General features: G+C 72.1%; 52 protein-coding genes, 1 tRNA gene, 1 pseudogene and 1 riboswitch (1 of these 55 cut by a window edge). Of the genes and pseudogenes, 26 read left to right on the top strand and 28 right to left on the bottom strand.

Features of this window, described 5'->3' with window-relative positions; genetic code table 11:
• The 3 genes from AB0K35_RS19360 to AB0K35_RS19350 all read right to left on the bottom strand — a co-directional run.
• On the bottom strand, nt 1-494 hold the 5' portion of the coding sequence (locus tag AB0K35_RS19360; protein WP_363886619.1) for a Nif3-like dinuclear metal center hexameric protein. Its footprint begins 388 nt before the window's first position; 494 of the gene's 882 nt are visible here — the first part of the coding sequence; it begins with the start codon at nt 492-494; its stop codon lies off the left edge, out of view.
• 82 nt (nt 495-576) lie between these two features.
• Entirely contained in the window at nt 577-1,149 is a 573-nt protein-coding gene (locus AB0K35_RS19355) for a flavoprotein (RefSeq protein WP_238671466.1), read from the bottom strand.
• Between the two features lie 16 nt (nt 1,150-1,165).
• Nucleotides 1,166-2,395, bottom strand: coding sequence for a helix-turn-helix domain-containing protein (locus AB0K35_RS19350; protein ID WP_238671467.1), 1,230 nt, complete (start codon nt 2,393-2,395; stop codon nt 1,166-1,168).
• A gap of 248 nt (nt 2,396-2,643) precedes the next feature.
• On the opposite strand from AB0K35_RS19350, the gene AB0K35_RS19345 reads away from it, so the two are divergent.
• On the top strand, nt 2,644-3,315 hold the full coding sequence (locus tag AB0K35_RS19345) for a bifunctional DNA primase/polymerase (protein WP_091409390.1): 672 nt from the start codon (nt 2,644-2,646) through the stop codon (nt 3,313-3,315).
• Between the two features lie 430 nt (nt 3,316-3,745).
• On the opposite strand, the gene AB0K35_RS19340 is transcribed toward AB0K35_RS19345, so the two are convergent.
• The 5 genes from AB0K35_RS19340 to AB0K35_RS19320 are packed head-to-tail and all read right to left on the bottom strand — an operon-like array spanning nt 3,746 to nt 10,024.
• Nucleotides 3,746-4,468 carry an FAD:protein FMN transferase gene (locus tag AB0K35_RS19340; RefSeq protein WP_363886930.1) on the bottom strand — a complete coding sequence of 241 codons (723 nt, stop codon included), beginning with the start codon at nt 4,466-4,468 and terminating at the stop codon, nt 3,746-3,748.
• Nucleotides 4,469-4,517: 49 nt separating this feature from the next.
• Complete coding sequence (locus AB0K35_RS19335) at nt 4,518-5,123, bottom strand: FMN-binding protein (protein ID WP_363886617.1); 606 nt, start codon at nt 5,121-5,123, stop codon at nt 4,518-4,520.
• 13 nt (nt 5,124-5,136) lie between these two features.
• Nucleotides 5,137-6,555, bottom strand: a complete 1,419-nt coding sequence (locus tag AB0K35_RS19330) for a ferredoxin reductase family protein (RefSeq protein WP_238671469.1) — start codon at nt 6,553-6,555, stop codon at nt 5,137-5,139.
• Nucleotides 6,552-7,934 (bottom strand): DUF1501 domain-containing protein, encoded by a 1,383-nt coding sequence (locus AB0K35_RS19325; RefSeq protein ID WP_238671470.1) that lies wholly within the window; start codon nt 7,932-7,934, stop codon nt 6,552-6,554. The genes AB0K35_RS19330 and AB0K35_RS19325 overlap by 4 nt, the downstream gene beginning before the upstream one ends.
• 8 nt (nt 7,935-7,942) lie before the next feature.
• On the bottom strand, nt 7,943-10,024 hold the full coding sequence (locus AB0K35_RS19320) for a DUF1800 family protein (protein WP_363886614.1): 2,082 nt from the start codon (nt 10,022-10,024) through the stop codon (nt 7,943-7,945).
• 432 nt (nt 10,025-10,456) lie between these two features.
• On the opposite strand from AB0K35_RS19320, the gene AB0K35_RS19315 reads away from it, so the two are divergent.
• Nucleotides 10,457-10,714 (top strand): DUF3040 domain-containing protein, encoded by a 258-nt coding sequence (locus tag AB0K35_RS19315; protein ID WP_091409372.1) that lies wholly within the window; start codon nt 10,457-10,459, stop codon nt 10,712-10,714.
• A gap of 46 nt (nt 10,715-10,760) precedes the next feature.
• Here AB0K35_RS19315 and AB0K35_RS19310 read toward each other — a convergent pair whose 3' ends face one another.
• The gene (locus AB0K35_RS19310; protein WP_238671472.1) at nt 10,761-11,690 is read right to left on the bottom strand and encodes an SWIM zinc finger family protein; all 930 of its coding nucleotides are present in this window, start codon (nt 11,688-11,690) and stop codon (nt 10,761-10,763) included.
• Nucleotides 11,687-15,088 (bottom strand): DEAD/DEAH box helicase, encoded by a 3,402-nt coding sequence (locus tag AB0K35_RS19305; RefSeq protein ID WP_363886612.1) that lies wholly within the window; start codon nt 15,086-15,088, stop codon nt 11,687-11,689. The genes AB0K35_RS19310 and AB0K35_RS19305 overlap by 4 nt, the downstream gene beginning before the upstream one ends.
• 191 nt (nt 15,089-15,279) lie before the next feature.
• On the opposite strand from AB0K35_RS19305, the gene AB0K35_RS19300 reads away from it, so the two are divergent.
• Nucleotides 15,280-16,152: a PfkB family carbohydrate kinase gene (locus tag AB0K35_RS19300; RefSeq protein ID WP_363886610.1), complete on the top strand. Its 873-nt coding sequence runs from the start codon at nt 15,280-15,282 to the stop codon at nt 16,150-16,152.
• Between the two features lie 28 nt (nt 16,153-16,180).
• Here the strand turns inward: AB0K35_RS19300 and AB0K35_RS19295 are convergent, their stop codons facing one another.
• A complete protein-coding gene (locus tag AB0K35_RS19295; protein ID WP_238671474.1) occupies nt 16,181-16,699 on the bottom strand; it encodes a DinB family protein in 519 nt (172 codons plus the stop codon).
• An 82-nt stretch (nt 16,700-16,781) separates the two neighbouring features.
• Here AB0K35_RS19295 and AB0K35_RS19290 point away from each other — a divergent pair, with 82 nt between their 5' ends.
• The gene (locus AB0K35_RS19290) at nt 16,782-16,988 is read left to right on the top strand and encodes a hypothetical protein (protein WP_030488784.1); all 207 of its coding nucleotides are present in this window, start codon (nt 16,782-16,784) and stop codon (nt 16,986-16,988) included.
• An 8-nt stretch (nt 16,989-16,996) separates the two neighbouring features.
• On the opposite strand, the gene AB0K35_RS19285 is transcribed toward AB0K35_RS19290, so the two are convergent.
• Nucleotides 16,997-18,139 carry a polysaccharide pyruvyl transferase family protein gene (locus AB0K35_RS19285; RefSeq protein ID WP_238671475.1) on the bottom strand — a complete coding sequence of 381 codons (1,143 nt, stop codon included), beginning with the start codon at nt 18,137-18,139 and terminating at the stop codon, nt 16,997-16,999.
• Between the two features lie 92 nt (nt 18,140-18,231).
• Entirely contained in the window at nt 18,232-18,711 is a 480-nt protein-coding gene (locus tag AB0K35_RS19280) for a GNAT family N-acetyltransferase (protein WP_363886608.1), read from the bottom strand.
• A gap of 124 nt (nt 18,712-18,835) precedes the next feature.
• Here AB0K35_RS19280 and AB0K35_RS19275 point away from each other — a divergent pair, with 124 nt between their 5' ends.
• Both AB0K35_RS19275 and AB0K35_RS19270 read left to right on the top strand, forming a co-directional pair.
• Nucleotides 18,836-20,083, top strand: coding sequence for a glycosyltransferase (locus AB0K35_RS19275; protein WP_363886606.1), 1,248 nt, complete (start codon nt 18,836-18,838; stop codon nt 20,081-20,083).
• Between the two features lie 78 nt (nt 20,084-20,161).
• The gene (locus AB0K35_RS19270) at nt 20,162-20,755 is read left to right on the top strand and encodes a Pr6Pr family membrane protein (RefSeq protein ID WP_363886604.1); all 594 of its coding nucleotides are present in this window, start codon (nt 20,162-20,164) and stop codon (nt 20,753-20,755) included.
• Nucleotides 20,756-20,761: 6 nt separating this feature from the next.
• Here the strand turns inward: AB0K35_RS19270 and AB0K35_RS19265 are convergent, their stop codons facing one another.
• From AB0K35_RS19265 to AB0K35_RS19240, 6 genes are all read right to left on the bottom strand, one after another.
• A complete protein-coding gene (locus tag AB0K35_RS19265; RefSeq protein WP_363886602.1) occupies nt 20,762-21,391 on the bottom strand; it encodes an HAD-IA family hydrolase in 630 nt (209 codons plus the stop codon).
• A gap of 205 nt (nt 21,392-21,596) precedes the next feature.
• Nucleotides 21,597-21,668 (bottom strand) — tRNA-Val (locus tag AB0K35_RS19260).
• Nucleotides 21,669-21,744: 76 nt separating this feature from the next.
• The gene (locus AB0K35_RS19255) at nt 21,745-22,209 is read right to left on the bottom strand and encodes a peroxiredoxin (protein ID WP_238671480.1); all 465 of its coding nucleotides are present in this window, start codon (nt 22,207-22,209) and stop codon (nt 21,745-21,747) included.
• 87 nt (nt 22,210-22,296) lie between these two features.
• Nucleotides 22,297-22,734, bottom strand: a complete 438-nt coding sequence (locus AB0K35_RS19250; protein WP_030330240.1) for a DUF3052 domain-containing protein — start codon at nt 22,732-22,734, stop codon at nt 22,297-22,299.
• 112 nt (nt 22,735-22,846) lie between these two features.
• Nucleotides 22,847-25,471, bottom strand: coding sequence for a thiamine pyrophosphate-dependent enzyme (locus AB0K35_RS19245; protein WP_363886600.1), 2,625 nt, complete (start codon nt 25,469-25,471; stop codon nt 22,847-22,849).
• A 51-nt stretch (nt 25,472-25,522) separates the two neighbouring features.
• The gene (locus tag AB0K35_RS19240; RefSeq protein WP_363886929.1) at nt 25,523-25,927 is read right to left on the bottom strand and encodes a MarR family transcriptional regulator; all 405 of its coding nucleotides are present in this window, start codon (nt 25,925-25,927) and stop codon (nt 25,523-25,525) included.
• A 376-nt stretch (nt 25,928-26,303) separates the two neighbouring features.
• Between AB0K35_RS19240 and AB0K35_RS19235 the strand changes: the two genes are divergently transcribed.
• Entirely contained in the window at nt 26,304-26,828 is a 525-nt protein-coding gene (locus AB0K35_RS19235) for a hypothetical protein (protein ID WP_357361893.1), read from the top strand.
• 301 nt (nt 26,829-27,129) lie between these two features.
• Here the strand turns inward: AB0K35_RS19235 and AB0K35_RS19230 are convergent, their stop codons facing one another.
• Complete coding sequence (locus AB0K35_RS19230) at nt 27,130-27,534, bottom strand: YjbQ family protein (RefSeq protein WP_238670059.1); 405 nt, start codon at nt 27,532-27,534, stop codon at nt 27,130-27,132.
• 26 nt (nt 27,535-27,560) lie between these two features.
• The gene (locus tag AB0K35_RS19225; protein ID WP_363886598.1) at nt 27,561-28,037 is read right to left on the bottom strand and encodes a hypothetical protein; all 477 of its coding nucleotides are present in this window, start codon (nt 28,035-28,037) and stop codon (nt 27,561-27,563) included.
• A gap of 178 nt (nt 28,038-28,215) precedes the next feature.
• Here AB0K35_RS19225 and aceE point away from each other — a divergent pair, with 178 nt between their 5' ends.
• Nucleotides 28,216-30,954: a pyruvate dehydrogenase (acetyl-transferring), homodimeric type gene (aceE, locus tag AB0K35_RS19220; RefSeq protein ID WP_308193520.1), complete on the top strand. Its 2,739-nt coding sequence runs from the start codon at nt 28,216-28,218 to the stop codon at nt 30,952-30,954.
• Between the two features lie 242 nt (nt 30,955-31,196).
• On the opposite strand, the gene AB0K35_RS19215 is transcribed toward aceE, so the two are convergent.
• The gene (locus AB0K35_RS19215; protein ID WP_238670061.1) at nt 31,197-31,643 is read right to left on the bottom strand and encodes an SRPBCC domain-containing protein; all 447 of its coding nucleotides are present in this window, start codon (nt 31,641-31,643) and stop codon (nt 31,197-31,199) included.
• 188 nt (nt 31,644-31,831) lie between these two features.
• Here AB0K35_RS19215 and AB0K35_RS19210 point away from each other — a divergent pair, with 188 nt between their 5' ends.
• The 3 genes from AB0K35_RS19210 to gltX all read left to right on the top strand — a co-directional run bounded on the left by AB0K35_RS19210 (nt 31,832) and on the right by gltX (nt 35,937).
• A complete protein-coding gene (locus AB0K35_RS19210) occupies nt 31,832-33,181 on the top strand; it encodes a GH1 family beta-glucosidase (protein WP_363886596.1) in 1,350 nt (449 codons plus the stop codon).
• Nucleotides 33,178-34,455: an MFS transporter gene (locus tag AB0K35_RS19205; protein WP_238670063.1), complete on the top strand. Its 1,278-nt coding sequence runs from the start codon at nt 33,178-33,180 to the stop codon at nt 34,453-34,455. The genes AB0K35_RS19210 and AB0K35_RS19205 overlap by 4 nt, the downstream gene beginning before the upstream one ends.
• Nucleotides 34,456-34,527: 72 nt before the next feature.
• On the top strand, nt 34,528-35,937 hold the full coding sequence (gene gltX / locus AB0K35_RS19200; protein ID WP_308193523.1) for a glutamate--tRNA ligase: 1,410 nt from the start codon (nt 34,528-34,530) through the stop codon (nt 35,935-35,937).
• 107 nt (nt 35,938-36,044) lie between these two features.
• Here gltX and AB0K35_RS19195 read toward each other — a convergent pair whose 3' ends face one another.
• Nucleotides 36,045-36,662, bottom strand: coding sequence for a copper resistance CopC family protein (locus AB0K35_RS19195; RefSeq protein WP_363886594.1), 618 nt, complete (start codon nt 36,660-36,662; stop codon nt 36,045-36,047).
• A 252-nt stretch (nt 36,663-36,914) separates the two neighbouring features.
• Between AB0K35_RS19195 and AB0K35_RS19190 the strand changes: the two genes are divergently transcribed.
• Nucleotides 36,915-37,565, top strand: coding sequence for a hypothetical protein (locus AB0K35_RS19190; RefSeq protein ID WP_238670065.1), 651 nt, complete (start codon nt 36,915-36,917; stop codon nt 37,563-37,565).
• A gap of 62 nt (nt 37,566-37,627) precedes the next feature.
• On the opposite strand, the gene AB0K35_RS19185 is transcribed toward AB0K35_RS19190, so the two are convergent.
• Nucleotides 37,628-37,957, bottom strand: a complete 330-nt coding sequence (locus AB0K35_RS19185; RefSeq protein ID WP_238670066.1) for a hypothetical protein — start codon at nt 37,955-37,957, stop codon at nt 37,628-37,630.
• 314 nt (nt 37,958-38,271) lie between these two features.
• On the opposite strand from AB0K35_RS19185, the gene AB0K35_RS19180 reads away from it, so the two are divergent.
• The 7 genes and pseudogenes from AB0K35_RS19180 to fabF all read left to right on the top strand — a co-directional run bounded on the left by AB0K35_RS19180 (nt 38,272) and on the right by fabF (nt 45,004).
• Nucleotides 38,272-39,456, top strand: coding sequence for a histidine kinase (locus AB0K35_RS19180; RefSeq protein WP_238670067.1), 1,185 nt, complete (start codon nt 38,272-38,274; stop codon nt 39,454-39,456).
• Nucleotides 39,453-40,154 carry a response regulator transcription factor gene (locus tag AB0K35_RS19175; RefSeq protein WP_308193524.1) on the top strand — a complete coding sequence of 234 codons (702 nt, stop codon included), beginning with the start codon at nt 39,453-39,455 and terminating at the stop codon, nt 40,152-40,154. The genes AB0K35_RS19180 and AB0K35_RS19175 overlap by 4 nt, the downstream gene beginning before the upstream one ends.
• Before the next feature lie 48 nt (nt 40,155-40,202).
• Nucleotides 40,203-41,504 (top strand): helix-turn-helix domain-containing protein, encoded by a 1,302-nt coding sequence (locus AB0K35_RS19170; protein WP_308193525.1) that lies wholly within the window; start codon nt 40,203-40,205, stop codon nt 41,502-41,504.
• 78 nt (nt 41,505-41,582) lie between these two features.
• A pseudogene (locus AB0K35_RS19165) lies at nt 41,583-42,491 on the top strand (ACP S-malonyltransferase); the annotation flags it as partial.
• 14 nt (nt 42,492-42,505) lie between these two features.
• Entirely contained in the window at nt 42,506-43,450 is a 945-nt protein-coding gene (locus tag AB0K35_RS19160) for a beta-ketoacyl-ACP synthase III (RefSeq protein ID WP_238670069.1), read from the top strand.
• Nucleotides 43,451-43,535: 85 nt separating this feature from the next.
• Complete coding sequence (locus tag AB0K35_RS19155; RefSeq protein WP_030330276.1) at nt 43,536-43,775, top strand: acyl carrier protein; 240 nt, start codon at nt 43,536-43,538, stop codon at nt 43,773-43,775.
• A gap of 2 nt (nt 43,776-43,777) precedes the next feature.
• Nucleotides 43,778-45,004 (top strand): beta-ketoacyl-ACP synthase II, encoded by a 1,227-nt coding sequence (gene fabF / locus AB0K35_RS19150; protein WP_124855678.1) that lies wholly within the window; start codon nt 43,778-43,780, stop codon nt 45,002-45,004.
• A 51-nt stretch (nt 45,005-45,055) separates the two neighbouring features.
• Here the strand turns inward: fabF and AB0K35_RS19145 are convergent, their stop codons facing one another.
• Nucleotides 45,056-45,274: a hypothetical protein gene (locus AB0K35_RS19145; protein ID WP_112582579.1), complete on the bottom strand. Its 219-nt coding sequence runs from the start codon at nt 45,272-45,274 to the stop codon at nt 45,056-45,058.
• 134 nt (nt 45,275-45,408) lie between these two features.
• On the opposite strand from AB0K35_RS19145, the gene AB0K35_RS19140 reads away from it, so the two are divergent.
• Nucleotides 45,409-46,080, top strand: coding sequence for a lipoprotein (locus tag AB0K35_RS19140; RefSeq protein ID WP_238670071.1), 672 nt, complete (start codon nt 45,409-45,411; stop codon nt 46,078-46,080).
• Nucleotides 46,081-46,110: 30 nt separating this feature from the next.
• Here the strand turns inward: AB0K35_RS19140 and AB0K35_RS19135 are convergent, their stop codons facing one another.
• Both AB0K35_RS19135 and AB0K35_RS19130 read right to left on the bottom strand, forming a co-directional pair.
• Nucleotides 46,111-47,844 carry a glycoside hydrolase family 3 protein gene (locus tag AB0K35_RS19135; protein ID WP_363886590.1) on the bottom strand — a complete coding sequence of 578 codons (1,734 nt, stop codon included), beginning with the start codon at nt 47,842-47,844 and terminating at the stop codon, nt 46,111-46,113.
• Nucleotides 47,845-47,931: 87 nt separating this feature from the next.
• The gene (locus AB0K35_RS19130; protein ID WP_091409261.1) at nt 47,932-48,423 is read right to left on the bottom strand and encodes a DUF3145 domain-containing protein; all 492 of its coding nucleotides are present in this window, start codon (nt 48,421-48,423) and stop codon (nt 47,932-47,934) included.
• Nucleotides 48,424-48,731: 308 nt separating this feature from the next.
• Between AB0K35_RS19130 and AB0K35_RS19125 the strand changes: the two genes are divergently transcribed.
• On the top strand, nt 48,732-49,061 hold the full coding sequence (locus AB0K35_RS19125) for a hypothetical protein (protein WP_030330285.1): 330 nt from the start codon (nt 48,732-48,734) through the stop codon (nt 49,059-49,061).
• 74 nt (nt 49,062-49,135) lie between these two features.
• Here the strand turns inward: AB0K35_RS19125 and AB0K35_RS19120 are convergent, their stop codons facing one another.
• Complete coding sequence (locus AB0K35_RS19120; protein WP_238670073.1) at nt 49,136-49,759, bottom strand: carbonic anhydrase; 624 nt, start codon at nt 49,757-49,759, stop codon at nt 49,136-49,138.
• A gap of 170 nt (nt 49,760-49,929) precedes the next feature.
• Here AB0K35_RS19120 and AB0K35_RS19115 point away from each other — a divergent pair, with 170 nt between their 5' ends.
• The 5 genes from AB0K35_RS19115 (at nt 49,930) to AB0K35_RS19095 (ending at nt 56,123) form a co-directional block, all read left to right on the top strand.
• The gene (locus AB0K35_RS19115) at nt 49,930-50,901 is read left to right on the top strand and encodes an alpha/beta hydrolase (RefSeq protein WP_363886588.1); all 972 of its coding nucleotides are present in this window, start codon (nt 49,930-49,932) and stop codon (nt 50,899-50,901) included.
• Nucleotides 50,902-51,008: 107 nt separating this feature from the next.
• Entirely contained in the window at nt 51,009-53,126 is a 2,118-nt protein-coding gene (locus AB0K35_RS19110; protein ID WP_238670075.1) for an AAA family ATPase, read from the top strand.
• A 106-nt stretch (nt 53,127-53,232) separates the two neighbouring features.
• Nucleotides 53,233-54,150 (top strand): cation diffusion facilitator family transporter, encoded by a 918-nt coding sequence (locus AB0K35_RS19105; RefSeq protein WP_238670076.1) that lies wholly within the window; start codon nt 53,233-53,235, stop codon nt 54,148-54,150.
• 118 nt (nt 54,151-54,268) lie between these two features.
• Nucleotides 54,269-54,400, top strand: a riboswitch (cyclic di-AMP (ydaO/yuaA leader).
• 56 nt (nt 54,401-54,456) lie between these two features.
• On the top strand, nt 54,457-55,470 hold the full coding sequence (locus AB0K35_RS19100; protein WP_238670405.1) for a hypothetical protein: 1,014 nt from the start codon (nt 54,457-54,459) through the stop codon (nt 55,468-55,470).
• 143 nt (nt 55,471-55,613) lie between these two features.
• Complete coding sequence (locus tag AB0K35_RS19095) at nt 55,614-56,123, top strand: hypothetical protein (RefSeq protein ID WP_357280975.1); 510 nt, start codon at nt 55,614-55,616, stop codon at nt 56,121-56,123.
• Nucleotides 56,124-56,299: the final 176 nt, after the last annotated feature.

The raw sequence follows: 56,299 nt of genomic DNA, 5'->3' as shown, positions 1-56,299 counted from the left end.
CGGGTCAGCTCGGCGAGGGTCATCGGCTGGGGCAGTTCGCCGATCCGGCCGAAACCCCTGTCGTCGCCGTGAGCGGGCGAGCCGGGCGCGGGTCGTTGCAGTGGGCGCAGACCGGTGAGCCCGAAGCGGGCGGCGAGGGCGTCGGAGACGCCCGGGGAGGCCACGTCGGCGTTGGTGTGCGCCGCGTAGAGCGCCACCCCGGCCCGGATCAACTGGTGGATGATCCGCCCCTTGAAGGTCGTCGCGGCGACCGAGGACACCCCGCGCAGCAGCAGCGGGTGATGCGCGACGATCATGTCCGCGTCGGCGGCGAGGGCTTCCTCGACAGTCTCGGGCACCACGTCGACCACGCAGAGCACCCGGCGGACCGGGGCGGCCGGCTCACCGAGCACCAGGCCCACCCGGTCCCACTCCTCCGCCCAGACCGGCGGAAAGCGCCGTTCCAGCGCGGCCACCACGTCGCTGACTGTGGGGGCGGATCCGCTTGTGCTCACGGCGGGCCAGCTTACCGGCGTCGGGGCCGCCGGGCGGTGACACCCGGCCCGGCCGCGTCGGGTGGAAGATCTTCCGGACGCGCTAGACGGCGCTCCAGGAGACGGTCTGCAGTGCGGCCAGCGGCATCGCCCAGGGGAAGGCGTGCAGGTGCTGTTCCCCCGTTCCGGGCGGATGCAGAGCGATGACATCGTCGCCGAAGAGCACAGTGACGCCCCACTCGGCCAACCGGGCCACCCCGGCACGAAACGCCGGGTGGCAGGCCATCGCCGCGTTTGTGTACGGCACCGCCACGATGGGGACGCCCTTGCCCTGGGCCTCGACCAACAGCCCGAGCGCCAGCGTGTCGGTGATCCCGGCGGCCCACTTGTTGACGGTGTTGACGGTGGCCGGGCAGACGATCATGGCGTCGGCGGGTGGCAGCACGTCCGGGTCACCGGGGTTCTTGTAGTGCGTCCGCACCGGGTGGCCGGTCTGCCGGATCAGGGCCGACTGGTCGACGAACTTCGCGCCGTCCGGCGTGGTGACCACGCAGACGTCCCAACCGTCGCGTTGGGCGAGGTCGACCAGACGACCGACGTGCCGAGCCAGCGGCGAACCGCAGGCGATGACGTAGAGCACCTCGCGGTGCCCGCTGTTGCGCGCTGCACCGGCCATCAGACCGGCTCCGCGCTCATACCCCTACTCCCATGTGCTCAGCCAACTCCGCTACCGGAGAAGGCGGCGCACCACGTGTGCGACGGAGGATGTCGGACATCACCTCGTGCGCGATCGGCCGGCAGCGGATCTCCGACGGGGCGAGCCGATCACCGAGCAGCAGCATCTCGCCGGCGTTCGCCACGTCGCCTATCTGGGCGTACCCGCGGGCGATGTCGAGCAGGTGGTGCGCGCGGCGCTCGGGCAGCAGCGCGTTGAAGGAGGGCTCCGCGATGCGCAGCTGGTGCACCTCCACGGCCCGCCCCCCGTCGCCCAGCTCCACGGCGGCGGCGGCCCGGTGCAGCTCGACATTTGTCGGGCCGAACGACGTCCAGTAGTGGTTGTAGTCGCCGCCGAGCAGAGTGGCGGCCTCCTGCGCGCAGTTGATCAGGTCGTCGACGCTGGCCGAGTCACCGATGCGGGACGCGGCCATCGCCCCCTGGAGCAGCAGCATCCCGTAGACGGAGAGCCGGGCCGGCGAGACCTCGTTGCTGCCACCCGGCGCCAGCCGGTTGGCGATCTGGACGTTCAGCTCCAGCGCGGGGCGGGCCCGGCCCATCGCGACCAGGGCGTTGCACACCCGGGTGGTGGCGATCCCGGCGAGCAGCGGGTCGTCGGCCCGCTGGGCCACCGCCATCGACCGGTCGGCGGCCAACCAGGCGAGCTCGCACTCGCCGAGCTTGCGCAGCACCGAGGAGGCGATCTGGTAGACCTGACCGAGCAGGTGGGCCGCCTCGGCGGCCTGCTCACCGCCGTAGGCGGCGTCGGCCGCCTGGGCGTCGCGCAGCAGCTTCGGCAGCGCCCGGGTGAGCATCCCGTAGCGGCCGTACTGGTAGGTGAGCCAGGCGTGGTTGACGGCCTTGCGCATGTCGTCCATCGGTGGCGGGTACGGCGCCGCGTCGAAGTACGCGCTCATCGAGTCGTAGCGTTCCAGCGCCGCCCGGATCTCCTGCACCTCGACCTGGTCGATGCAGTTGAGGGCGTCGGCGCGCCGCTCCGGATCCTTACCCATCAGCAGTTGGACGTCCATCTGGAGGATGTCGGCGATCTCGTAGAGGACGGAGAACTTGTCCAACCGTCGGACGCCGCGTTCGACCTTGTCCACCCAGCTCTTGGACTTGCCCAGCCGGTCCGCGAAGACCTGCTGCGACATCTTGCGTCGCCCCCGCCAGTAGGCAACTCGCCGTCCTATGGGTAGCTCGTCCATCTCCCCATCCTCCCCTGCCACCGACAACCAATCGAGTCGGGGCGATGTCCGCGGGTGCGGCGACTGCCATTCATTTTCAGGTTTTCGCTGGTCGCACAGGATGTACGTCAGCCGTACAGGTAGTCCTCGTAGTTTTCGTGCAAGTTGCACGGGCCGTTCGTCAACCTCAACGATCGTGGGTTACGGCAGTGACGGTGCTCGACATGCGACCTGGCGAACGCCGGGCCCGACGAGAGGAGTTGGCACACATGTGGGGGAATGTCGTACCGCGCGTTGCCGAACTGTCGCCGCTGGAACGGGTCCGGCTGCGCCGGGTCGCCATCCGGTACGCGGTACACGGCTGGGAGGTCACCCCGGGTGCCTGTCTGGCCCGCAGCCGCTTCGTCTGCGGGCGGGCCGGCTGCCCCACAGTGGGCTGCCACCCCGCCCTGGAGAACTGGGAACTGGCCGCCAGCGCCGACCCGGCCCGGGTGGCCACCTGGTGGCGGAGCCGACCGCACGGGGTGCTGCTGCCCACCGGCCGGGCCTTCGACGTGCTGGAGGTGCCCGCCCACCTCGGCCGGCACGTGCTCGACGCGGTCCAGATCCACCCGGCCGGCACCGGCGTACGCGGACCGGTGCTGGTCACGCCCACCGGACGGTGGATGTTCCTGGTCCGCCCCGGCGACCCGCTCCGACCGGAGTTGGAGCACTGCTTCCACGTGGTCCGGCACGGGCCGGGCTCGTGGATCCCCGCGCCGCCCACCCGGTTGCCGGAGGGCACGGTCCGCTGGGCGGTCGCCCCGGAACAGGCACGTTGGCAGCTTCCGGATTCGTACCTCGTGCAGAACACGTTGATCGGGGCGCTGCGCGCCGCCGGGGTGACGCTCGCCCCCGACCTGCTCCCCGGTCACCTGCCGCTGCCCCGTCGAGGCATGTGAAACCGGCCCGGTCGACGATTCGATCCGGTGCCAGACAGCGTCGCCGAGGCGTCGGTCCTCGTTGACAGGGGGACGGTGCGAACGCGCGCCACGAACGGGGGAACGATGTCCACCAACGACAGAGCGCCTCACCCCGGCGGCACCGAGCCGCCCCGGCGCAGCCACCCGGGGCGCCGCTGGGCCGGCACCCGACCGTCCGGGTCCCGCCCCGGCCGCCCACGCCCCACCGGCTCCCGCCCAGCCGGCACCCACCGCCCCATCCGCTAGTAGCTCCCCGCTCTCGGCTCCCCCTCCCCGCACCCCCACCCCGCTCTCGGCGATCTTGCACTTGCTGTCCCGACAAAATGCACGTAACGGGACGAACCAGCAACCGAAACTGCAAGATCGCGGGGAGCGAAGGGGAGCGCGGGGCGCGGGGGCGCGTAAGGGGCTAGTCGGTTAGGGGGAGGTCGACGGAGTGGTGCTGGCGGGCGTTGTCGGTTATCGCCGCGTGGGTGTGGTCGTTCAGGCGGGCCAGCCAGTTGAGGCCGGGAGTGCCCATGGCGAGGGCGGCGGTGGCGTACGCGTCGGCCAACCCGAGGTCGGTGCCGACAACGGTCACCGAGCGCAGCCCACTGGCCGGTGCCCCGCGGCGCGGGTCCAGCACGTGCCGGCCCCGCTCGTACACGCCTGACGTCGCCACGGCCAGGTCGGTCCCGCTGAGGACCAGGCAGGCCGCCATCGCGTCCCACGGGTGCCGGATGCCGATGCGCCACGGCTCCCCCGACGGCGACAGACCCCGCACCCGTACGTCGCCGCCAGCGTTCACGCAGTGGTTGACGGCACCGGCGGCGACGAGGCGGTCCGAGGCGACCTGGGCCGCCCAGCCCTTGACGTAGCCGGACGGGTCGAGCCGACCGGTGGCGTACGCGTCGAAGAACCCATCGGTGGCGCCCCACAGGTCGGCGCAGGTCTCCAGCACGTACCGCAGGTCCGCGGACGCCTCGGAGAGCAGCACCTCACCCCTGTCGAAGCGGCACACCTCGCTGTCCGGCTTGTAGGTGCTGAACCGTCCGTCCACCTCGTGCATCCAGGCGAAGACCTCGTCCGCCAACTCGCGCAGTGTCGCCGGTGGCAGGTCGTCGGCGAGGTCCAGTTTGATCGTCGTACCCATGATCTGTTCGACCCGGCACAGCCCGGGTCGGGTCAGCGTGGCCCGCACGTCAGAATGCCTGCTCGATGGCGGACCGCAGCGACTGCTTGTAGGAGTTGCTGGTCTCGGTGGCCCCGGAGACGGTGTTCAGGTTCGCGTTCTGCTTTCGCACCACCTCACTGGGGGTGCCAGGAGCGCCGGTGCCGTCGTAGGCGAGGCGGACGTCGCCGCTGTGGATGTCGGATTCACCCCCGCTGGGCAGCGACAGCGCCACTGCCTCGACGATCCGGCTACCCGAGACGACGATCTGCACCTGCACGTACCCGTACTCGTTCTCGAAGCCGTCGCCGGTGACCCTGCGGTTGGTCGACTGGGGCGCCTTGGTGGTGGTCCGCGGAGCACTGGGGGCCTTCGTCGTCCTGGTGCCCGACGGGCGCGCGGTGGTCTTGCCGGGCTTGGGCGACGTCGACGGCTTGGCGCTTCCCGATGGTGTCGGCGTGCCGGCGGCCGGGTCGGTGCCCGGCGCACCCGGTTCGGCGCCCGGCCCGGAGGGGTTGACCGGCTGCGCGGTCGGCAGGTTCTGGGCGACCTGGCTGGTGCCTGGCGAGCCCTTGAACACCACAAGCGCTGTGGTGCTGGCGGCCAGGCCGGTGATCGCGAGGAGCGCGCGACGCATGGGGATGCCTTTCCTACAGCTCGAACGTGGCCAGATGGATCTGCCGTCGGGGCACGCCGGCCCGCCGCAGCGCCCGCACCGACTGTTCCACCAAGCCGGGCGGGCCACACAGGTAGACGTCGCGTCGGGCCACGTCGGGCACCAGTTGCCGCAGCCCGTCCGGGCTCATCAGCTGGCGTGGGCCGGGGTCGTCGCGGGAGCCGATGACGTACCAGACGGAGGTGTCGCGTTCCTGGGCCAGCCAGTCCAACTCGCGGCTGAGCAGCACGTCGGCCGGTGTGCGGGCGCGGTAGATCAGCGCGGCGCCCGGCGGCAACTCCTCAAGCATGGCCCGGATCGGCGTGATGCCGCTGCCACCGGCGATCAGCAGCGCCCGCTCGCGGAGCCGGTGCGCGGCGGTGAAGGTTCCCGACGGGCCTTCGGCCCAGACCCGGGTGCCCGGTTCCAGGTCGCGCAGGTCGGCGGTGTGGGTGCCGACCACCTTGACGGTGACCCGCAGCCAGCGGCCGTTCGCGGCGGCGGAGACGGAGAACGGGTGTGACTGCCACCAGCAGCCCCGGGTGAGGAACCGCCAGCGGAAGTGTTGGCCGCCGAGCATCGCCAGCCGGCCGAGCCGCTCCCCGGTGAGGTAGATGGAGATGGTGTCGGTGCTCTCGGCGACCACGTCGGCGACCCGCAGCTTGTAGCGCAGGTTGAACGCCAGCGGTGCGATCACGCGGCCCCAGAGCAGGGCGGCGACCACCAGCACGTACAGCGCGATCCAGCCGGTGCGCACCGGGCCGGGCCGGTACAGCTGCGCGCCGTGGGTGAACTGGTGGCCGAAGCCGAGCAGCAGGATGAGGTAGCTGGACAGGTGCAGCAGGTGCCACATCTCGTAGGGCAACGCCCGCCGGATCGCCCGGATGCTGCTGAAGCCGACCAGCATCATGATGCCGGCCGCGACGAACGCCGAGACCATGTCCTCGTAGTCGCCGAGCAACGTGCCGACCTCGGCGAGGATCGACTGGTTACGCAGGTCGGCGTAGCCGACCAGGATCAGCGACATGTGCGCCAGCACGGTGACCAGCAGTGTGGCGCCGATGTCCCGGTGCCAGCGGGCCATGTGCTCGCCGCCGATCCACCGTTCCAGCACCGGCAGTCGGCTCATCATCAGCACCTGCACCAGCAGCAGGTAGCCGGCGACCAGGCCGGTGATCCGGCCGGCCGCGGTGACGGTGGTCGCTGTGCTCCGCAACGATCCGGCCGGGGTGCCCAGCCACCAGGGCAGCACGCTGGCGAGCAGGCCGACCAGGAGCAGCACGCCCAGCAGCCGTCGGCCGCCGGGCCCGCGCCGGTCCGGGATCTGCGGGGGTACGGGCGCAGCCGACCGGCCGCCGTGCCGGGACGAGGTCCCGGTACGACGGCCGGCGGCGTGGGTGTGCGAATACGTCACGCGTACAGCTTCATCGGGGCGTACTTCTGGCGGGGGAAGACCTTGTCGACCTCCGCGTTGGTGAGCCCGAACCGGCCCTGCGCCACAGCGCCGTAGACGTTGAACATGTTGTTGTACTCCGGCACGTCACCGGAGTCCAGCTTGTCCAGACCGTTCCAGGTGCCCAGCAGCGAACCGGCCAGCTTCTTGCCGGACAGCAGGGTGACCACGCCGCCGTGCCCGTGGTCGGTGCCGTTGTTGTTGGAGCCGACCCGACGGCCGAACTCGCTGGACACCATGATCGTCACGTCGGCGGCCTTCGGGCCGAGGTCGGTGAAGAAGGCGGCCATCGCGTTTGCCAGCTCGTTGAGGCGGCGGTGCAGCTGGCCGCCCTCGCGGGTGCCCTGGTTCTCGTGGGTGTCGTAGCCACCCATGCCGACGGTGGCGACCCGGACGTTGGCGCCGCCCTTGATCAACTGGGCGAGTTGCTGGAACGCGTTACCGACACCCTCGTACTTGACGCCCTCGGCGGGCTGGTACGGCTTGGCGGCGAGCTTCTGGGCGGTGGCCAGCGCGCCCATGCCCTCCTGCACGGCTTCCTCGACCGGGTGGTTGATCCCGGTGAAGAGGCCCTTGATGGCCTTCTCGGTGGCGGCCCGGAACCGCTCGTCACCGTTGAGCCGCAGGGAGCCGACGTTGTTCAGCGAGAGCGCGCCGTTGTTGCCGACCAGCGAACGGGGCAACGTGCTGCCGATGCCGACGCTGCGGAACGCGGTGCCCTTGCCCAGGTTGTCGACCAGACCGTCGAGCCAACCCCGGCCGCCGGTCTCGTTGGGCAGCCCGCCCAGGTTGCAGGCGTCGGCGGCCTGGAAGTGGCTGCGGGACAGCCGCTCGTCGGAGACCGCCGGGATGAAGCCCAGCTGACCGGCAGTGAGCCACTTCTCCAGCGGCTTGAACGCGCTGGTCAGCTTGAAGCCGCGGCCCAGGGCCAGCGAGTCGTTGCCGAGCAGCAGGTCGGGCCGGGCCTTGTTGAGCACCGCGTCGTTGTCCGGCGCGATCAGGCTCAGGCCGTCCAGCCCGCCGTAGAGGAAGACGTGGATCAGGGTGCCGGTCTTGGTCGCCGCGAACGACGCCGAGGTGGTGACGAACTGGGCGGTGGCCAGCGCGGTGGCGGTGGCCGCGGCACCGGCGACGAAGGTCCGCCGGGTGACGCCGCGACCGTCCTGCTGGGCCTCCTCCAGGTCCTCCAGGGTGCGGTACCTGTCGAACTCGGCGGCGTTCTCGGCGGCGACGATGTCCGCCTCGGCGCGCAGCAACGCCTCGGCCGGGTTGTCGGCCAGCCGTCGCACGTCGGGGCATTCGGGGTGCAGGGGGAAAGAGTTGTACACAGTCTTCTCCATCGGGTGCCTCACCGGAGGTGGTGCTGGGGGGAAGCGAGGATCGCCCGCGCGACGGCGGTGATGGCCCCGTTGAACGTGGCGTCGACCTTGGTGGTCGCCGCCACACCGGCCACGCCGAGGATGAGGTTCTTCTCCCGCGTGCTCAACTTCTGGCCCACCAGCCGCAGGGAGAGCGCGTCCACGTACGCACCGGCCGTCGCCGGCGGCTTGGCGACCAGCTTCTCCGGCGCCGTGTACGTGAAGGTGGTGCGGTAGCCGGCGAGGATCTCGCCCGCCTCGTTCCAGCCGTTGACCATGGTGCCGGCCGAGGTCCACGCGACGTAGACGTCCGGGTAGCCGTCCGGGGTCGGATGACCCATCGGGGACTGGCCCAGCTCGCGCATCTTGTCGTGGATCTGGCGCAGCCCCCGGGCGTACGCGGTGCGCTTGCTGTCGCCGTTGTTGTGCTTCGGCGACGCCTCCGGCGAGACGCCCAGGGTGCGGTACGTGGCGACCAGGTACTCCATCGGCCGGCGCACCTTCTGACCCACGCCGGCCCAGAACTCCGAGGAGCAGAACAGCGTCATCAGGACCGGCTTGATCATGCCCTTGTTGGTGGTGTACGTCTTGGCCAGCCGGTCCACCAGGGACTTCGGCGGGGTGTCCGAGACGAACCGGGTGGCCAGGCTCTGCGCCACGTACTTCGCCGTCGACGGGTGCGTCGCGATGTAGGTGATGTACGCGTCGATCGCCGCTTCGGCCTTCTTCGGGTCGGCCGAGTTGTTCGCGTGGGTGAAGCCGAGGATCTTCACCTTGCCGACGTAGTGCTGCTCGGGGCGGAAGACGTACTTGCCCTTGTCGTCGACACCGCGGCCGGTCTGCAACATGGCGGCCTGCCGGACGTCGGGCTCCTTGTAGCCGCCGTCGACGCCGACCGAGTAGAGCTCGAGGTTCTCCCGGGCGAGGTTCTCGTTGATCGCGTCCTTGCGGGAGTCCTTCTGGTTCAGGTAGATCAGCAGCGCCGGGTGCTTGTTCGCGGCGACCAGCATCTCGGGGTAGCTGCCCAGCGCGTGCTTGCGCACGACGTCCTGGTCGAACGAGTTGCGGTACACCTCGCCGCCGTCGAAGTCCGCTGCGACGTGCAGGAAGTCGTTCCAGAAGTCGACCATCACCTCGAACAGCTGGCGCTTGGACCAGATCTGCCGGGCGATGGTGGCGTCGACCATCTCCCGCTCCGGGTGGGCGTCCTGCTCGTTGAGCTTGTCCCGCTGGTCGCGTAGCTGCTGCACGGAGAGCTTCTGGGTCGGCAGCTCGGCGAGCTTCAGCTCGCCCTTGCTCGGCTCCAACTTCTCCGGGTCGAGCTGGGCGCGGATCCAGGCGTCCATGCCCTCGCGCTTGATGTCGGCGACCACCGCGGGCGTCGCACCGAAGGTGGCGCGCCGGGCCAGGTGCAGGATCGGGTCCTTGGCCAGCACCGTCTTGACTGTCACCTTGGTCGCCGCCGCAGCCGCTGCCGGGCCGGAGAAGGTCCGCCCGCCGGCCGGCGCGTTCTTCTTCAGCGCCTCACCGGCCCGCGAGCCCATGTAGCTTTCGTTCTGCTCGGTGTAGGTACGCACGGTGCTGGGCTGCTGGCCGCTGGGGCGCGCCGCGGTGCCGTCGGTAACCGTGCTGCCGGTCGCGTCGCCGGCCGCCGCCTCGTCGCCGAAGAGGCCACGGATCTGCGGGGTCATGGCGAGCGCGGCGCCACCGGCGACGACGGCGGCGGTGCCGCCGAGGGCCACCATCGCCTTACGTCGGCCGACCTTGCGACCCGGCTCGTTGTCATCGTCGAGGGTGGGCAGTCCGGTACCGGCAGGTCGTGCCGGGGCCGGACGGCCGAGGCCCTCCGGGCCGACCCACTGCGGACCGCGCGGGGCGGGCGCGGGCTGCCCGGCGTACTGCTCACGCGGGTCGGCCTGCGCGGCGTAGCCGCCCTGGTAGGGGTGGGGCGAGTCGTAGCCGTAGGGCGCGGGCGTGTGGGGGTCGCCGTAGCCGTCAGCGCTGGGGTGCTGATGTCCGTCCCAACCGCGGTCGTCCCGCGGTCGACGTGGTGGCACATTCTGGTCGGCCATGTACCAATCCCGATTTCTGATGAGCGCCGGAAGCTGCTACCGGGCAGGTGCGGCAGGTGCGGCGACTGTTGCCTGAGGGGGTTGCTACGGCAAGGTAACCAAGGCCCCAGGGCCCTTCAAGGTGGCCGGAACCCACTCGTGAGGGCACTTAAGACAGCGCTCAGCGCGACAGCGGCGGCGGGCTGTGGGATGGACCTGCCCGCAGACCTTCCCAGCAGGGCGTACGCGTGGCGTGCCGAGCACGGATCGGACCACGCCGCCGTACGCGACAGTTACGGCCTCGTTCACCACCAAAGGCAAACTTAAGGCTCAGGTAAGTCGGACATGAGGCGCGCTCGCGTGCAGGAAAAGTAGCAGCAGCGGGCGAGCGTGAGCCGCCACCGCAGCGGGTATGCCGCCGAACCGCTGAACGCGTGAGGGGAAGGCAGCGCCATGCTCAGCAAAGAGGATCAGCGCAGATTCGACCAGATCACCCGTCAGCTCCGGGAAAGTGACCCGGCCTTCTTCAACCGGCTGGACCACCGGGCCCGAGCCCGCAGGGGCCGCTACCTGATGTTGTTGACCATCGTGCTGTGGGCGTCGCTGCCGGCGATAGCCGTGTTCGCCGGTCGACTCACCGGCGCGATCTGCGCGGTGGTGCTGGTGGCCAATGCCGCGATCATGTGGCGGTTCCGCCGCCGCTGGACGTGACTGCTCAACCGCTCAACGGGACGGCTCAACAGGTGGACGTGACAGCTCACCTGTCGGCCGGACCGAACGCCCGGTACGCGCGGCGCAACCGTTCGAGCAGTCCCGGCCCACCGATGGCCGGGGCCGGCGCTCCGAGCTGGCGCAGCAGCAGGTCGGTGCCGGTCACCAGTCGGGGCGGCCGATCCGGCAGCGGCACCGGCGCTGACCAGAACCGGTCCGCTGTGTCCGCCAGCGGCGTCGCCGACAGCCCGGCCAGCGCCCGAGCGGCGCCGACCGGCGCCACGACGTCCACTGTCGACGCCGCACCGTCCGGTCCGGACGGTGGGTCGAGCGGTGGGGGCGCCGAGGTCGCACCGGTGGTCGCGGCTCGCCGGGCGCGGAGTTCGTCGAGCAACTCCGCCCGGGACCGACCGCGCCAGTGCAGCAGCTCGAACGGGTCCGCGTCGAACGCCTCGGCCAGCAGGTAGAACGTCGCCGCGAGGTGCTTGCACGGCACCGCGAAGTCGGGGCAGTTGCAGCGCTGGGTCAACTCGTCCACGGCGGCCGGGAAGAGCGGCGCGCCGGCCGCGGCGAACAGCTCCTCCAACTCGTCGGGGAGATCTCCGGCGAGCAGCCGGGCGCTGAAGAACGCCTGCCCGGCCAGCTCGTCCTCGATTCGGGACCAGAGCGCCGCCGGGAACGGCTTCAGCGCGATCGACACCTGGTACGGCTGCGGCCGGGAGCCCTGCACCACCGCGTCGACCCGGCCGGGGGTGATGTCGAGCGTGAGCACCTGACCGGCTCGCGCGTACGACCGGCCCCGGGTCAGCCGGGTACCGAGCGCGAACGACTCCAGCACCTCCAGGAAACGCCGCGACCACCAGGACCTGCCGATCGCGCCCCGGGCACTGCGTGCCCGCAGACCCCCGTCGACCCGACGCGGACGCCCGTAGTCGGCGAACCGGTCGGTGCTCACGTCGGCGCTCCGCTCGCTCACTCCACCACCGCGCCGGCTTCCAGGGCGAACAGGTCCCGCAACTGGCCGGTGGACAGCTCGGTGATCCACTGCTCACCGGTGCCGACCACCCGTTCGGCGAGGCTGCGCTTGTCGGCGATCATCGCGGCCACCTTCTCCTCGACAGTGCCGGCGCACACGAACTTGCGCACCTGCACCCGTCGACGCTGCCCGATCCGGAACGCCCGGTCGGTGGCCTGGTCCTCGACCGCCGGGTTCCACCACCGGTCCACATGCACCACGTGGTTCGCGGCGGTCAGGGTCAGCCCGGTGCCGCCGGCCTTGAGGGAGAGGACGAACAGCGGCGGACCCTCCGCAGACTGGAAACGCTGCACCAGGGCGTCCCGCTCGGCCTTGCCGAGGCCACCGTGCAGGAACAGCACCTCCCTGCCGAACCGCGCCGACAGGTGACCCCGCAACATCGCACCGAACTCGGCGTACTGGGTGAAGAGCAGTGCCCGCTCCCCCGCCGCCAGCACCTCCTCAAGGATCTCGGTGAGCCGAGCCAGCTTGCCGGAGCGGCCCTCCAGCGGTGAGCCGTCGCGCAGCAACTGGGCGGGGTGGTTGCAGACCTGCTTGAGGCGGGTCATGGTGGCCAGCACCAGGCCGCGTCGTTCGATGCCGTCGCTGGTCTCGATCCGGGCGAGCATGTCGTCGACCACCACCCGGTACAGCGCGGCCTGCTCCGCAGTGAGGTTGCAGAGCACCTCCATCTCCAGCTTCTCCGGCAGGTCGGAGATGATCGACGAGTCGGTCTTGAGCCGGCGCAACACGAACGGGCCGGTGATCCGGCGCAGCCGCTCGGCGGCCTCGACGTCGCCGTGCCGCTCGATCGGCTCGGCGAACCGTTTGCGGAACGTCGCGGCCGGCCCGAGCAGACCCGGGTTGGCGAACTGCATGATCGACCAGAGGTCGGCGAGGCGGTTCTCCACCGGCGTGCCGGTCACCGCCACCCGTTGCCGGGCGGGCAGCGCACGAACCGCCTCGGCCTGCCGGGTCGACGCGTTCTTGATCGCCTGCGCCTCGTCCACCACCACCCGGTGCCAGTCGATGCCAGCCAGGTCGGCGGCGTCGCGGGCGGCCACCGAGTAGGTGGTGAGGACCAGGTCCGCGCCGTGCGCGGCCGCCGTGAACTCCGCCCCCCGCGCCCGCTCGGCACCATGGTGTACGTGCACCCGCAGCTCCGGGGTGAACCGGGCCGCCTCCCGCTGCCAGTTGCCGACCAGCGACATCGGACAGACCAGCAGGGTCGGCCCGGCCTCCGGTGGGTCCCCGGCGAGCAGCGCGAGCAGTTGCACCGTCTTGCCCAGCCCCATGTCGTCGGCGAGGACACCGCCCAGACCGAGTGAGCGCAGGAAGGCGAGCCAGGCCAGCCCTCGCTGCTGGTACGGCCGCAGCGTCCCCCGGAAGCCCGGTGGCGGGTCCAGCGGGGTGAGCCGCCGCTCGACCGCGCCGGCGAGCAGGTCGCCCAGCGCCCCGTCGGCGGTCACCTCCAGCACCGGCAGCTCGCCGGTGGCCTCGCCGTCGGCCAGCCCGAGGCGGAGCAGGTCGGCGACGGTCAGCTCGCCCGCGGAGCGGAGCAGGCGCAGCCCGGCCGCGAGCCGCCCCGGGTCCAGTTCCACCCACCGCCCGCGGAGCCGTACCAGCGGGGTCTTCGTCTCGGCCAACGCCGCCAACTCCTCGGCGGAGAGCGGCTGGTCACCGAGTGCGATCTCCCAGCGGTAGTCGACAAGGGCGTCCAGGCCGACTCCGGCATCGGTGCCACCCACGGTGCCCGGCGCGGTGCGGCTGCGCGCCCGCAACCGGGCGCCCAGTCGCGCCGACGGACGCTGCCACCAGGACGGCAGCAGCACCCCGAAACCGGCCGCGTGCAGCACCGGTGCGCCCGCACTGAGGAACCGGTGCGCCCCCTCGACGTCGAGTTCCATCGCCTCCGGGGCGGCGGTACGCAGCGCGGCGTCCAGGTCCGGCCAGAGCCTGCTGGCCCGGCCCAGCTCGGCGAGGAGCGTCTCCTGCGGGTTGGCCGTCCGGCCAACCAGGCCGCCGAGGGTCTGCGGCGCTCGCCAGATGTCCCCGGCATCCACGTGCAGGCCGGGTTCGTCCGCGGCCTGCAACCCGAACTCCAACCGCCAGCGCCCGGCACCGATCGACCCGACCGACACCGGCGCGCTGTCGGCGGACACCGGCGCGGTCGCGTCGTCGGCGGACCTCACACGGGTGGCCAGGATCGGTTCGGTGACCTCGTCGGGGGCTGGTTCGACCAGGCGGAAACTGGCCCGCACCGGGCCACCGGCGGCGTCGCGCTGCCAGGCGTCCAGTTCGGTGGAGAGGCTGTCCAGCCCGGCCGGGTCGATGGTGAAGTCCCGCTGCGGGCCGGCGAGCGCGGCCAGCCAGGCCGGTGCCGGACCACCAGGGCGCAGCCCTCGTGCCAGCGTGGTGGTCGCCAGCGCGGCCCGCGCGGCGGCGTCGGTGAACGCATCGAGCGCATCCGCGACCAGGGCGGCAGCGGTCAGCTCAGACCCGCCCGAACCAACAATCGCCGCAGCGGAGGTGGCGGCGCTCCCAGTGGGCCCCTGAGCAGCGCCGGCGGACGACGGCAACGCGGCGGACGGCAACGCGGCGGCGGACGGCAGGACGGCAGCGCGGGCGGCGGGTGGCAGGGCCAGCGCCAGCGCGCGCGCCCAGGCGGCGTCGGTGCCGGTCAGCAGCGGACGCCAGACCGCCTGCGCGAGCACCTGCCCGCCCGACGCCGTCGTCGCGCCCGCGCCGGGCGCCCAGTCAACCGTCGTCGTGCCCGCGCCGCCCGTCGCCGCGCCTGCGCCGGGCGTCTGGTCGACCGCTGTCGCGCCAGCGTCGGGCGTCTGGTCGGCCGTCGCGCCAGCGCCGGGCATCCGATCGGCCGTCGTCGCGTGCACGCCGGGGAGGACGCGGCCACGGGTCACCAGGTCGGCGGCGAAGTCGACCAGTTCGGCGAGGTGTCGCAGGGTGGCCCCGGGCACCGCCGGGATGTCGTCCAGGGCTCGCAGCAGCGAAAGGGCGTCGTCCGGGGCGTACACCAGGGTGGGAACCCGCCACCCGGCCAGGGTGAGCCGGCCGCGGGCCGCGGGTGCGACTGTGGTCCGGATCAGTTCGGGTGAGTCGGTCGGCGCGCCGGCCAGGGTGGGCAGGGTGAGTAGCGCGGTGTCCGACCGGCTCGGCTCGGCGGCATCGGCGAGGACGGCGGCCAGGTCGGTGTGCCCGGCCGCGAAGGGGTGCGGGCGTTCCCGGGCCGGCCGGCCCGTACGTGCAGCGGGAATCGGTGCGGTGCTGTCCTCGGCCCAGATGGCGAGGCCGCCGGTCGAGCTGCCGCTGGGCAACCACAGCCCGTGGATGACCAGCACCTGCTCCCCCTAGTCGCCGCCCGCCCCCAGCTTAGGCGGCCCACCCGGCCCGGCGTCCGCGCCCACCGGCCCACCTGCGCGATCTTGCACTTTGTGTCGACGTTCGGTGAAGAGTGCACGTTTTGTCGCAGCAGAAAGCGCAAGATCGCGGGGACTGGAGGTGGGTGCGGCAACGGGCTAGCGTCGGCGCTGTGGTCGATCTGCTGGTTCTTGGCGGGCTTGGGGTGGACGTACGGGTTCGGGTGCCCGCGCTGCCCCTCCCAGCTGCCGACTCCCACACCGTCGAGCCGATCGAGTTGCGGATCGGCAACACCGGCGCCGGTGTGGCGTTGGCCGCCCGGGCGCTCGGCCTGCACGTACTGGTGGTCGACACCCTCGGTGCGGATCCGGCCGGTGAGCTGGTCCGGGCGGCGTTGACCCGGGCCGAGGTGCCGGCGCTGCTGGCCGAACACCGGGGCGGCACCCGCCGGTCGGTGAACCTGGTGGACCCGGGCGGGCGGCGCACGTCGCTGTACGACCCGCGCCCATGGCAGGGTGATCCACCGTTTCCCGCCACCGAGTTGACCGCACTGGTCCGCGACGCCCGGCACGTCCACCTGTCGATCATGGATTGGACGGTGCCGTTGCTGCCCGCCGTGCGGGCTGCCGTTCCGACGGGCGTGGCGCTCTCCACCGACCTGCACGACTGGGACGGCGAGAACACCTACCATCAGCCGTTCGCGGAGGTCGCCGACCTGGTTCTGCTGAGCGGGGTGCGGTTGGGCGACCGCGCCGCGTCGCTCGCCGGCACGTTGGCGCCCCGGACGGTGGTGGTGACCCGTGGCGCGGACGGCGCCGACCTGTACCCGGGCGACGGCACTGCGGTATCCGTGCCGCCCGCCGTCGCGGGAAAGCCGGTGGAGGACAGCAACGGGGCGGGCGACGCCTTCGCGGCCGGCCTGATCGCCGCCCGGCTGCGCGGTGAGCCACTGGCACGTGCCGCCCGGTACGCGGCGCGGGTTGCCGCTGCGGCCTGTACGCATGACGGGATGGAGTACCCACCGGGCCTGTTGCCCACCGGTTGACGGCCGACGGAGTGCGGCGACCCCTGGCTCAGAGCGCGCCGGCCTCGCCGTCGGTCAGCTCGCGCAGAATGTCGGCGTGGCCCGCGTGCCGGGCCGTCTCTTCGATCATGTGCGCCAGAATCCAGCGCAGCGACACCTCACCGAGCTGCGGATGCGGCACCACGTGGTCGAGGTCGATGCTCGCGGCGACCGCCCGGGAGCGGGCGCAGGCTCGCTCGTACGCCTCGGTGAGACCGGCGATGGTTTCCTGGTCGCTCAGCGTGAAGCTGGCGACCGCGTCCTCCTCGGAGGTCAGGTAGACGTCGCCGGGCTCGGGTGCCAACAGGGTCGGGAACCAGTTCCGCTCGACAAGGGTCAGGTGCTTGACCAGCCCAGCGAGTGTGGTCGCCGACGGCACCAGCCGGCGTCGGGCGTCGGCGTCGGAGAGACCGCGCAGTTTGCGCAGCAGCACGGCCCGGTGGAAGTCGAGGAACGACGTCAAGACGGCACGTTCGTCGCCGGTGCGGGCGAGCACCGGACCGAGCGTGGGATCGATCGTCTGCTCCATCCGCCGACAGTAGCCACGGGCCGGGTGCCCCGCTGCCCCGCTATCCGCTGCGGGCGGGCGCTGGGCCGGGCAGGATGGGCGCATGGCTTCATCCGTGCAGATCCTTCTCGTCGGCGGCACGGCGGACGGGCAGACCATCACCGTCGAACTGGACAGCAACGGCCGTCCGCCACTGACCCACCATCACCTTGGCTCCGGTGGGCTGGCCGACGCGCAGATCTACGAGTTGGAGACCGCCCGCGAGGAGGCCCGCGAGTGGCGCTACCGGTGGACCGGCCCGGCGGTGTGACCGCCCGCTCAGACCCGCGTGAGGGTCTGGCTGCGCAGGCTCTCCAACACGCCTCGGGTGACCTCCGAGGTGCCCCGCGCCTGATCGCACACCTCCGCCACCCGTCGTGCGGTGGCCTCGGCGCGTTGCTCCCGCTCGTCCCAGAGTCGGTCGACCTCGGCCAGCAGCGGCCCCTCGACCTCCCGCTCCACCCCGCGTAGCGCCGGCACGCCGAGTCGTTGGGCCAGGTCGAAGACCTTGCCGGCGTACGGCAGGGGCAGGAACGGCGTACCGACCATCGCCGCGAAGATCAGGAAGTGCAGGCGCATGCCGACGGCCAGGTCGAAGTGGCGCATCAGCCCCAGCACCTGCTGCGGAGAGTAGGTGCCGTGCAGGATCCGACCTCGCTCGGCGGCGACCATGTGCGACAGCACCCCGTGGGAGTGCCTGATGTCGTCGCGCTCCATCGGCACGAACAGCACGTACGCGTCGATCCGGTGCACCAGGAAGTCACCGATCTGGGCCAGCAGCCGGTGGTAGCCGTCCACGTCGAGGCGTTCGGCGGCCCGGCCCGGCTCCCGCACGCTGATCCCGACGAGGCGCTTGCCGACCGGCACACCCTCCTCCGCCAACAGGTGGGCCGGGAACTCCTCCGGTTGCAGGAGGAACGCCGGGTCCGCGGTGACCGTGATCGGGTTGAGCAGGCCGGCCTCCTCCAGCACCATCCGGGACTCCTGGTCCCGGACTGTCACCTGGGTCGCGCTGGAGAGCGTCTCCCGGACCATGCCGGTGTCCACCGCGTCGCTGAGCGGCCCGACCCCCACCGCGTACGTGATCAGCGGCAGGCCGCGTTCCTGGGCCACCCGGACCACCCGCAGGTAACGGCGGGCCTCCCGGTCGTACAGGATGCCGCCGCCGCCCAGGATGAGCAGGTCCAGCTGGGCCAGGACCAGTGCCGAGTCGGTACGGCTCACGCCCTCCCAGGGCACCGCTTCGACATCCGGGTGGGCGGCCCGGGTGTGTTCCGGGTTCCGGGAGAAGACGATGATCCGGGCGTTCGGTTCCTGCGTACGCAGATCGGTGAGCAGGCCGGTGAGGATCGCCTCGTCGCCGAGGTTTCGCCCACCGTACGAGCCCAGCACACCGATGGTCAGTCCGGCGCCGTGCGTCATCCGTCGCTCCTCCCCAGGTGCGGTCCGCGCCGGTTTCCCGCTGGGCCTGTGAACAGTCCTGCCGAGGGGACCCGTCCCGGGCCGCCGCCGGCTCAGCTCCCCGGGGTGAGGCGCTTCGCCATCTGCTGCGAGGTGACCTCGAAGCCCAGACTGCGGTAGAGGCCGATCGCCACGGTGTTCGTACCGAAGACGTTCAGTCCCAGCTCGGGCACACCGCGTTGGGCGAGTTCGGCCTCGATGAGCTGGATCATCCGCCGCGCGTACCCGCGTCCCCGGTGCTCCTCGTGCACGTCGATGTTGTGGATCCAGGCCTGGTTGGGGGCGGCGGCCGTCGGCAGGGTCACCCAGATCCAGCCGACCTCGGCGTCGTCGACCCGGCCCACCCGCAGCAGCGCACCCTCGGTGGCCACGCCGGCCGGCAGCGACTCCCGGATCTGGTCGACCGACCGTTCCACGGCCGCCTGCGGGGTCATCCCCCGGTGCGCCACCAGGTCGTCGGCGTACCCCTGCACCAGTGGCCCCCGCAGGCGGTCCAGTTCCGGTGCCGTCATCGGCGTCAGCGTCAGCTCCACAGCGTCTCCCCGTTCGTCGTCGCCCGCGGGTAGTGCAGCAGAGCCGGTCCGGAGACGCCAACTGTTTCCCCGCCCGGGGCGGACGGGACGGCCGGGGGGTGCGCGGGCGGGCGACGATGGCAACGTGCGGATCGCCCACGTCAGCGACAGTCACCTCACCAACCCGGAGGGGGTGGCCACCTCGGTCGGCACCACGGTGACGCTCCTGCGCGCCGCCGGGCACCGGGTGGTGCTGCACTGCCCCGGCCCACTGTCCCGGTGTCGCCGCCGGCCGGGCGAGGTGCCCTCACTGTCGGTGCCGACCCGGCCGTACCGGTTGGCGCTGCCCCGGCCGCCCAGCGCGCCCGCCGACGTGGTGCACGTGCACACCACCGGCCCGCTCGGCGTCGCCGGCCTGCGGTGGGCCGCCACCCGGGGCGTACCGACAGTGCTCACCTGGCACACCGACCTCGTCGCGTACGCCGCGCACTACCCGGAGATCCCGATCGGGGCCGCATACGCCGGCCTGCGGCTGGGCCTGCGCTGGCGGGCGGGCGACCTGTGGGCGCTCGCCCACCCCGGACCGGGTCGACAGGCCCGACTGTTGGCGCTCGGGCGAACCCTCCTGGCCCACACCACTGTCCTGATCGCCCCTTCGACGAAAACCGCGGCGATGATGGCGACGATGGCAGGGCGTACCCCGATCGTGGTCCTGCCGACCCCGGCCGCCGCACCGCACGCCGACGCCGACGACCGGCGGCGGCTGCGGGCTCGGCTCGGCATCCCAGCGGACGCGCCGGTGCTGCTCGCTGTGGGACGGGCCACCCCGGAGAAGAGCCCCGAGCTGCTGCTGGCCGCGTTCGCCCAGGTCCGCCGCGAGTTGCCGGCCGCCCGGCTGGTGCTGCTCGGGGCCCGGCGGCACCGGCTCGCGGTCCGCCGGATGGCCCGCCGGTACGGCGTCACCGGCGCGCTGCACCTGCTCCGTCCGGTGCCACGCCACCGGGTCGGCGCCCACTACCGGGCAGCGGACGTGCTCGCGTTCACCTCCACCACCGACACGCAGGGCCTGGTGCTCGCCGAGGCCGAGGCGTACGGACTGCCGGTGGCCATGGTGGACACTCTGCTCGCCGAACGGCCCGGCACCGGCACCACCCGACCGGTCGCCGAGCCCAGCCCGGCGGCGTTCGGGGCGTTGCTCACCCGGCTGCTGACCGAACGGGAGTTGCGCACGGCCGTGATCCGGGACGGCCGGGCGGCGGCGACTGACTGGTCCGCGGAGCGCTACCTGACCGAGCTGGTCACGCTGTACGCGTCGCTGCCACCGGTCGGCCCGGCGGGAGGCGCTGCCATCCCCGGGGCGCGCCGGGGTGACGCCGGCGCCAGGTCGGAGTGACAAGTCGACCCGGTGCCGGGAACCGGACGCGGCTGCTCGTCGTGGCGTTCATCGATGCGACGGTGGTAGCGTCCGCCGGTGGCCGACCGGGTCCTGCGGGTGAGCACCGCGCTGGTGCTCGCCGTCGGGCTGGCACTCGCCGGAGTCGCCGCCCGCGAGGAGCCCGTCGAGCTGCTGTTCTATTTCACAGTTCAGGTCGACCTTGCCTATCTTGTGGTGTTGCTGGCCGGGTGCGGTGACCGGCTGCGCACCGCGCTCACCGTCTACCTCGTCGGCACGGCGGTGGTCTTCGTCCTCGTCCTGGCCAACCCGTGGAGCGGCTACGCCATGGTGGCGACCCCCGAGGCCCGAGGGCTGGTCTCCGACGCCGGCAACCTGTTGCTGCACGCAGTGGTGCCGCCGCTGGCCGCCGCGCAGTGGTACAACCGCCGGCCTCGGGTCGCGCTGCGTCCGGCGTGCGCGGTCAGCCTGCTCGGCTACCCGCTGCTGTGGCTGACGGTGATCCTGGTCCGGGGCGCCGTCGGCCGGGCCGAGGGCCGCTACCTCTACCCGTTCCTCGACGTACCCCGCTTCGGGTACCCCACCGTCGCCCTCAACGCGGTGCTCTTCGGCGTCACGTTGCTGCTGCTCGCTCTGACCGCCGTCCACCTGACCCAGCGGCGCACTGGTTGACAGCGGTCAGGGTGCCGACGGCGTCGACTCCAGTTGGTGCGCCAGTTGGGCCAGGTCATGCAGACGAAGGTCGCCGTCGAGCCCCTTCAGCGCGGCGGTCATCGCCCCCGCCGCGCGACCGGCCCGCAGGCCGACCTCGGCGTCCTCGACGACCAGGCACCGCGTCACGGGTACGCCCAGCAGCGCCGCGCCCCGCAGATAGCCCTCCGGGTCCGGCTTGCCGACGCTGACGTCCTCCACTGTGACGAGCACCGGCGCCTTGATGCCGGCGGCACCGAGCCGGGCCTCGGCGAGCCGCGCGTCGGCGCTGGTCACCACCGCCCAGGGCAGCCCCAGCTCGGCCAGCGTGTTCAGCAGGTCGTGTGCCCCTGGGGTGGCTGTCACGTCGGACAGGTCGTCGTACTGCAACGCCAACTGCCGGGCCGCGGCGGTGCCGACCGCTCTGTCGTCGAGCGCGGGCAGCAGCCGGCGGATGGTCCGGTCGGCGGGGCTGCCGTGCGCGATCGCCAGCGCCGCAGCAGGGTCGACGCCGTACTCGGCGGCCCACCGCTCCCAGGCCCGCTCCACCGCGGCGTCGGAGTCGACCAGGGTGCCGTCCATGTCGAACAGCACCGCGCCAATGCCCGCCAGGTCCACGACCACACTCCCCGAATCGAGGGTAAGGCGGCCATGGCAAGATCCGCGCAACTTCGGTGATCCCGCTGTCTGCCGGGCCGATGAGCGCTGCCTGCCGGGCCGATGAGGCAGCAGGAGCCGTGCGGTTGCGCGGATCATGGGTGACCGCCGGGACGGTGGTCCACGTGGACGGCGGCTTCGCAGGCGGCTACGCGGTATTGAAGGGTGGGCGCGGCAGGTTTCGAACCTGCGACCCCTCGCTTGTAAGGCGAGTGCTCTCCCACTGAGCTACGCGCCCGGATCGCCCGTGTGGCGGGCCGGTGGCTGGCAAGCTTACCTGCCCGCCACCGACCCGGGCGCACGGCGTACCCCGGTCAGTTTGTCGCTTCGGCGATGGCCTTGCGCCAGCCCTGCTGGTCGCGGGCCTCGCCCGGGCCGTTCATCTCGGCGAAGCGGACCACTCCGGTTTTGTCGATGACGAAGGTGCCCCGGTTGGCGAAGCCGGCCACCTCGTTGAAGACCCCGTACGCCTGGGCGACTGCGCCGTGCGGCCAGAAGTCGGCGAGCATCGGGAACTGGTAGCCCTCACGGTCGGCCCAGATCTTGTGGCTGTAGGCCGAGTCGACGCTGACGGTCAGCACCTGGACGTCGTCGTTCACGTACTCGCCGAGGTTGTCGCGCACCTCGCCCAACTCGCCCTGGCAGGTGCCGGTGAAGGCGAGCGGGTAGAAGACCAGCAGCACGGTGCGTCTGCCCCGGAAGTCCGAGAGACGGACCTCCTGGTTGTTCTGGTCCTTGAGCACGAAGTCGGGTGCTTCGGCACCAACCTCGATGAGCATACGAACTCTCCTCGCGTCGAGTCGGGTGACGGCGTCAGCCTGCTACCCGGCGGTGGGCGGACCGTCGGGCGAGCGGAGCGGCGCTGGCTACTTCTTGGCCTTGGCCCCTCGGCGCAGCACCAGACGTGCGCCGCTCCAGTCCCGGCCGGCGTTGACCGTCGAGGTCTGCTGAAGGCCGGCGGTGGGCGCGGACTCCGCGACCTCGCTCGGCTCGACGTGCCCCTCGCGCCCCGCCTTCGGGGTGAGCAGCCACACGACGCCGTTGTCGGCCAGCGGGCCGAGGGCATCGACGAGCAGCTCGAAAAGGTCACCGTCGCCGTCCCGGTACCAGACCAGCACCGCGTCGACCACCTCGTCGGTGTCCTCGTCGACCAGATCTCCACAGCGGTCGGTCAGGGCGTCTCGGAGATCCTGGTCGACGTCGTCGTCGTACCCCATCTCCATGACGACCATCCCCGGTTCGATCCCGAACCGGTCCGCCAGGCTGCGTACCCCGTCGGCGGCCTGACCAGCGGTCGCGCTCACTGTCGCGTGCCTCCTCATCTCGTCCCTGCTCGCGGCGTCGGTGCGACGCCGTCAGGCAAAGTCCACACAGTTGTTGGTCTGCGCGCAAGTGGCGCACCGGGTGGAACGGAATTTACCGTGCCAGCAGCGTACGGGCACCGTCGGTAATGGCTTCCGCGGAGACCAGTACGTGACGTGCTGCCGGACCTAATGGTACAAACGAGTCAACTGCCGCCACTCGACGCGCGGCACCGACATATCCGGCGTCGACAAGCGCGGCGATCACGCCCTCGCCGACCCCGCCCGAGCGGCGCGTCTCGTCCACCACCAACACCCGGCCGGTCGCCGAGGACTCCCTGATGATGTCCGCCACCGGCAGCGGAGCCAGCCAACGCAGATCCACCACGCGGGTGCCCACCCCCTCCTCGGCGAGGACGGCAGCGGCCCGCAGCGACATCCGCACCCCGTTACCGAAGGTGATGATGGTGAGGTCGTCCGCCGAGCCGACCCGGTAGACCCGGGCCCGCCCGATCGGCACGTGCCCGGCCACCCACCCACCCGGCTCCGGATAGCCGGCCAGCCACTCCCCGTCACCATCCGTGTACAGGTCGCGGGTGTGGTAGAGCGCTATCGGTTCCAGGAACACGCAGACGCTGCCGTCCACCGCCGCGCTCGCCAGACAGGTCCGCAGCATGGGCGCGGCATCGTCCGGCCGCGCCGGCACCGCGACCACCAGACCGGGCACATCACGGAGTACGGCCACCGAGTTGTCGTTGTGGAAGTGCCCGCCAAACCCCTCCTGGTACGCCAGGCCCGCCACCCGCACCACCATCGGGTTGCGGAACGCCCCCTGCGAGAAGAACCGCATGGTGGCCGCCTCACCGCGCAACTGGTCCTCGGCGTTGTGCAGGTACGCCAGGTACTGGATCTCCGGCACCGGCAGCATCCCGGCCAGCCCGGCACCGAGACCCAGGCCGAGCACCGACGTCTCGTCGAGCAGGGTGTCGAAGACCCGGGCCGCCCCGAACCGGTCGCGCAGCCCCTTCGTCACCCCGTACACGCCGCCCTTGGCGGCCACGTCCTCACCGAAGAGCGCCATCTGCGGGTGGTCGAGCATCCCGTCGGCGAGTGCCGCGTTGATGCTCTGCGCCAGGGTCATCGGCCCGGCCAGCTCCGGCGGCTTGCCGCCGAACGCCTCCGCTCGGGCGCCCGCGCCCGGCCCGCTGGCCCGCGCCGCGGCGTCGGCCACCGCCCGCGCCACCCGCACCGGACGACGTGGGGCCAGCGCCGACACCACGTCGGCCGCGGACGCCAGCTTCGGCTCGCCCAGCACCTCCTCGGCCAGCCGGCGTACCTGCCAGCCGGTCTCGTCGTACCGGGCCAGCAGCTCCTCGCCGGTCGCCACACCCGCGTCGACCAGCAGCCGCGCGGTGGCGGCCACCGGGTCCCGGTCCAGGTCCTCCACCAGCTCGGCCGGGCTCCGGTACGCCGACTCCGCGTCCGCCCCGGCGTGCCCCATCAGCCGCACGGTGCGCAGGTGCAGCACAGCCGGCCGCCGGGTACGGCGTACCCAGGCCGCGGCCTCCGCCGCCACCTCGTACGTCCGCACCGGGTCGGCCCCGTCCACGCTGAAGTAGCGGATGCCCGGCTTGGCCCGCAGGGTCGCCTCGACCCAGCCCTCCGGTGAGCGGACGCTGATGCCCAGCCCGTTGTCCTCACAGACGAAGAGCACCGGGATCCGCAGCCCGGCGTGGTCGTACCACCCGGCGGTGTTGAAGGCGGCGGTGGCGCTGGCGTGGTTGACGGAGGCGTCGCCGAAGGAGCAGACCACTATGGCGTCCGGTGGCCAGGGGGCGTGCGTGGCGCCCGCGCCGCTGCCCACCCGCACGCCGGCCCCGGTACGCCGACCGGCGCTGTCCAGCCGGCGCAGCCGCTCCACAGCCAGTCCCATTCCGACCGCGCGGGGCAGGTGCGAGGCGATGGTCGAGGTGGTCGGCACGATGGCCAGGTCAGCCCGGCCGAACACCTTGTGCCGGCCCCCGGCGATCGGCTCAAGGCTTGACGCGACCATCCCGCGCAGCACGTCCCGGGCCGCGTCGACGTACGCCCCGAACCCGTTGCCGACCCCGACCGCCGGTGTCGATGCGCCGTCGACGGCAGGCTCCGATTCGGACAGATCGGCGTTCGGCTCGGGGCCACGTGTCGATGCGCCGTCGACTGTCGACCCACGTTCGGACCGCTCGGCGGCAACGGTCCGCGCTCGGTCGGCGTCCTGGTCAGGGTCGGCGGACCGGGGCGGGTCAACGGACGACTCGGAGTCGGCGGACCGGGGCGGGTCAACGGACGACTCGGAGTCGGCGGTCCGGGGCGGGTCAACGGACGACTCGGAGTCGGTGGCCAGCGTCGGGTCGGCGGCGACCTGGGCGGCGCGGAGGCAGTAGAAGGCGCCCGAGCGGTAGTGCAGCAGCGCCGGATCGGTGGGACGCAGCGCGGCGGCGACCGCGGCGTTGCCCTCGTGCCCGGCCGAACCGATGGTGTAGAAACCCTCCCCGAAGCTGCGCAACCAGCGGCCGGCCAGGTCGAGCTGCCGGCTGGTCACCTGCGCGTCGAACAGGTCCAGCACCTGTGCGCCGGTCAGCGGGGCGTCATCGGTGACCGGGTCGGCGGGGTCACGCCGCCGCTCGGCGGCAGGCAGCGCCGCCAGCGTCTCCCGGAACCGGTCGTCGAGATCTTGCGGGGTGGTCACGTCGGACAGCATTACCGACGGAAGCCCTGCTCGCCCAGTGGGACACGGCCGGCAGGGGTGCGCTCACTCCGGCCCGAAGGATTCCGGGCAGCCGCCGTCGGACACCTTCCAGACCAGGTCACGAAGGGTGCTCAGCTCCTCGTCGCTCAGCCCGGACAGGAGTCGGGAGTCGGACATCACCCCGATCACCCGGGCTCGCACGACGCGACCCTCCTCGGTCACCAGCAGCGTCTTCTGCCGCCGATCCCTCGGGTCGGTGCGGCGCTCGACCAACCCGGCCTGCTCCAGCTTGTCGACCAACACCGTCACGTTCGACCGGTCACAACCCAACTGACCGGCGAGATCCCGGGCCGGCAACGGGTGGTCCGGGTCCAACTCCCGCAGCGCCCGGGCCGCCGCCGGGGTGAGCCCCAAGTCGGCGAACGCGGAGCCCTGCCGGTGTCGCAGCGCGGCGGTGACGTGTGCCATCCGTCGCACCACATCGGCAGCGAGACCGGCCCGATCCGCCGGCCCGCCCACAGCGGAACCCACCTGCCGCGTCACGACCACATCGTACGCCGCACACCCGTCGCGGCAGCTCAGCGATCAGGTCCGGGGCGGGCCTGGCCGCCGGAGCTGCGCAGTTCCAACACACGACCGGACTGGCAACACCGGCCCGTCCCGACCTACGGGCGCCAAGCCCAGGTCCACGCCCCGCCGCCGGCCGCCACGGCTCTGCCATTGCCGTGTCCGGGAGGCGTCAGGCAGGCTGTCGGTGCCCACGTCGCCCTGCGCCGCCGGGCGATCGTCGTGACCCCGATGCCTCGCGACCGGCGAGAGTCGGCGGCGAGCACGAGGAGGTGCTGTGGCAGACAAAGCCTCTTTCGTCTCGGCGATCGCGGCGGCGCTCGCCGCGGTGCTGGCCGCGCTGAACATCTACTACTCAGGGCAGCGCGAGCGGGAACGCTGGGCGAGAGACGTGCTGGTCGACGTGCTCGTGACCTTCCTGGATTCGAGCTTCGACTCGTCCCGGGCGGTCCGGGACCACCTCGAAGGAACGGCGGCAGATGACGCCCCGGACTGGGTGGCACGGGTCGAGACCGCGCACCGGCAGAAGATGGCCGCTCTCACGAAGATCCGCCTCCTCGCGCCCGGGCGGGCCGTGGACGCTGCCGTCGGCCTACACGAAGCCGACTACCGCTTCGCCCGACTCGGGTCGGCGCACCCGATCCCGACCGCTGCCGAGATCAGCCTGGTTCACGAGGAGGTTTGGGCCGCGCGTCGGCAGTTCATCGCCGCCAGTCAACGAGCGGTCCGCCTGCGCTACCGGGACGCACCGACCCGCAGCCTGACCGGCATGCGGAGCCAGGGTCTGTTCCGCAGGCGGTAATCCGATCCGCCCGGCGTTCGACGTCCGACGAGGTCGACGCCCGACGTCCGCCGTCCGACGTTCGACGAGGTCGACGCCCGACGTTCGACGAGGTCGACTCTCAAGATCGCGCAACATCCTGGTTGTAGTGGCATCCGGCGAACCGCAGACCACTAAATCCAGGATCGAGCACGATCTTGGCTTGGCTTGGCTTGGCTTGGCTTGGCGGCGCGGGACGCGGGCGGCGCGGGACGCGGGACGCGGGCGGCGCGGGACGCGGGCGGCGCGGAGTTCGGGGCGGGCGTGGGAGGTGCGGGCGAGGTCAGGCGGGGAGGAAGGAGAAGCGGACCTGGCGGGTCGGGTTGTCGCCGTTGGTGTCGACGAGGCAGATCGACTGCCAGGTGCCGAGCGCCAGTCGACCGCCGAGCACCGGCAGCGTGGCGTACGGCGGGATGAACGCCGGCAGCACGTGGTCGCGGCCGTGGCCGGGCGAGCCGTGTCGGTGCCGCCAGCGGTCCTCGGTGGGGAGCAGGTCGTTCACGGCGCTGAGCAGGTCGTCGTCGGACCCCGACCCGGTCTCGATGATCGCCAGGCCGGCGGTGGCGTGCGGCACGAAGACGTGCAGCAGGCCGTCGCCCTCGCCCGAGACGAACTGCTGGGCCTCCGCGGTGATGTCCCGGACGGTCGGCCGGGACCCGGTCTGGACGGTGATCACGTCGCTGCGCATACGTCGCATTCTGCCGCAGGGTGGGGTCAGGAGCTGCCGCCACCGCCACCGGAGTCGCCGCCACCGGACCAGCCGCCGCCGGAGTCACCGCCGGACCAGCCGCCGCCGGAGTCACCGCTGGACCAGCCCCAGCCGGACCAGCCTCCCCCGGAGTCGCCGCTGCCGCCGGCCGGCTCCGTACCGTCGGAGCGGTCGTGGTCGCCGTCGCGCTGGTGGCCGACGTGCCCGCTCCCGGCGTCCCCGGCGGGCACCGGGTAGAAGCCGTACCCGGCGGCGTCCGAGTCCGGACGGCGGCGGCGGCGGCGGCCATCGTGGCCGTTCAGACGGGCTGCGCGGATCGCGTCGCGCAGCAGGCCCGCGCCGAGCACGGCCACCAGGGCGCCCAGGGCCACCAATCCGACCATCGGCAGGTTGCCGGAGGCGAGGCCGACAGCGCCAATGACCAGGCCAACCACCCCGACAACGATCATGCTCGCGGCGACCGCGACACGGCGTCCGTTCATGGCGGTAACGGTAGGAGTAGCGGTCAAACCGGTCGGGTTTCACCGGGTCGTCGCGCTAAGTTACTGGCGAGTACCTGTGTTCAGCATCGCGTCGGGGGGACCTAGACGTGACGACGGGTGCCACCAGGGGGCAGGATGGCGCTAGAGACCTATCCCACACACAACCGAGGGAACGCCTGTGGCTACGGAACGCAAGCGCCCGGTGATCAGCGACGGCCTACCGAGCCAGCTTCCGGACATCGACCCTGAAGAGACCAGCGAATGGGTCGAGTCGCTTGACGGTGTCATCGACGAACGCGGGGCCAAACGCGCCCGCTACGTCATGCTGCGCCTCCTGGAGCGCGCCCGTGAGCGCCAGGTCGGGGTTCCGCCCCTGACCACCACCGATTACATCAACACCATCCCGTCGGAGCGCGAGCCCTGGTTCCCGGGTGACGAGCACGTCGAGCGGAGGATCCGGGCGTACGTCCGGTGGAACGCCGCCATGCTGGTGCACCGGGCTCAGCGCCCGGAGATCGGCGTCGGCGGGCACATCTCCACCTTCGCCAGCTCGGCGTCGCTCTACGAGGTGGGCTTCAACCACTTCTTCCGGGGCAAGAACCACCCGGGCGGTGGCGACCAGATCTACTACCAGGGCCATGCCTCCCCCGGCATGTACGCGCGGGCGTTCCTGGAGGGGCGGCTCAGCGAGCACCAGCTCGACGGGTTCCGCCAGGAGCTGTCGCACCCCGGTGGTGGGCTGCCTTCGTACCCGCACCCTCGGCTGATGCCGGACTTCTGGGAGTTCCCCACCGTCTCGATGGGTCTCGGCGGTCTGAACGCGATCTACCAGGCCCGGTTCAACAGGTACCTGCAGCACCGCGGCATCAAGGACACCTCCCAGCAGCACGTCTGGGCGTTCCTCGGCGACGGCGAGATGGACGAGCCGGAGACGCTGGGCGCCATCGGCGTTGCCGCCCGCGAGGAGCTGGACAACCTCACCTTCGTGATCAACTGCAACCTGCAGCGGCTGGACGGCCCGGTGCGGGGCAACGGCAAGGTCATGCAGGAGCTGGAGGCGTTCTTCCGGGGTGCCGGCTGGAACGTGATCAAGGTTGTCTGGGGCCGTGAGTGGGACCCGCTGCTCGCCGCGGACACCGACGGCGCGTTGGTCAACCTGATGAACACCACCACCGACGGCGACTACCAGACCTACAAGGCGGAGTCGGGCGCGTACGTGCGGGAGCACTTCTTCGGCCGCGACGCCCGGACCCGCAAGATGGTCGAGCCGCTCAGCGACGACGAGATCTGGAACCTCAAGCGGGGTGGGCACGACTACCGCAAGCTCTACGCGGCCTACAAGGCGGCCACCGAGCACACCGGTCAGCCCACTGTCATCCTGGCGAAGACGATCAAGGGCTGGACGCTCGGCTCGCACTTCGAGGGCCGCAACGCTACCCACCAGATGAAGAAGCTGACGCTGGAGGATCTGAAGACCTTCCGCGACCGGCTCTACCTGGACATCCCGGACTCGGCGCTGGAGGACAACCCCTACCTGCCGCCGTACTTCCACCCGGGCGAGAAGTCCGACGAGATGGCGTACCTCAAGGAGCGGCGCGAGCAGCTCGGCGGGTACCTGCCGTCCCGGCGGACCAGCACGAAGCGGCTGGCCATCCCCGGCCCGGAGCGGTTCGCCGACATCAAGCGCGGCTCGGGCAAGCAGAAGGTGGCCACCACGCAGGCCTTCGTCCGTCTGCTCAAGGACGTGATGAAGGACAAGGAGTTCGGCAAGCGTTGGGTGCCGATCATCCCGGACGAGGCCCGCACCTTCGGTCTCGACTCGATCTTCCCGACCGCGAAGATCTACTCGCCGCACGGCCAGCGCTACACCTCGGTCGACCGCGAGCTGTTCCTGTCGTACAAGGAGTCGACGACCGGGCAGATCCTGCACGAGGGGATCAACGAGGCCGGTTCGGTGGCCTCGTTCACGGCGGCCGGCTCGGCGTACGCCACGCACGACGAGCCGATGATCCCGATGTACATCTTCTACTCGATGTTCGGGTTCCAGCGGACCGCCGACGGGCTGTGGGCCGCGGCCGACCAGATGGCCCGGGGCTTCCTGCTCGGCGCCACAGCGGGTCGGACCACGCTCAACGGTGAGGGCCTTCAGCACGAGGACGGGCACTCGCTGCTGATCGCCGCCACCAACCCGGCGGTGGTCGCGTACGACCCGGCGTTCGCGTACGAGATCGCGCACATCCTGGAGCAGGGTCTGCACCGGATGTACGGGGACGCGCAGGAGAACGTCTTCTACTACCTGACCGTCTACAACGAGCCGACGCTGCAGCCGGCCGAGCCGGCCGACGTGGACGTGGAGGGCCTGCTCAAGGGCATCTACCGCTACTCGCCGGCGCCGCAGGTCGACGGCCCGAAGGCCAACCTGCTCGCCTCGGGCACCGGGATGCAGTGGGCGCTCAAGGCCCAGCAGCTCCTCGCCCAGGACTGGGGGGTGGGCGCCAACGTCTGGTCGGTGACCTCCTGGACCGAGCTGCGCCGCGACGCGGTGGAGACCGAGGAGTACAACCTGCTCAACCCGGGCGCCGAGGCGAAGGTTCCGTACATCCAGCAGAAGCTGGCCGAGGCGGACGGGCCGAAGATCGCGGTCAGCGACTTCATGCGTGCGGTACCGGACCTGATCGCCCGCTGGGTACCCGGCGACTACACGTCGCTCGGCACCGACGGTTTCGGCATGTCGGACACCCGGCACGCGCTGCGCCGGCACTTCCACGTCGACGCGGAGTCGATCGTGGTGGCCACGCTGCGGCAGCTCGCCCGCAGCGGCGCGGTGGCGGCGACGGTGCCGGCCGAGGCCGCCAAGAAGTACGCGATCGACGACGTCAACGCCGCTCCGGTCGGCGAGACCGGCGGCGACAGCTAGACAGAGCACGACCCCAGAAGGGCCCGGCGCTGACGCGCCGGGCCCTTCTGGCTGGTTCCCCACACCCGTACCGGGTCGATCAAGGAGTTGTGGTGGTGGACGAAGGGGGCACATCACCGCGCACCAGGCACCACAAGTCCATGATCGATGCCTACAAGGGACGGGAGCGGCGGTGGTCCGGGGGCCCTGGCGGGGATCCGGACCACCGCCGTCGCGGGTGACGCCGGGAGGATGGGCGCTCGTCAGCCGACGGCGGCCAGGTCGGTGAGCCGGGCCAGCGAGTCCTCCAGGTCGGCGCCGACCCGACGCAGTCCGAGGCGCAGCATGGCCGCTTTGACCGGGCCGGCCGGCCAGCGGACCACTATGAGGCGCACGACGGTCCCGCCCTCCTCCTCGTCCCCGGTGAGCTGGACGTAGATCTCGGTGCGCGCCTCCGCACGAGCACCGGCACCCTTTGCCCGTTCCCGCCAGCCGATCAGCGTCGGCTCCTGGTAGGCGATCACCTCGGCCTCATGCGCCGAGCCGCGCCCCGCCTGGACGAGTTGTCGCCGCCCGAAGCCCTCTCCCGAGAGCACTTCGGCCGCTCGGACCCCGGCCAGCCAGGCCGGCAACTGCTCGGCCCGCTGCACGACATCCCAGACCACTTCAATTGGCGCCGCCACGTGCGCACTGCGTTCCACGAGGATCATTTCCGTCTTTCCTCCGGTGAGGACATCCCACGATATCGGCACTCTATGCGCTAAATCGGACTTACCTGGACGGGTTCGGAAAAAGACACGCCGATCAACCATTGCGCATTGCGTCAGGCCGGCCTATGGCGCATTCATCGAGAGCGCCCTAAAGTCCCGAGCACGTTTCACGTTGACCGGGAGGGCGCATGTCAACCGCACCAATGCCCCAGTTCCCCACCGGCTTCCGCTGGGGCGTCTCCACATCGGCCCACCAGATCGAGGGCGCCACCACTGCCGACGGCCGCGCTCCGTCCATCTGGGACACCTTCGCGCGCTCCCCCGGGCGGATCAGCGACGGCAGCAGCGGCGAGGTGGCCTGCGACCACTACCGCCGACACTCCGAGGACGTGGCGCTGCTGGCCGGCCTCGGCGTCACCGCGTACCGGTTCTCCATCGCCTGGCCCCGGGTCCAGCCCACCGGCGCCGGCCCGGCCAACCCGGCCGGCCTGGACTTCTACGACCGCCTGGTGGACGAGTTGCTGGCCGCCGGCGTCGACCCGGTGGCCACCCTCTACCACTGGGACCTGCCGCAACCCCTCGAAGACGCCGGCGGCTGGATGCACCGCGACACCGCCGCCCGCTTCGCCGAGTACGCCGAGAAGACGGCCGCCCGCCTCGGCGACCGGGTCCGGCTCTGGATCACCCTCAACGAGCCGTTCATCCACATGAGCCTCGGCTACGGCATGGGTGTGCACGCCCCCGGACGGATGCTGCTGTTCGACGCCTTCCCCGTTGCCCACCACCAACTGCTCGGGCACGGGCTCGCGGTCGCCGCGCTGCGGACCCACACCGCCAGCCCGGTGGCGATCGCCAACAACTACTCGCCGGTGCGGGTGCTCGGCGACCACGAAGCCGACCGGGCCGCCGGGGCGGCGTACGAGGCGCTGCACAACCGGCTCTTCACCGACCCGCTGCTCGGCCGCGGCTACCCGGAGCTGCCCGGCTTCGACCCGAGCGTCATCCACCCCGGCGACCTCGACACGATCGCCGCGCCGATCGACGTGCTCGGCGTGAACTACTACAACCCCACCGGGGTACGGGCTGCCGAGGAGGGCTCTCCCCTGCCGTTCGACCTCGTGCCGCTGGACGGCTACCCGCGCACCGCCTTCGACTGGCCGGTGGACCCCGACGGGCTACGCGAGCTGCTCGGCTGGCTGCGCGACACCTACGGCGACGCGCTGCCGCCCATCGAGATCACCGAGAGCGGCTGCGCGTACGACGACGCCCCCGACACCGACGGGCAGGTGGACGACCCGGAGCGGATCGCGTACCTCGACGGGCACCTGCGGGCCGTCCGAGCCGCCATCGACGACGGGGTGGACGTCCGCGGGTACTTCGTCTGGTCGCTGCTGGACAACTGGGAGTGGGCCGAGGGGTTCACCAAGCGCTTCGGTCTGGTGCACGTCGACTACGCCACCCAGACCCGTACGCCGAAGTCGTCGTACACCTGGTTGCGGGACGTGATCGCGGCCAGCCGGCCGGGGTCGGCGCGGTGACCACCCTCGACCCGACGCCGTCGTCGCTGCCGGCGGCGCTCGCCGAGCCGACGGTGCCGGTGCGGCGCGGCTGGATCGGTCTGATCTTCGCGGCCAACCTCGGCGTGTGGATGGCGTTCTTCACGCCCATCCAGGTGCTGCTGCCGCAACAGATCGAGCAGATCGCGCCCGGCGACAAGGAGAACATGCTGGCCGTGGTCACCGGCCTCGGCGCGCTGGCCGCGGTGCTGGCCAACCCCCTGGCGGGCGCGTTCTCCGACCGGACCTGCCTGCGGATCGCCGGCCGCGAGTTCGGTCGTCGGCACGTCTGGACGGCGGGCGGGGCGGTGCTCGGCGCGGCGGCCCTGGTGCTGCTGGCCCAGCAACGGACCATCCTCGGCGTCGCCCTCGGCTGGGTCGCCGCGCAGGTCTGCTTCAACGCGATGCTGGCCAGCCTCACCGCCGCCATCCCGGACCGGGTCCCGGTGCGCCAGCGCGGCGGGGTCTCCGGGTGGGTGGGCATCCCGCAGGCGCTCGGGTTGGTGCTCGGCGCGGTGCTGGTCACCGCCGTGGTCACCGGCAACGCCGCCGGCTACCTGGCCATCGCCGTGGCCATTCTGCTGCTGTCGCTGCCGTTCGCGCTGCTCACCCCCGACGAACCGCTGCCGCGTACCCATCGGCCGGCGATCCGGACGCGGGCGCTGCTGGCCTCGATGTGGATCAGCCCTCGCCGGCACCCGGATTTCGCCTGGGCCTGGATCACCCGGTTCCTGGTCCAGTTGGGCAACGCCCTGGGCACCCTCTACCTGCTGTACTTCCTCAGCGACGGGGTGCGCCACCCCGACCCTGAGGGCGGCCTGCTGGTGCTGATCCTGCTCTACACGCTCGGGATGATGCTGACCGCTGTGGTCGCCGGCCGGATGTCCGACCGTTCCGGTCGTCGCAAGATCTACGTGATCGTCTCCGGGCTGATCATGGCGGTGGCGGCGCTGCTGCTCGCTGTCGCGCCGGTCTGGCCGATGGCGATCGTCGCGGCGCTGCTGCTCGGCGCGGGCTACGGCGTCTACCTGTCGGTGGACGCCGCGTTGATCACCCAGGTGCTGCCCCGGGCCACCGACCGGGCCAAGGACCTGGGCGTCATCAACATCGCCAACTCGGCGCCGCAGGTGCTCGGCCCGGCGCTCTCCGCCCCGCTCGTGGTGTACCTGGGTGGCTATCCCACGCTCTACGCGGTCACCGCCGTGGTCACCCTGCTCGGCAGCGCGCTGGTCGTCAAGATCCGCTCGGTCCCGTGAGCCAGGGGCTTTGACGCACGCCCTGGGGGGCCGTGGCGGAAAGCAGTCGCGTACCGCCGTAGGCTGGGGGACGTGACAGTACGTGTGCGCTTCGCCCCTTCCCCGACCGGCATGTTCCACGTCGGCGGCGCCCGCTCGGCGCTGCAGAACTGGATTTACGCCAAGCAGCAGGGCGGCGTGTTCGTGCTGCGCATCGAGGACACCGACGCGGCGCGCAACAAGCCCGAGTGGACCGAGGGCATCCTCTCCGCGCTGGACTGGATCGGGATCTCCCGGGGCAGCTACGAGGGCCCGTACTTCCAGTCGGCGAACGCCGGCGAGCACCGGGCTGCCGCCGCGCGCCTGTTTGAGTCCGGCCGCGCCTACTACTGCGACTGCACCCGCGAGGACGTGCAGGCCCGCACCGGCTCGCAGTACCAGGGCTACGACGGCTACCACCGCGACCGTGGCCTCGGCCCCGGCCCGGGGCACGCGCTGCGCTTCCGTACGCCCGACGAGGGCGCGACGGTGGTGGTCGACCTGATCCGTGGTGAGCCCACGTTCGAGAACAAGCTCATCGAGGACTTCGTCATCGCCAGGGGCGACGGCTCACCCGTCTTCCTGCTGGCCAACGTCGTCGACGACATGACCATGGGGATCACGCACGTGATCCGGGCCGAGGAGCACCTGCCCAACACTCCCAAGCAGCAACTGCTGTGGGAGGCCCTCGGGGTCAAGCCGCCGATCTGGGCGCACGTGCCGGTGGTGGTCAACGAGAAGCGGCAGAAGCTCTCCAAGCGCCGGGACAAGGTCGCCCTGGAGGCGTACCGCGACGAGGGTTACCTCGCCGGCGCGATGCGCAACTACCTCATGCTGCTCGGCTGGGCCCCCTCCGGCGACCGGGAGATCGTTCCCTGGTCGGTCATCGAGGACGAGTTCCGGCTGGACGAGGTCAATCTCTCCTCGGCGTTCTTCGACGAGAAGAAGTTGCGCGCGTTCAACGGCGAGTACATTCGTGCGCTGCCGGTGGCCGAGTTCATCGACGCCTGCCAGCCGTGGCTGACCGGCACCGGGACCATCGCGCCGCCGCCGTGGCAGCCGGAGGAGTTCGACGCCGACGCGTTCGCCGCCGTGGCGCCGCTGGCTCAGACGCGGATCGCGGTGCTCAGCGAGATCGTGCCGAACGTCGACTTCCTCTTCCTGGCCTCACCGCTGATCGACGAGGCCGCCTGGACCAAGACGATGAAGGACGGCTCCGCCGAGCTGCTGGACGACGCCGTCGCGGCGTTCGAGGCGCTGGAGTCCTGGGACGCCGAGTCGTTGAAGTCGACGCTGGAGGCGGTCGGCGCCGAGCGGGGCCTCAAGCTCGGCAAGACGCAGGCGCCGGTGCGGGTAGCCGTCACCGGCCGCACCGTGGGTCTGCCGCTGTTCGAGTCGCTGGAGGTGCTCGGTCGCGAGCGCACCCTGACCCGGATCCGCGCCGCCCGCCTGCGCCTGGTCTGACCCACCACCCCTCCGCCGATCTTGCGGTTTCGGTTGTCGACATGAGTGGGATGCCCCTTGTGTCGGGACAGTAAGCGCAAGATCGCGGAGCAGGGCCAGCCCGGTGGTCACCGGGCTCCGCGTCGGCGGCGGAACACGAGGCCGGCCGCGAGGGCGGCGAGCAGCACCAGGCCGCCGAGCGCCCAGAGCCACCAGCGACTGCCCGAATCGGACCGCTCCGACGCCGCCGGCACAGTGGAGGCCGTCGAGCTGCCGGGGGTCGCCGACGCGGGGCCGGCGGAGGGTGCGCCCTCGGCCGACGCGGCAGCCGAGGGCGAGCCCGCCGGGTTGGTGCTGGCGGCGGCCGACGGCGAGGCGGACGGGTCGGCGGCGGTGCCGGCGGTAAGGGTGAACCGCACCTCGCCCTTCACCGGGTGCCCATCGGACGAGGCGAGCTGGTAGCCGACGATGTAGAGCCCGGCGGCGGCCGGCTTGAACGGCACCCGCACCCGACTGCCGTCGAAGGCGGGAGTCCCGCCAGCGACCACATTGTCCGGTCCGGTTATTGTGATCTTCGTCGTAGTCGGCGACGGCTTGGCGAGGAACCGCAGCTCGACCCGGGCTGGTGCCGACGCCACGCGGGCGCCGTCGCGCGGGTTGCTGCCGGTCAGCTGGTTGTGGGCGGCAGCCGGAGTCGCCGGCGCCAGAAACGACACACCGAACGCCACGCCGAACAGCACTGGCATGACCCGCACCGTACGTGTAACCCTGCCCCCCATGAACCCCTCCGTAAGGGTACGATCCGCCCGCTGATCAAACGGCTCCTCATTAGTCGAGCAGAGATCGCAGATAGTTCCAATTACTGTTCTGAAAGCTGCAACTCATCGACGTTCTGCGGAGTCTGTAGGAGTGGACGCGACCATCCGGTCGATGCCGCACCGGCAGATCGGTCCAGACGTCACGACGAAGCCATCCATCGAACGGGGCGAGGAGGCGGGATGCTCCGACACATGAGGCGCTTGGTCGCCGCGTTGGCGGGCACGCTGGCGGTGGCACTGCTGGCGCTTGGCACCGCCGGCTCGGCCTCGGCGGCGCCGAAGCCGGCACCCGCCGGAGTGGACATCACCGGCACCGGGCTGTCCGCGCCGCTGCGATTGCACGCGGACAAGGAGCCCGCCCTCGTGGGCGCGGTCATCGACCAGGTCAACTTCCTCGCCCGCACCGGCATGCCGACCGGTCCGAAGGCAGCCAACCTCGGTCCGAAATACACCGTCGTGGTGCTCGCCGGCGAGACGCCGAAGCAGACCTACGACCTCTATCCCAAGGCGATCGGCGGCCCCCGCGTCTTCCGGCCGGCGAAGCAGCCGGACGGTCGCAAGACCAGCGCCGGCTGGTTCCTGGGTCGGCTCAGCATGTCCGAGACACTGCGCACCGCCGGTGTGCCGCTGGAGCGGCAGTTCGACACGGTCAGCGGCGGCGCGGGCGGTGGCGAGCGAGTCCTCCCGGAGGACACGCTCGACCCGGCGAAGGACCTCGACGAGGCGCTCGGCGACCTGCAACACCTGCTGCTGCTCAACGTCGGCGTGATGCTGACCATCACTGTCGGCCTCGCCGGGATCGCCCTGCTGATCCGCCGCCGCACGCGCTGAACTGACGTACTCGCTGAACTGACGTCGACGTACTCGCCGATCAGCGAGTACGTCGGCGGTGCTCAGCACCAGCGGCGCGGTGGGCGCTCCCGGCGGATGGCCCTCGGCCGCGGTCGGACCGCGCCGTGCCGATGTGCCCCGGCCCAGCCGGGAAGTTCGCTGAGGCAACCAGCGGGAACGTCCGAGTCGGGCTCGGCGAGGCCGGTGGGCTCGGCAGAGCGCTGACGCGGCAGCACGGGCTCGTCATCGACGCGCCCGTGCAGTGGCTCCACCGGGTGCGATGGTGCGCCACCGACCGGCCGGCGGTGCTTGCCAGCCGCCTGCGGGTCGTGGTGCCCCGGCCGGCAGGGCTCGCCCTGGGCGCAGCCGTGCTCGGCCTCCCCGTGCGCCATCCCCGGTCTCCTCACGCTCGCCTCACCCTCGGATGCTCTCCCCGAGGTGCCCTGTCACCGTACTGGCCGGGACCGACGGGCCGCGCGCAGCGTACCCGGGGTCCGGACCGGCCGGTCCTGCTAGACGCCGCTTGAGCGCGGGAGCCGGTTACGCAGTTCACAGCTTCTTCTGGCGCCGTTCACCAGGGGCGTCACGGCCGCGGGCGCTCCGACGGTCGGTAAGGGTCCGCATACCCCTTTCGGCGCATGGCGGTGCGGTCGAGGTCCTCCCTCGGTGGGAGTTCGACGGGCGACGGCTGTGGTGGGATCGGAGCATGCGTGCGCCACCGTGGCTCGACTCTGGCACCCTCGGCCGCGACCTCGTGCTGGCCTGCGCGTCACTGGCCGGTGGCCTGGTGCTGCACGCCCTGGGTTGGCAACCACAGGTCCGTCCGGACGCGAACGTGCCGTCGGCGTTGTTCCTGCCGCCGCTGGTGGCGGTCTGCGTCGCCGTCGGCCTACGGCGGGTCGCACCACGCGCCAGCCTGGCCGTGGGGACCGGCGCGCTGGTGGTCGACACGGCGCTGGGCAGTTCGCTGGGCACGGTCCTGGTCTACACCCAGGTGCTCTACGACGCCTGCGTGTACGGCCCGCCCCGGCTGTGGCGGTGGTTGCTGCGGATCACCGTGGCGCTGAGCCTGCTCGGGGTGGTCGTTGGCGTGCTCGGGTACGGCCAGTGGCGCGGCGCGGCGCTCGGGGTGCTGGTGGTGCTCGCCGGGCTGCTGCCGGTCCTGACCGGCATCAGTGTGCGGCAGTACCGCGATCAGGCCGCCGCCGAGCGGGCGCGGGCCGAACAGACCGCCCGGCTGGTCGAGTTGGACCGTCGGCAGGCGGTCAGCGCCGAACGGGCCCGGATGGCCCGGGAGCTGCACGACGTGGTCGCGAACCACCTCAGCGCGGTGGCCATCCACGCCACCGCCGTGCTCTCCGTGCCCGGCTTGGATCGCGGTCAGGTGGAGTCGGCGTTGCGGGTGATCAGGGAGAGCAGCGTGCAGGGCCTCGCCGAGATGCGTCAGATGATCGAGGTGTTGCGCGAGCCCGGGACCAGCGCCGACCCGGCCACGCCGGAGGTGGTCACCGCGCGGCTGGCCGAGGCGGACGGACTGGTCGACCGGGCCCGGGCGGCCGGCCTCGCGGTGCGGGTCCGAACCGATGGCACGCCGGGCGCGTTGCCGGTGGGGGTGGACCTCGCCGCGTACCGGATCGTGCAGGAGTCGCTGACGAACGCGCTCAAGCACGGTACGGGTGAGGCGGAGCTGACGATCGCGTACCGGCCGGCCGAGGTGGTGCTGACCGTGGAGAACCCGGTGCGCTGGAGCGGGGCCGGGTTGCCGGGCGCCGGGGCCGGGCTGATCGGCATGCGGGAGCGAGCCACACTGCTGGCCGGCCGGTTCACCGCCGGACCGCACGACGGCCGTTGGCAGGTGCGGGCGGCCCTGCCCACCGGGGAGGGCGGGTGACCGGGCCGGCGGGGCCACCGGACGACGCGGGCCCGGCGACGGTTCGGGTGGTGCTCGCCGACGACCAGCCGGCGGTACGGGCCGGACTGGCGATGATCCTGAACGGCTCGGCGGGCGTCGAGGTGGTCGGCGAGGCGGCCGACGGGGACGCCGCGGTGCGCCTGTGCCGGGAGTTGCGCCCCGACGTGGCGGTGCTGGATGTGCGGATGCCGCGCCGGGACGGGATCTCCGCGACCCGGGCGATCGTCAGCGACGGGCTCGCCGACGTGCTGGTGCTCACCACCTTCGACCTCGACGAGTACGTCTTCGGGGCGTTGCGGGCCGGCGCGGCCGGGTTCCTGCTCAAGGACACCGACGCCGACGGCCTGGTCAGCGCGGTGCGGACGGTGGCGCGGGGTGACGGCTTCATCGCACCCACTGTGACCCGCCGGTTGATCACCGCGTTCGCGGCCACCGCGCCGGGCGCGTCGGCGGACGCCCGGGCCGCGCTGGGCACCCTCACTCCGCGTGAGCGCGACGTGCTGGCCTGCCTCGGGTTGGGCCTGTCCAACCAGCAGATCGCCGATCGACTGGTGCTGGCGGAGAGCACCACCAAGACTCATGTGAGCCGGATCCTGGCCAAGCTGGACCTGCGCAGCCGGGTGCAGGCCGCGATCCTGGCCCAGGAGGTGGGCCTGCCCGCTCCCCCGCAGCCGTGAGACGGGCCCGCTGGGCGCGCCGACAGTGGTCGGCGGACCGGTGCCGGCGTGGTTGGCCTGCTCACGACGTGTCAGGCTAGGGCGGTGAGCACGCCGGGCGGTGGGGAGCTGTCGGCCACGCTGCGCCGGATCGAACGATCGGCGGGGGCGTTGGCCACCTCCAGCGTGGCCCGGATGGACGAGACGCTCCCCTGGTTCCGGGCACTGCCGGCCGACCAGCGCTCCTGGGTGATGCTGGTGGCCCAGGCGGGCGCGAGGTCGCTGGTGCAGTGGCTGCGCGACGGCGGCGGAACGGCGGACAGCACCCAGGAGGTCTCGGACGAGGTCTTCGCCGCCGCCCCGCAGGCGCTGGCCCGGTCGATCACCCTCCAGCAGACCGTGGCGTTGATCAAGGTGACGATCGACGTGGTCGAGGAGCAGGTGGCGCATCTGGCCGCCGAGGGTGAGGAGCAGCAGCTACGCGAGGCGGTGCTGCGCTTCTCCCGGGAGATCGCGTTCTCCGCCGCCCGGGTGTACGCGCGGGCCGCCGAGTCGCGCGGCGCCTGGGACGCCCGGTTGCAGGCGCTGCTTGTCGACGCGCTGTTGCGCGGTGACTCGCCGGACGTCCTGGCCAGTCGGGCCGCCGCGCTCGGCTGGGCGGACGCGCCGCCGGTGGCGGTGGCTGTCGGTCGGTCGCCCGGCGGTGAGGTCTCGGCGGTGCTGCACGTGGTCTACCGGCAGGCCCGCCGGATCGGCGTGGAGGTGATCGGCGGCGTCCACGGCGACCGGCTGGTCATCGTGCTGGGCGGCGCGCCTGACCCGCTGACCGCCACCGCGAAGCTGCTGAGCGCGTTCGGGGACGGCCCGGTGGTGGTCGGTCCCGCCGTACCGAGCCTCGACGAGGCGACCGAGTCGGCGCGGGCCGCGCTGTCCGGCTTTCGGGCCGCACCGGCCTGGCCGAGCGCGCCCCGGCCGGTGCCGGCCGCCGACCTGCTGCCGGAGCGGGCCCTCGCCGGCGACGCCGAGGCCCGTCGGCGGCTGCGTCACGATGTGTACGCGACGCTGGTGCGTGCCGGTGGGGAACTGCTGGCGACCCTGGACGCCTTCCTGGCCGCCGGTGGCACGCTGGAGAGCGCGGCCCGGGCGCTGTTCGTGCACCCGAACACTGTCCGCTACCGGTTGCGGCGGATCGCCGAGGTGACCGGGTTCTCGCCACTGTCGCCGCGCGACGCGTTCGCCCTCCAGGTCGCGCTGACAGTGGGTCGGTTGGATCCGGTCGCCCCGCTGGCCTCGGCGGTCCCGACTCAGACAATGACCCCGGCTACCCGGAAATCCGCCCAAACAGAGGATGATCCCCGCCGATCTTTGTAGGAAACCTCTAAAGGTCCTAGTGTGGTTTGGTCGAAGGCGGCACCGCGTTACCCGCCTTTATCCGGGAGAGTCATAGACGTGCTCGCCGTACTTAGTCCCGGCCAGGGTTCTCAGAAACCCGGCTTCCTGACCCCCTGGCTCGACCTGACCGGCACCGAGGCGCGGCTGCGCCACTGGTCGGCGCTGGCCGGGGTCGACCTGCTGCACCTGGGCACCGACGCCGACGCCGACGAGATCAAGGACACCGCCCGCACCCAGCCGTTGCTGGTCGCCGCGGCGTTGCTCGCGGCCGAGCACCTGCCGCTCGACGGCGTCGCACTCACCGCCGGCCACAGCGTCGGCGAGTTGGGTGCCGCCGCCCTGGCCGGTGTGCTCTCGGCCGACGCCGCGATCACACTGGCCGGCGTTCGCGGCCGGGAGATGGCCGCCGCGTGCGCGCTTGAGCCGACCGGAATGGCCGCGGTGCTCGGTGGTGACCCCGACGAGGTGATCGCCGCGATCGAGGCGAACGGGCTCTACCCGGCCAACCGCAACGGCGCCGGGCAGATCGTCGCCGCGGGCGCCCTGGACGGGCTGGACAAGCTCGCCGCCGCGCCGCCCGCCCGGACCCGGATCATCCGACTCCAGGTGGCCGGCGCGTTCCACACCCCGTACATGGCTCCGGCCGAGACCGCGCTCGCCGCGGAGGCCGCCGGGATCACCCCCGCCGACCCGGCCCGGACCCTGCTGTCGAACCTCGACGGCACCGCTGTCGACAACGGCGCGGCAATGGTGCAGCGCCTCGTTCGTCAGGTCACCGCGCCGGTGCGCTGGGACCTGTGCATGCGGACGCTGGCCGACCTCGGGGTCACCGGCGTGATCGAGCTGCCCCCGGCCGGCACCCTCGCCGGCCTGGTCAAGCGGGAACTCAAGGGCGACGGCGCCCCGGAGATCGTCACCCTCAACACCCCGGACGACCTGCCGGCCGCACGGGACCTGATCGCCCGTATCGGAGGTCGTTCATGACTGGCAGTCGCATCGTCTCGATGGGGCACTACCAGCCTTCCCGGGTGGTGACCAACGACGACATCGCCCAGCTCGTCGACACGAACGACGAGTGGATTCGCGACCGGGTCGGCATCGTCAGCCGGCGGATCGCCGACAGTGAGACGGTCGCCGACATGGCCGCCGCGGCTGCCGGCAAGGCGCTGGCCAACTCGGGCCTGACCGCCGCCGACATCGACCTGGTAGTGGTCGCCACCTGCTCCTCCATCGACCGCAGCCCCAACGTGGCCTGCCGGGTCGCCGGCAAGCTGGGCATCACCGCGCCGGGCGCGTTCGACCTCAACACCGCCTGCTCGGGCTTCGCGTACGCGCTGGGCACCGTCGACCACGCCATCCGGGCCGGGGCGTCGCGCAACGCGATCGTCATCGGCGCGGAGAAGCTGTCCGACTTCACCGACTGGACCGACCGCTCCACCTGCATCATCTTCGCGGACGGAGCCGGTGCCGCGGTGGTCTCCGCCACCGCCGACGACGAGCCGACCGGAATCGGCCCGGTCGTCTGGGGTTCGGTGCCGGACAAGAGCGACGCGGTCCGCATCGAGGGTTGGCGCCCGTACATCCAGCAGGAGGGGCAGGCGGTGTTCCGCTGGGCCACCACAGCGATCGCGCCGCTCGCGCTCCAGGCCTGCGAGCGGGCCGGGGTCGACCCGTCGGAGCTGGCCGCGTTCGTGCCGCACCAGGCCAACGCCCGGATCATCGACGGCATCGCCAAGCGACTCAACATCCCCGACGCGATCATCGCGAAGGACATCGTCGAGTCCGGCAACACCTCCGCGGCGAGCGTGCCGCTGGCCCTGTCCAAGCTCGTCGAGCGCCGGGAGGTGCCCTCCGGCGCACCGGTGCTGCTGTTCGGCTTCGGCGGTGGCCTGACCTATGCCGGTCAGGTCGTCCGCTGCCCCTGATGACCCCCTCGGGCGCGTACGCGTCCAGGAGTGGCGGTCGGCGACGCCGGCCGCCGGAGAACCCCGATGAAAGGAACCAACCGCAATGACCCGTGACGAGATCACCACCGGCCTCGCCGAGATCCTCGAAGAGGTTGCCGGGGTGAACCCGGACGACGTGGCCGAGGGGAAGTCCTTCACCGACGACCTCGACGTCGACTCGCTCTCCATGGTTGAGGTAGTGGTCGCGGCCGAGGAGAAGTTCGGCGTCAAGATCCCGGACAACGAGGTGCAGAACCTCAAGACCGTCGGCGACGCAGTCAGCTACATCGCGGCGCAGTCCTGATCATGAGTCGTCCAGACGTCGTCGTCACCGGGCTCGGCGCGACGACCCCGCTTGGCGGGGACGTCGCGTCGACCTGGGACGCAATGCTCGCCGGCCGCTCCGGGGTGAGTGCCCTCACCCAGGAGTGGGCCGAGCAACTGCCGGTCCGGATCGCCGCCCAGTTGGCGGTGGAGCCGTCCGAGGTGCTGGACCGGGTCCGCCTGCGCCGCCTGGACCGTTCCGAGGCGATCGCGATCATCGCGGCGCAGCAGGCCTGGGCGGACGCCGGCCTCGCCGGTTCCGACCTGGACGGGGAGCGGTTGGCCGTCAGCGTCGGCTCCGGCATCGGCGGTGCCACCACTCTGCTCGCCCAGGACGACATCCTGGAGGCGTCCGGGCCACGGCGGGTCTCCCCGCACACCATCCCGATGCTGATGCCGAACGGTCCGGCCGCCTGGGTCGGGCTGGAGTTGGGTGCCAAGGCCGGCGTGCACTCGGTGGCCAGCGCCTGCGCCACCGGCGCCGAGGCGATCGCCCTCGGCCTGGACATCATCCGCTCCGGCCGGGCCGACGTGGTGGTGGCCGGCGGCACCGAGGCGGTCATCCACCCCCTGCCGATCGCCGGATTCAGCTCGATGCGGGCCATGTCGACCCGCAACGACGACCCGGAGCGGGCCTCCCGCCCGTGGGACCGGGGCCGGGACGGCTTCGTCCTCGGCGAGGGCGCCGGCATCGTGGTGCTGGAGCGGGCCGAGCACGCCGCGGCCCGGGGCGCCCGGGTGTACGCGCGCCTCGCCGGCGCCGGCATCACCTCCGACGCGTACGACATCGTGCAGCCGCACGCCGAGGGCGAGGGCGCCATCCGGGCCATCGCCAAGGCGATCGCCGACGCGGACGTGGCGAAGCGGGACATCGTGCACGTCAACGCGCACGCCACGTCGACCCCGGTCGGGGACATGCTGGAGATCGGTGGGCTGCACAAGGCGCTCGGCGACCACCCGGTGCTGTCCGCGACGAAGTCGATGACCGGTCACCTGCTCGGTGCGGCCGGCGCGCTGGAGTCGATCGCCACCATCCTGGCGATCCGCGACAGTGTCGTCCCTCCGACGATCAACCTCGACGACCCGGAGCCAGGCCTCACCCTGGATGTCGCCGCGCACAAGGCCCGCCACATGGAGATCCCGGCCGCGTTGAACAACGCGTTCGGCTTCGGCGGCCACAACGTGGCTCTCGTCTTCGCCCGCCCCTGAGATCCTGCGAAAGGGCCCCTCCTCGTCGAGAGGAGGGGCCCTTATCGTCGTTCAGCCTCGGTTGCGGGGGTGCTGTTTGGCGGTGCGCTCGTTGCCGTGGCGGTAGTTGCCGGTCCAGCGGGCCATCACCAACTGCGGGTCGTCGTCGACCTCGGCCAGGAACTCCGCGGCCCGAGCGCCGCGCAGCGTGCCGGCGACCCGGCCGTGGTGGGTGATCACCACAGTGCCGTCCGCCCGTTGCACGTGCCGGAATCCTGCTGCCGCTCCCATGGGGTGAGGCTGTCAGACCGACCGGGCGGGGGCGACCCGATTTCCGTCGTGCGGGGCGCACGATCCCGATTGACGTCGAGAGACCGCACGGCTTAGATGGGCCGACTGAAGATCGACTGACGGGGATCACCAATATGGACGTTCGTACCCGCGTCGCCGTGTCGGCGGCGCTGACCCTCGGCCTGCTGGCCGGCTGCGGCGACGACGCCGGCGCTCCGGCCGGGCCCGCGGCCGGCAGCCCGGCACCACAGGCCGCTGGCGAGCCCTGGTACGACGAGGTGGCCCCGGCGTCACCCGGCGGCACGGCCGGCGGCACCGGTTCCCCCTGCCCGGTACCGGTGACGTTTCCGCTGGCCGACGGGTGGACGGCGAAGGCGATCGAGCCGCCCAAGGGCGAGCTGGCCGAGTTGGTCGGCGAGGCGCTCACCAAGCGCGGCGGCACCACCGTCCGCTGCGAGGTCGACGGCCGGCCGGCCGGCGGCGGATTCCTGCGGATCTGGGCGGCGGACTCACCGACTGTCACGCCGCGCGCCGCGTTGGAGAGTTTCGCCGCCGGAGCCGGCGAGACGGTCGCCGGCCAACAGTTCCGCGACCTCCGCGCCGGCGGCTTCGACGCCACCGAGATGACCTGGCTCGCCACCAACCCGCTGGTCGAGGAGGAGGATCAGTCGCGGAACTGGGCGCTGGCCGTCCAGTCGGCGGGGCAGACCCTCGTCTTCGCGGTCAACGAGGGGCTGATCACCGAACGGACCGACGTGCTGCCGGCGTACCGGCTCGCGGTGCGGGGGCTCGCGAAGGGCGAGTGAGGTGGGCGTTGACCGGGCCGTGCCGGACGGTCAGGTACCGCAGGTCGTGGCGGGCAGTCCGGGGACGGTCACCGGGGACCGGCCGCCCGGCCGGGCCTTGCCGGCGAGCACGGCGGCCAGGCCGGTCATCGACGCCCGGCTGGACGAGTAGGTCGCCAGCAGCGTCGGTGACTTCGCGTCGGCCAGCACGTACGGGGTGTCCATGGCGACGGTCACCGCCGCGTCGGGGCTCAGGTCCTTGGCGCCGTCGCCGTAGCCCACCAGGTGCACGATCGTGCCGCCGCTGGGCTTGACCTGCACCCCGGCGGCGGTCAGCGCGGCGGTGAGCGTGGCCCGGGTGCCGTCCCGACCGCCGGACGAGGTGACGGTGACCGGTCCGCGTACCGCTCCGCCGCAGGCGCCCTTCAGCACGGTGACGGCGGCGGCTGCCAGCGCGTCGGCCGCCGCCCGGTGCGCCGGGGTGTTGAGCGTGGACATCTGCGCCGCCGGCAGCTCCGCGAGCTGGAACTTCATGGTCAGCACCCGGGTGACCGCCTCGACCAGCCGGGTCCGGGGCAGGGATCCTCCGCGCAGCGCGGCGAGCAGCCCGTCGTACGCCTGACCGACGTTCGGGGTCATCAGGATGAGGTCGTTACCGGCGTTGAGCGCCCGGACCGCGGCCTCGCCGGGGGCCCAGCGCATCGCGGGCGGCATGTTCATCCCGTCGGTGATCACCACGCCCTTGAAGCCGAGTTGGCCGCGCAGCACGTCGGTGAGCAGCTTGTGCGAGAACGTCGCCGGGGTTCCCGGGTCGATCGCGCGCGCGTCCAGGTGACCGGACATCACTGCCATCGCCCCCGCGTCCATCCCGGCGGTGAACGGCGGCCACGCGCCGCTCTGCAACGCCGCGGCGGACTGGGTGAGCACCGGAAGGTCCTGGTGCGAGTCGTCGGCGCTGTGGCCGTGCCCGGGGAAGTGCTTCAGGGTGGCCGCGACCCCGACCGCCTGGAGGCCGCGGACCGCGCCGCCCACCTGCGCGGCGGCCTGCTTCGGGTCGGCGCCGTACGACCGGGAGCCGATCACGGTGCTGCGGGTGGCCAGCACGTCGGCCACCGGGGCGAAGTCGATGTTGATGCCCATCGCGGCCAACTCGGTGCCGGCGGCCCGCCAGGCCGCCTCGGTGAGCTTCGGGTCACCGGCCGCGCCAGCCGCGAGGGCGCTGGGCAGCACTGTGACCCCGTCGCTCACACGGGTGACGACGCCGTACTCCTGGTCGGTGCCGATGAGCAGCGGCGCCGAACCGGCGGCGAGCCGACCGCCGGCGGTCCGCAGCCCGGCGGTGAGCTCGTGCACCTGCTTGGGGTTGTCGACGTTGGTGGTCTCCTGGTTGCCCTTGGTCGGGTCGTCGGCGCTGAAGCCGACCAGGATCAGGCCACCCAGTCGGTACTTGGCGATCATGTCGGCGGGGGTGTCCACCCCGGCCAGGGCCTGGTTACCGGCCGCCGAGCCGGCGGAGACCTTCGTCGCCGAGTCGCCGTAGGCGTACGGCATCAGCACCTGGCCGACGAGGTCTTCGTCGGCCAGCGTCGCCACCAGCGCGGCGGCGCGGCTGGCGGGGTCGCCGGCCGGCGGCGCGGCCGGGACGCTCGGGCCCGCGGACGTGCCGGCCGGGCTGGGCGTCGGCGTGGGGCGCTCCGGGTCACCGGAGCAGCCGGAGGCGAGCAGGGCGGTCAGGGCTGCGACAGCGACACTGGCGCGCCACGGGCGATTCGACACGCCGCCCATCCCACCAGCTTCTCCCTTATCGGGGCAACTTGACCTTACCGGTCGTCGCCGCTGCGACGGCGTCCGGCCAGCGGCCCGCCGGCCGGGTCAGCCGACCCGAGTGAGCAAGGTCACCGGGGCTCCGTCGCCGGCGTACCGGTAGGGCTCCAGGTCAGCGTCCCATGCCGTGCCGAGCGCCTTGTCGAGGGCGTGCGCCAGCGCCTCGGGGGCCCGGGAGGCGGCCATCAGCGCTCGAAGGCGGTCCTCGCCGAGCTGAATGTCGCCGGCCACGCCGACCGTTGCCCGGAACAGGCCACGGGCTGGCACATACATGAAGCGCTCACCGTCGGCGCCGGGACTCGGCTCCTCGGTGACCTCGAAACGGATCATGGGCCACTGCCGTAGGGCAGCAGCCAGCTCGGCGCCCGTCCCAGGACGACCGGTCCACCCGCACTCGGCCCGGCGTGCGCCGGGGTCGACGGGCTGAGCCGTCCACTGCAGGTTGACCGGCGCGGCTAGGACGCGCGCGATCGCCCACTCGACGTGTGAGCACACGGCGAGCGGGGTCGAATGGACGTATACGACGCCACGCGTTGGCACGGTGACCTCCCGGAGAGCGAGGTGCGTCTTCCCCTACGACCTCGTCCACCCAGGTGGCTGCTGCAACACATGATGACTCCTGTGACGCATGGTGCGCCAGAGAATCGGAAAAAACGCCGGGTGGAATAGCCGGACGGGTGGTCGCCGTTGCCTCTCAGGACACCGCGACGACCAGCATGATGTCGTGGTCCTGTACAGTTCCACCGGCGGCTTATGCCGCGTTACACCTTCGCGGGTCGAGTCACGTACGACCCGCACACAGCCCCCGGACGTCCAGTCCTCCCGTACGTCTTGCAAGGAGTACCTCCGTGGCGAGCAACACCTCTAAGACCGCGCGCGCGTCCGTCCGGGCCGGCCAGGCTGGCCAGGGTGGCGCCCTCAGCGTGCTGGGCGAGTTCAAGTACCTCATCCCGCTCAACGGCGGCAAGCACGCCTACGTGCGGAACCTGACCAACGGCAAGACCGCGCACCTGCGCACGGACTCCGACGCCTTCGTCGAGGAGATCCGCGTTCTGGCCGCCGCCGGCCACGCCGCCAAGATCCGGGCGGAGATCAACAACCTGGCTGCCACCCACCCGGGTGACGGCTGGGAGGCCACCGAGAAGCGCCTGGTCGCGGCCGGCGTCTTCGAGGGCTGAGCCCTCCCCCACGCACCACCGAAACCGCCCGCCGGGAGTTCCCGGCGGGCGGTTTCGCGTGTCCGGAGGCCGGGTCAGCCTGGATCGAGCAGGGCCACCTCGCCGGTGGCCAGGTCGTAGAGGCCGCCGACCACTGCCACCCGGCCGGCAGCCACCGGCCCGGCCAGCAGATCGTCCTCGCGCAGGGTGCGCACCGTGCGCCGGACGTGCCGGCGAATCGCCAGCGGCTGCACCGCCGGATCGTCGAGCCCCGCCTCGGTCACCGCCGGGGCGATCTCGTCCACCAGGTGTGCCAGCGACCCGCCGGGACGCTGCCCGGTGCGCAGCGACTCCACAGTGGCCTGCACCGCGCCGCACCGCTCGTGGCCAAGAACCATCACCAGCGGTACGCCGAGCTGCCCGACCACGTACTCGATCGAGCCACAGACCGCGCGATCGAGCACGTGCCCGCCGGTACGGATCACGCAGATCGCGCCGAAGGTCTGATCGAAGATCGCCTCCAACGGCACCCGGGAGTCGATGCACCCCAGCACCACGGCGTACGGCTGCTGGTCGCCGGAGGCCGCTGCGGCGGCCGTCACGTCGTGTCCGTGCACCGGCTGACCACTGACGAACCGCCGGTTGCCGGCGAGCAGGTCGGCAAGCGCGGCGCGGGGCGTACCGCCGGCCTGGCGCCCCTGCCCCGACGTCGCGCCCATGGGTGCTCCCGACGACCCCATGCCGTTCAGCTTGGCCCGCCGCCGTCCGGGACGGGCGAGGTCGGGAATGTTCGCCACGGTGCGATTGGCGTGGTGTCATGGCGGGTAGCCGGTGTTACCGCCGGGTATCGGAGGTGCTGGTGGTACTGGGCGGACCTGGGGAGGTGGCGATGCCGGAGCGGTTCGAGGTCGGTCTGCCGGACGGCGTACGGCTCAACGTCGAGGCGACGGGTCCGACGGACGCCCAGGTCACCGCCATCCTGCTGCACGGCTGGACGCTGGACGGGCGCGCCTGGCACCGGCAGGTCGACGCGCTCACGGCACCGCCGTTCGGCGGTGCCGTGCGGGTGGTGGCCTACGACGCGCGGGGGCACGGCCGGTCCAGCTGCATGGCGCTGCCCACTGCCACAGTGGCCCAGTTGGGTGACGACCTGGCCGCGGTGATCGACGCGGTCGCGCCGACCGGCCCTGTGGTGCTGGTCGGGCACTCGATGGGCGGCATGACGATCATGGAGTACGCGCACCGCCACCCCGCGCACTTCGCCGCCCGTACCGCCGGCCTGGTCTTCGTCTCGACCACCGCCGAGGGGCACACGCACACCGTCTACGGCCTCTCGCCGCGGATCGCCCGGTTGATCCGGCTGGCCGAGACGACCGGCGCCGGCGTGCTGGCCCGGTGTGGCTCGTGGCGCGCGCCCCGGGCACTGCTGAACGCGCTGCAACCGAGCATCCGGTGGATGCTCTTCGGTGACCGCTGCGAGCCGGCCGACATCCGCCTGGTGACGTCGGCGGTGGCTCGGGCCTCGCTGCGCTCGATCGGCGGGTTCCGCGCCTCCATCGGCGCCCAGCACCGGCTGGACACCCTCGCCGCGTTGGCCCACCTGCCGGCCGCCGCCCTGGTCGGCGACCGGGACCGGCTGACCCCGCCACCGTGCGCCGAGTCGATCGCGGCGGCTCTGCCGGCCACCGAGCTGACCGTCTGCCCCGGTGCCGGGCACATGCTGATGATGGAGCGTCCGGACGAGGTCAACGCCGCGCTCACCGGCGTGGTGCGGCGGGTGCTCGCCGAATCGCCGCCGGCTCACCGTGGCGCATCGCCGCCGGCTCACCGTGACGCGGCCCGTGCCGAGACGGGCGCCTGAGCACGTTCGCGCACCTCGGGCGCGGCGGGTCGGCTCCGAGGCCGTACTCTTCTCGGTTGGCTCGCGCGGTTCCCGCCGCCTGCCGGCGACCTCTGAAGGAGCGTGCGTTGACCGACCAGACCGGCCTGGAGCAGGAGATCGCCGTCGAGCAACGACACCTCGACCGGGTGTACGCCCGACTGGCCGAGCTGCGGCAGTCGGCCGTCCGCGCCGAGCGTGACGGCTACCGGATGGCCCGGGTGGGCACGCACGGCGCCCTGGTCGAGCGCGACGCGATGGTCTTCCACGCGGCGCAGCGGCGGCACACCCTGGACGCCGAGCACGAGGGGCTGGTCTTCGGCCGGCTGGACCTGCGCGACCGTCAGGTGCTGCACGTCGGGCGACTGGGGATCCGCGACGAGAACGCCGTGACGCTCGTCGTCGACTGGCGCGCACCGGCCGCCGCCGCCTTCTACCAGGCCACACCGGCGCAGCCGCTGGACGTGGTGCGGCGCCGCACCATCCAGTCCCGCGCCGAGCGGGTCACCCGGATCGAGGACGACCTGCTGGACCCGACGGCCGCTCCGGAGGGGATGACCGTCGTCGGTGACGGCGCGTTGCTGGCCACCCTGTCCAAGGCCACCGGGCGGGGCATGCGCGACATCGTGGCGACCATCCAGCGGGAGCAGGACGAGGCGATCCGCTCGCCCGGCTCCGGGGTGACCATCGTCGCGGGCGGCCCCGGCACCGGCAAGACCGCTGTCGCCCTGCACCGGGCCGCGTTCCTGCTGTACTCCGACCGCAGCCGCTACGCCGGCGGCGGCATCCTGGTGGTCGGCCCGTCGTCAGTCTTCGTCGAGTACATCGGCTCCGTGCTGCCGTCGCTCGGTGAGGACACCGCGACCCTGCACTCGCTGGGCACCCTCTTCCCGGGGATGACCGCCACCCGACCCGACCCGCCCGAGGTGGCGGCGGTGAAGGGCTCGCTGCGGATGCGCCGGGTGCTGGAGCGGGCGGCCCGCGACGCGGTGCCGGGCGGCCCGGGTGAGCTGCGGTTGCTCTACCGGGGCACACTGCTGCGGCTGGACCGGACCGCGCTGGACCGGATCCGGGACCGCGCGCTGCAACGCGGCGCACGACGCAACGAGGTGCGCCGAGCCGGCTTCGACGGGGTGTTCGCCGCGCTCTGGACGCAGGCCCGTGAGCTGAGCAGCGGTCGACTGCCGGAGCAACCGGCCTTCGAGGCGGAGATCGCCGAGCGGTCGGAGTTCCGGGAGTTCCTCAAGGCGTGGTGGCCCCGGCTGCACCCCCGGCACGTGCTCGGCTGGCTGGCGCAGCCGGACCGGCTGCGCCGGTACGCCGGGGGGATCCTCTCCTCGGCGGAGATCCGGCTGCTCAACGCCGCGTACCGGAACCTGGACTCGGCCGGGCTGACAATCGCCGACGTGGCGTTGCTGGACGAGTTGGACGCGCTGCTCGGTAAGCCCGCACAGCCGGCCCGAGCGCGACGCGATCCGTTCCAGCTCGCCGGCGGCGTCCGTGAGCTGAGCACCCTCGGTGAACGGCAGCGGGCCGCCCGCGCGGCGGCCCGGGAGCGCCCGGAGGACTACCGGGAGTACGCGCACGTGGTGGTGGACGAGGCGCAGGACGTCTCGCCGATGCAGTGGCGGATGATCGGTCGGCGCGGCCGACTGGCCTCCTGGACAGTGGTGGGCGACCCCGCCCAGACCGCGTGGACCGGCGATCCGGAAGAGCTGACCCGAGCCCGCGACCAGGCGCTGGGCCGGCGCAAGCGGCACGACTTCACGCTCACCACCAACTACCGCAACTCGTCGGAGATCTTCGCGGTGGCGGCGGCGGAGATCCGTCGGCTCTACCCGGACCTGCCGCTGCCGACCGCCGTCCGCTCCACCGGGGTCGAGCCGGTGGAGCTGGTGGTGCCCGCGACCGGGTTGGAGACCGCGACAGTGGAGGCCGCCGCCGGCCTGCTGGCCGAGGTGGAGGGCACGGTCGGCGTGATCACGCCGGTCCCCCGCCGGGACGAGGTCGCCGGGTGGTTGGGCGCGCTCGGCGCGCCGAGGTTGCAGGTGGTGACCAGCCTGGAGGCCAAGGGCATGGAGTACGACGGGGTCGTGCTGGTCGCCCCGAGCGAGATCCGGGCGGATCCGGGGGCCGGGGTACGCACCCTGTACGTGGCGCTCTCCCGGGCCACCCAGCGGCTCACCACCATCGACCCGACCGGCTGACCTGTGCGGACTGCCGCCAGCGGAAGGTGGTGGCCATACACTTGCACACATAGCGATGTGAGCATACATTTGACCGGGTCCCGGCCGGCGGCGGAAGGTGGTTCTCGTGGGCGCAGGTCATGACCACCACCATGGGTCCGTCGCCAATGCCGCACACCAGCACCGAGGTCGACTCTGGGCGGCATTCGGCCTGCTCGCCACCCTGATGGTGGTCGAGGCGGTGGTCGCCCTGCACACCGGCTCGCTCGCCCTGCTCTCCGACGCCGGGCACATGTTCACCGACGTGCTCGGCATCGGGATGGCGCTCGCCGCCATCACGGCGACCCGGCGGGCCACCGGCGACCCGCAGCGCACCTTCGGGCTCTACCGGCTCGAGGTGCTCGCCGCGCTGGCCAACGCCGTCCTGCTCTCCGGCGTCGCGATCTACGTGGTGATCGAGGCGATCCGCCGTTTCGGTGACCCGCACCAAGTCATCGCCGGCCCGATGCTCGCGGTGGCAGTGCTCGGCCTGCTCGCCAACATCGCCGCCTTCGCGCTGCTGCGCGCCGGGGCCCGGGAGAGCATCAACCTCCAGGGCGCCTACCTGGAGGTGCTCGGCGACCTGCTCGGCTCGCTCGGCGTCATCGGCGCGGCCCTGCTCATCACCGTCACCGACTGGTGGTGGGCCGACCCCCTGGTCGCGGTCGCCATCGGCGTGTTCATCCTGCCGCGCACCTGGCGGCTGGCCCGCGCCGCCATCCGCATCCTGGTGCAGGCCGCCCCGGAGCACCTCCAGGTGACGGCCGTGCACGACCGGCTCGCCGCCGTCCCCGGGGTCGTCGAGGTGCACGACCTGCACGTCTGGACGCTCACCTCGGGCATGGAGGTGGCCTCCGCCCACCTGACCATGGCACCCGGCGCGGAGGTCGGCGCGGTGCTCACCGCGGCGCGTACGGCCCTGCACGACGACTTCCGCATCGAGCACGCGACGTTGCAGATCGAGCCCGGTGCCGCTTCTGGAGCCTGCGGCTCCATCGAATGGTGACGGAGTCGTACTTTTCCGTGGTGACGCACGCACCGTCCGTCACATTGGCTGCAGCAGCCCCACCGGCACCGGTAGGCTCGGTCCCGGCCTCCACCAGGCGGCGCCCTCCCGGCGCCGGTGGCGGTCGCCGCCTAATCGCCCAGCTGGGCGAACCGGGGAACCATGTTCCTGGGGTGCATCCGCGTCAGCGGTAGGGATCTTCCGTCCCGAACCCGTCAGCTAACCCGGTCGGCGGCTGACGGAAGGACATGCGCAGTGGCACCAGCACGACCACCCGCCGCCCGACTGGCGGCCCTGATCGTCGCGATGTTCGCCCTCGGCGTCGCGCTTCCGGCCGGCACCGCCTCGGCCGCTCCCCCGACCGGCCTGCGGGCCGCCGCGCCCGACTCCGACGAAGAGGGCGGCACCCCGGCGTTGCGCGCCCAACTCGAGGCGGCCAGCAAGGGCTACCTGGACGCGAAGCGCGCCCTGGACACCTCGGTGCAACGGCAGAAGCAGCTCGCCACCCAGCTGAAGACCATCGAGGTCGAGATCGAGCAGCGCAACGGCAAGGTCGGCGAGATCGCCGAAGTGGCCTACCGCACCGGCCGGCTCGGTGCGATGTCGGCGCTGCTCAACAGCAACACCCCCGAAGGTTTCATGGACCGGGCGGCGGCGCTGGACGCGGTGGCGGCCAACGAGGACCGGGTGCTGCGCGACCTGCTGAACAGCAAGGACAAGGCCAACCGCACCCGGGTCGCCCTGGACGGCGAGATCAACGAACAGCGCAAGCAGGTAGCGGTGATGGCCAAGCGCAAGGAGCAGGCCGAACGGGCCCTGACCGTGGCCACCACACCCAGACCGCAGACCACGGCCGACGCGGGCTCCAACCGGGGCACCTCCAGCGCCAACGCGACTGCCGCGCCGCGCAACTCCGACGGCTCCTGGCCCTCCGAGTCGTGCAGCGTCAACGACCCCACGCCGGCCAGCGGCTGCATCACCCCGCGCACCCTGCACGCGCTCAACCAGGCAAAGGCGGCGGGCTTCACCCGGTACGTCTCGTGCCACCGCCCCAGCGGCTCCGGTGAACACCCGAAGGGCAGGGCCTGCGACTTCGCGGCGCAGAAGGGCGGCTTCGGCGGGAACGCCACCGGCGGCGACAAGACCTACGGCAACAACCTGGCCGCGTACTTCATCCGCAACGCGGACCGGCTCGCCGTGCTCTACGTGATCTGGTACCGGCAGATCTGGCTGCCCAGCAGCGGGTGGAAGTCGTACAGCGGGGCGCACGGCACCCCGTCGACCGACCACACCAACCACGTCCACCTGTCGGTCTACTGACCCAGCCGTCGTGATGCCTGTGAGTCATCGTGATGACTCACAGGCATCACGTGCGTCCGGGGGCCGGGCTACGTCGCCGGGCGTACCCGTGATGTCGTCGCTCGTCGGACGACCCGGCCGCGGTTCGCGGGCAGCATCGCGGTATGCCTCGGATCCGACCCACCACCCGCAAGGCGCTGCTCACACTGCACCTCGTCACCTCGCTCGGCTGGCTCGGCGCCGACCTGGTGCTGCTCACCCTCGGCATCGCCGTGCAGCGGGGCGCCGACCCGGCGGTGGTCTATCCAGTCACGGCCCTGGTCGGCACGGTGCTGTTCGCGCCGCTGAGCGTCCTGGTCTGGCTGATCGGAGTCGCCAGCTCGCTGCTCACCCCGTGGGGCCTGCTGCGCCACCGTTGGGTGCTGGTCAAGCTCGTGCTCACCACCGTGATGGTCGGGCTGGTGCTGTTCCTGCTCACCCCGAACCTGCGCCACGCCGGAGCGGTCGGCGCCGCCCTGCCGGCACGGGATCGCGCCGACCTGGTCATCGCGCCAGCGGTGTCGACCAGCCTGATGATCATCGCGACGGTGCTGTCCACCTACAAGCCGTGGGGTCGACGTCCCGCCGCCCGACCGGCCCGCACAACCCGTGATCGCGCCGCAACCACGATCTAGGCTCCTCCCCCGCTGCACGCCGGCAGCAGGTCAAGGCCATAGCCCCAAGCGCAAGTGGCCTGCCCTGCCCCGCAAGTGGCGTGCCCTGCCCCGCAAGTGGCGTGCCCTGCCCCGCAAGTGGCGTGCCCTGCCCCGCAAGTGGCGTGCCCTGCCCCGCAAGTGGCGTGCCCTGCCCC

The sequence above is a fragment of the Micromonospora sp. NPDC053740 genome (assembly GCF_040677775.1).
Taxonomy (GTDB): Bacteria; Actinomycetota; Actinomycetes; order Mycobacteriales; family Micromonosporaceae; genus Micromonospora; species Micromonospora alfalfae.
Note: the sequence above shows the minus strand (reverse complement) of the source record. Positions and strands in the feature narration are given on the sequence as shown.

What these genes read in the sequence shown, in the direction of transcription:
- AB0K35_RS19095 (WP_357280975.1), top strand. Translation starts at nt 55,614, where the DNA reads ATGCCTCGGATCCGACCCACCACCCGCAAGGCGCTGCTCACACTGCAC.
- AB0K35_RS19135 (WP_363886590.1), bottom strand. Translation starts at nt 47,844, where the DNA reads ATGGGCGGCGTGTCGAATCGCCCGTGGCGCGCCAGTGTCGCTGTCGCA.
- AB0K35_RS19345 (WP_091409390.1), top strand. Translation starts at nt 2,644, where the DNA reads ATGTGGGGGAATGTCGTACCGCGCGTTGCCGAACTGTCGCCGCTGGAA.
- AB0K35_RS19180 (WP_238670067.1), top strand. Translation starts at nt 38,272, where the DNA reads ATGCGTGCGCCACCGTGGCTCGACTCTGGCACCCTCGGCCGCGACCTC.
- AB0K35_RS19320 (WP_363886614.1), bottom strand. Translation starts at nt 10,024, where the DNA reads ATGGCCGACCAGAATGTGCCACCACGTCGACCGCGGGACGACCGCGGT.
- AB0K35_RS19185 (WP_238670066.1), bottom strand. Translation starts at nt 37,957, where the DNA reads ATGGCGCACGGGGAGGCCGAGCACGGCTGCGCCCAGGGCGAGCCCTGC.
- AB0K35_RS19120 (WP_238670073.1), bottom strand. Translation starts at nt 49,759, where the DNA reads ATGGGCGCGACGTCGGGGCAGGGGCGCCAGGCCGGCGGTACGCCCCGC.
- AB0K35_RS19355 (WP_238671466.1), bottom strand. Translation starts at nt 1,149, where the DNA reads ATGGCCGGTGCAGCGCGCAACAGCGGGCACCGCGAGGTGCTCTACGTC.
- AB0K35_RS19255 (WP_238671480.1), bottom strand. Translation starts at nt 22,209, where the DNA reads ATGCTCATCGAGGTTGGTGCCGAAGCACCCGACTTCGTGCTCAAGGAC.
- AB0K35_RS19230 (WP_238670059.1), bottom strand. Translation starts at nt 27,534, where the DNA reads ATGCGCAGCGACGTGATCACCGTCCAGACCGGGTCCCGGCCGACCGTC.
- AB0K35_RS19140 (WP_238670071.1), top strand. Translation starts at nt 45,409, where the DNA reads ATGGACGTTCGTACCCGCGTCGCCGTGTCGGCGGCGCTGACCCTCGGC.
- AB0K35_RS19160 (WP_238670069.1), top strand. Translation starts at nt 42,506, where the DNA reads ATGACTGGCAGTCGCATCGTCTCGATGGGGCACTACCAGCCTTCCCGG.
- AB0K35_RS19215 (WP_238670061.1), bottom strand. Translation starts at nt 31,643, where the DNA reads ATGATCCTCGTGGAACGCAGTGCGCACGTGGCGGCGCCAATTGAAGTG.
- fabF (WP_124855678.1), top strand. Translation starts at nt 43,778, where the DNA reads ATGAGTCGTCCAGACGTCGTCGTCACCGGGCTCGGCGCGACGACCCCG.
- AB0K35_RS19115 (WP_363886588.1), top strand. Translation starts at nt 49,930, where the DNA reads ATGCCGGAGCGGTTCGAGGTCGGTCTGCCGGACGGCGTACGGCTCAAC.
- AB0K35_RS19210 (WP_363886596.1), top strand. Translation starts at nt 31,832, where the DNA reads ATGTCAACCGCACCAATGCCCCAGTTCCCCACCGGCTTCCGCTGGGGC.
- AB0K35_RS19145 (WP_112582579.1), bottom strand. Translation starts at nt 45,274, where the DNA reads ATGGGAGCGGCAGCAGGATTCCGGCACGTGCAACGGGCGGACGGCACT.
- AB0K35_RS19190 (WP_238670065.1), top strand. Translation starts at nt 36,915, where the DNA reads ATGCTCCGACACATGAGGCGCTTGGTCGCCGCGTTGGCGGGCACGCTG.
- AB0K35_RS19285 (WP_238671475.1), bottom strand. Translation starts at nt 18,139, where the DNA reads ATGACGCACGGCGCCGGACTGACCATCGGTGTGCTGGGCTCGTACGGT.
- AB0K35_RS19155 (WP_030330276.1), top strand. Translation starts at nt 43,536, where the DNA reads ATGACCCGTGACGAGATCACCACCGGCCTCGCCGAGATCCTCGAAGAG.
- AB0K35_RS19350 (WP_238671467.1), bottom strand. Translation starts at nt 2,395, where the DNA reads ATGGACGAGCTACCCATAGGACGGCGAGTTGCCTACTGGCGGGGGCGA.
- AB0K35_RS19295 (WP_238671474.1), bottom strand. Translation starts at nt 16,699, where the DNA reads ATGGAGCAGACGATCGATCCCACGCTCGGTCCGGTGCTCGCCCGCACC.
- AB0K35_RS19315 (WP_091409372.1), top strand. Translation starts at nt 10,457, where the DNA reads ATGCTCAGCAAAGAGGATCAGCGCAGATTCGACCAGATCACCCGTCAG.
- AB0K35_RS19225 (WP_363886598.1), bottom strand. Translation starts at nt 28,037, where the DNA reads ATGAACGGACGCCGTGTCGCGGTCGCCGCGAGCATGATCGTTGTCGGG.
- AB0K35_RS19100 (WP_238670405.1), top strand. Translation starts at nt 54,457, where the DNA reads ATGTTCGCCCTCGGCGTCGCGCTTCCGGCCGGCACCGCCTCGGCCGCT.
- AB0K35_RS19240 (WP_363886929.1), bottom strand. Translation starts at nt 25,927, where the DNA reads ATGGCACACGTCACCGCCGCGCTGCGACACCGGCAGGGCTCCGCGTTC.
- AB0K35_RS19245 (WP_363886600.1), bottom strand. Translation starts at nt 25,471, where the DNA reads ATGCTGTCCGACGTGACCACCCCGCAAGATCTCGACGACCGGTTCCGG.
- AB0K35_RS19195 (WP_363886594.1), bottom strand. Translation starts at nt 36,662, where the DNA reads ATGCCAGTGCTGTTCGGCGTGGCGTTCGGTGTGTCGTTTCTGGCGCCG.
- AB0K35_RS19290 (WP_030488784.1), top strand. Translation starts at nt 16,782, where the DNA reads ATGGCTTCATCCGTGCAGATCCTTCTCGTCGGCGGCACGGCGGACGGG.
- AB0K35_RS19325 (WP_238671470.1), bottom strand. Translation starts at nt 7,934, where the DNA reads ATGGAGAAGACTGTGTACAACTCTTTCCCCCTGCACCCCGAATGCCCC.
- AB0K35_RS19340 (WP_363886930.1), bottom strand. Translation starts at nt 4,468, where the DNA reads ATGGGTACGACGATCAAACTGGACCTCGCCGACGACCTGCCACCGGCG.
- AB0K35_RS19335 (WP_363886617.1), bottom strand. Translation starts at nt 5,123, where the DNA reads ATGCGTCGCGCGCTCCTCGCGATCACCGGCCTGGCCGCCAGCACCACA.